Annotated in this window: 50 protein-coding genes (2 of these 50 running past the window's edge); 33 read left to right on the forward strand and 17 right to left on the reverse strand. The window is 62.6% G+C overall.

Annotation, left to right across the window (positions count from 1 at the left end):
• The 3 genes from ACFSDX_RS11160 to ACFSDX_RS11170 form a co-directional block, all read left to right on the forward strand.
• A protein-coding gene (locus ACFSDX_RS11160) for a M42 family metallopeptidase (protein WP_382313482.1) crosses the window boundary here: on the forward strand, window positions 1–165 show its 3' end. It extends 906 nt beyond the left edge of the window; the window shows 165 of its 1071 coding nt (coding positions 907–1071); its start codon lies off the left edge, out of view; its stop codon occupies window positions 163–165.
• A 118-nt stretch (window positions 166–283) separates the two neighbouring features.
• The gene (locus ACFSDX_RS11165) at window positions 284–1054 is read left to right on the forward strand and encodes an ABC transporter substrate-binding protein (RefSeq protein ID WP_382313798.1); all 771 of its coding nucleotides are present in this window, start codon (window positions 284–286) and stop codon (window positions 1052–1054) included.
• A 48-nt stretch (window positions 1055–1102) separates the two neighbouring features.
• A complete protein-coding gene (locus tag ACFSDX_RS11170) occupies window positions 1103–1960 on the forward strand; it encodes a dienelactone hydrolase family protein (protein ID WP_382313483.1) in 858 nt (285 codons plus the stop codon).
• 466 nt (window positions 1961–2426) lie between these two features.
• Here the strand turns inward: ACFSDX_RS11170 and ACFSDX_RS11175 are convergent, their stop codons facing one another.
• On the reverse strand, window positions 2427–4631 hold the full coding sequence (locus ACFSDX_RS11175; protein ID WP_382313484.1) for a xanthine dehydrogenase family protein molybdopterin-binding subunit: 2205 nt from the start codon (window positions 4629–4631) through the stop codon (window positions 2427–2429).
• 115 nt (window positions 4632–4746) lie between these two features.
• Here ACFSDX_RS11175 and ACFSDX_RS11180 point away from each other — a divergent pair, with 115 nt between their 5' ends.
• The 8 genes from ACFSDX_RS11180 (at window position 4747) to ACFSDX_RS11215 (ending at window position 13847) form a co-directional block, all read left to right on the forward strand.
• Window positions 4747–5403, forward strand: coding sequence for a hypothetical protein (locus ACFSDX_RS11180; RefSeq protein WP_382313485.1), 657 nt, complete (start codon window positions 4747–4749; stop codon window positions 5401–5403).
• A 364-nt stretch (window positions 5404–5767) separates the two neighbouring features.
• Window positions 5768–6769: a glycosyltransferase family 2 protein gene (locus ACFSDX_RS11185; protein ID WP_382313486.1), complete on the forward strand. Its 1002-nt coding sequence runs from the start codon at window positions 5768–5770 to the stop codon at window positions 6767–6769.
• 52 nt (window positions 6770–6821) lie between these two features.
• Complete coding sequence (locus ACFSDX_RS11190) at window positions 6822–7679, forward strand: ABC transporter permease (protein ID WP_382313487.1); 858 nt, start codon at window positions 6822–6824, stop codon at window positions 7677–7679.
• A gap of 7 nt (window positions 7680–7686) precedes the next feature.
• A complete protein-coding gene (locus ACFSDX_RS11195) occupies window positions 7687–8967 on the forward strand; it encodes an ABC transporter ATP-binding protein (protein ID WP_382313488.1) in 1281 nt (426 codons plus the stop codon).
• 22 nt (window positions 8968–8989) lie between these two features.
• On the forward strand, window positions 8990–10267 hold the full coding sequence (locus ACFSDX_RS11200; RefSeq protein ID WP_382313490.1) for a glycosyltransferase family 2 protein: 1278 nt from the start codon (window positions 8990–8992) through the stop codon (window positions 10265–10267).
• 9 nt (window positions 10268–10276) lie between these two features.
• Entirely contained in the window at window positions 10277–11908 is a 1632-nt protein-coding gene (locus ACFSDX_RS11205; RefSeq protein ID WP_382313492.1) for a glycosyltransferase, read from the forward strand.
• Window positions 11892–12920 carry a polysaccharide deacetylase family protein gene (locus tag ACFSDX_RS11210; RefSeq protein WP_382313494.1) on the forward strand — a complete coding sequence of 343 codons (1029 nt, stop codon included), beginning with the start codon at window positions 11892–11894 and terminating at the stop codon, window positions 12918–12920. The genes ACFSDX_RS11205 and ACFSDX_RS11210 overlap by 17 nt, the downstream gene beginning before the upstream one ends.
• An 18-nt stretch (window positions 12921–12938) precedes the next feature.
• A complete protein-coding gene (locus ACFSDX_RS11215; protein WP_382313495.1) occupies window positions 12939–13847 on the forward strand; it encodes a glycosyltransferase family 2 protein in 909 nt (302 codons plus the stop codon).
• 85 nt (window positions 13848–13932) lie between these two features.
• Here the strand turns inward: ACFSDX_RS11215 and ACFSDX_RS11220 are convergent, their stop codons facing one another.
• From ACFSDX_RS11220 to ACFSDX_RS11230, 3 genes are all read right to left on the reverse strand, one after another.
• Window positions 13933–15507, reverse strand: a complete 1575-nt coding sequence (locus ACFSDX_RS11220; RefSeq protein WP_382313496.1) for a M28 family metallopeptidase — start codon at window positions 15505–15507, stop codon at window positions 13933–13935.
• Window positions 15508–15633: 126 nt separating this feature from the next.
• Window positions 15634–16068 (reverse strand): nucleoside deaminase, encoded by a 435-nt coding sequence (locus ACFSDX_RS11225; RefSeq protein ID WP_382313498.1) that lies wholly within the window; start codon window positions 16066–16068, stop codon window positions 15634–15636.
• A gap of 416 nt (window positions 16069–16484) precedes the next feature.
• Complete coding sequence (locus ACFSDX_RS11230) at window positions 16485–17417, reverse strand: polysaccharide deacetylase family protein (RefSeq protein WP_382313499.1); 933 nt, start codon at window positions 17415–17417, stop codon at window positions 16485–16487.
• 432 nt (window positions 17418–17849) lie between these two features.
• Here ACFSDX_RS11230 and dapA point away from each other — a divergent pair, with 432 nt between their 5' ends.
• The 3 genes from dapA to ACFSDX_RS11245 all read left to right on the forward strand — a co-directional run bounded on the left by dapA (window position 17850) and on the right by ACFSDX_RS11245 (window position 20737).
• Window positions 17850–18713: a 4-hydroxy-tetrahydrodipicolinate synthase gene (gene dapA / locus ACFSDX_RS11235; RefSeq protein WP_382313500.1), complete on the forward strand. Its 864-nt coding sequence runs from the start codon at window positions 17850–17852 to the stop codon at window positions 18711–18713.
• Window positions 18714–18794: 81 nt separating this feature from the next.
• Window positions 18795–19349, forward strand: a complete 555-nt coding sequence (locus ACFSDX_RS11240) for a prolyl hydroxylase family protein (protein ID WP_382313501.1) — start codon at window positions 18795–18797, stop codon at window positions 19347–19349.
• A 260-nt stretch (window positions 19350–19609) separates the two neighbouring features.
• On the forward strand, window positions 19610–20737 hold the full coding sequence (locus ACFSDX_RS11245; protein ID WP_382313502.1) for an acyltransferase family protein: 1128 nt from the start codon (window positions 19610–19612) through the stop codon (window positions 20735–20737).
• Window positions 20738–20826: 89 nt separating this feature from the next.
• Here ACFSDX_RS11245 and ACFSDX_RS11250 read toward each other — a convergent pair whose 3' ends face one another.
• Entirely contained in the window at window positions 20827–21753 is a 927-nt protein-coding gene (locus ACFSDX_RS11250; RefSeq protein ID WP_382313503.1) for a cation diffusion facilitator family transporter, read from the reverse strand.
• Between the two features lie 272 nt (window positions 21754–22025).
• Here ACFSDX_RS11250 and ACFSDX_RS11255 point away from each other — a divergent pair, with 272 nt between their 5' ends.
• The gene (locus ACFSDX_RS11255; RefSeq protein WP_382313505.1) at window positions 22026–23069 is read left to right on the forward strand and encodes an LLM class flavin-dependent oxidoreductase; all 1044 of its coding nucleotides are present in this window, start codon (window positions 22026–22028) and stop codon (window positions 23067–23069) included.
• Between the two features lie 102 nt (window positions 23070–23171).
• Here ACFSDX_RS11255 and ACFSDX_RS11260 read toward each other — a convergent pair whose 3' ends face one another.
• Window positions 23172–23951, reverse strand: coding sequence for a (Fe-S)-binding protein (locus ACFSDX_RS11260; protein ID WP_382313506.1), 780 nt, complete (start codon window positions 23949–23951; stop codon window positions 23172–23174).
• A 187-nt stretch (window positions 23952–24138) separates the two neighbouring features.
• Here ACFSDX_RS11260 and ACFSDX_RS11265 point away from each other — a divergent pair, with 187 nt between their 5' ends.
• The 4 genes from ACFSDX_RS11265 to ACFSDX_RS11280 all read left to right on the forward strand — a co-directional run bounded on the left by ACFSDX_RS11265 (window position 24139) and on the right by ACFSDX_RS11280 (window position 28314).
• Entirely contained in the window at window positions 24139–25557 is a 1419-nt protein-coding gene (locus ACFSDX_RS11265) for a glycoside hydrolase family 125 protein (protein WP_382313507.1), read from the forward strand.
• 42 nt (window positions 25558–25599) lie between these two features.
• The gene (locus ACFSDX_RS11270; RefSeq protein WP_382313509.1) at window positions 25600–25848 is read left to right on the forward strand and encodes a type II toxin-antitoxin system HicA family toxin; all 249 of its coding nucleotides are present in this window, start codon (window positions 25600–25602) and stop codon (window positions 25846–25848) included.
• 19 nt (window positions 25849–25867) lie between these two features.
• On the forward strand, window positions 25868–26209 hold the full coding sequence (locus ACFSDX_RS11275) for a type II toxin-antitoxin system HicB family antitoxin (protein WP_382313511.1): 342 nt from the start codon (window positions 25868–25870) through the stop codon (window positions 26207–26209).
• Between the two features lie 113 nt (window positions 26210–26322).
• Window positions 26323–28314, forward strand: coding sequence for an AAA domain-containing protein (locus tag ACFSDX_RS11280; protein WP_382313512.1), 1992 nt, complete (start codon window positions 26323–26325; stop codon window positions 28312–28314).
• A 147-nt stretch (window positions 28315–28461) separates the two neighbouring features.
• On the opposite strand, the gene katG is transcribed toward ACFSDX_RS11280, so the two are convergent.
• The gene (gene katG / locus ACFSDX_RS11285; RefSeq protein ID WP_382313513.1) at window positions 28462–30756 is read right to left on the reverse strand and encodes a catalase/peroxidase HPI; all 2295 of its coding nucleotides are present in this window, start codon (window positions 30754–30756) and stop codon (window positions 28462–28464) included.
• Between the two features lie 518 nt (window positions 30757–31274).
• Here katG and ACFSDX_RS11290 point away from each other — a divergent pair.
• Both ACFSDX_RS11290 and rpiA read left to right on the forward strand, forming a co-directional pair.
• A complete protein-coding gene (locus ACFSDX_RS11290) occupies window positions 31275–31790 on the forward strand; it encodes an FKBP-type peptidyl-prolyl cis-trans isomerase (RefSeq protein ID WP_382313514.1) in 516 nt (171 codons plus the stop codon).
• Window positions 31791–31949: 159 nt separating this feature from the next.
• Complete coding sequence (gene rpiA / locus ACFSDX_RS11295; RefSeq protein WP_382313515.1) at window positions 31950–32690, forward strand: ribose-5-phosphate isomerase RpiA; 741 nt, start codon at window positions 31950–31952, stop codon at window positions 32688–32690.
• A gap of 147 nt (window positions 32691–32837) precedes the next feature.
• On the opposite strand, the gene pgl is transcribed toward rpiA, so the two are convergent.
• The 4 genes from pgl to ACFSDX_RS11315 all read right to left on the reverse strand — a co-directional run bounded on the left by pgl (window position 32838) and on the right by ACFSDX_RS11315 (window position 37464).
• The gene (gene pgl, locus ACFSDX_RS11300; RefSeq protein ID WP_382313516.1) at window positions 32838–33563 is read right to left on the reverse strand and encodes a 6-phosphogluconolactonase; all 726 of its coding nucleotides are present in this window, start codon (window positions 33561–33563) and stop codon (window positions 32838–32840) included.
• Window positions 33564–33638: 75 nt separating this feature from the next.
• A complete protein-coding gene (gene zwf, locus ACFSDX_RS11305; protein ID WP_382313518.1) occupies window positions 33639–35153 on the reverse strand; it encodes a glucose-6-phosphate dehydrogenase in 1515 nt (504 codons plus the stop codon).
• A gap of 103 nt (window positions 35154–35256) precedes the next feature.
• On the reverse strand, window positions 35257–36741 hold the full coding sequence (gene gndA / locus ACFSDX_RS11310) for an NADP-dependent phosphogluconate dehydrogenase (RefSeq protein ID WP_382313519.1): 1485 nt from the start codon (window positions 36739–36741) through the stop codon (window positions 35257–35259).
• 117 nt (window positions 36742–36858) lie between these two features.
• Window positions 36859–37464, reverse strand: a complete 606-nt coding sequence (locus ACFSDX_RS11315; protein ID WP_382313520.1) for an acyl carrier protein phosphodiesterase — start codon at window positions 37462–37464, stop codon at window positions 36859–36861.
• A 139-nt stretch (window positions 37465–37603) separates the two neighbouring features.
• On the opposite strand from ACFSDX_RS11315, the gene ACFSDX_RS11320 reads away from it, so the two are divergent.
• The 4 genes from ACFSDX_RS11320 to ACFSDX_RS11335 all read left to right on the forward strand — a co-directional run bounded on the left by ACFSDX_RS11320 (window position 37604) and on the right by ACFSDX_RS11335 (window position 39886).
• Window positions 37604–38116 (forward strand): pyridoxamine 5'-phosphate oxidase family protein, encoded by a 513-nt coding sequence (locus tag ACFSDX_RS11320; protein ID WP_382313521.1) that lies wholly within the window; start codon window positions 37604–37606, stop codon window positions 38114–38116.
• A gap of 145 nt (window positions 38117–38261) precedes the next feature.
• On the forward strand, window positions 38262–38993 hold the full coding sequence (locus ACFSDX_RS11325; protein ID WP_382313522.1) for a spheroidene monooxygenase: 732 nt from the start codon (window positions 38262–38264) through the stop codon (window positions 38991–38993).
• A gap of 84 nt (window positions 38994–39077) precedes the next feature.
• Window positions 39078–39434, forward strand: coding sequence for a hypothetical protein (locus tag ACFSDX_RS11330; protein WP_382313523.1), 357 nt, complete (start codon window positions 39078–39080; stop codon window positions 39432–39434).
• 251 nt (window positions 39435–39685) lie between these two features.
• A complete protein-coding gene (locus ACFSDX_RS11335) occupies window positions 39686–39886 on the forward strand; it encodes a transposase (RefSeq protein ID WP_382313800.1) in 201 nt (66 codons plus the stop codon).
• 334 nt (window positions 39887–40220) lie between these two features.
• On the opposite strand, the gene ACFSDX_RS11340 is transcribed toward ACFSDX_RS11335, so the two are convergent.
• Genes ACFSDX_RS11340 through ACFSDX_RS11355 form a run of 4 tightly spaced genes read right to left on the reverse strand, consistent with a single transcriptional unit; the run spans window position 40221 to window position 42800 of the window.
• On the reverse strand, window positions 40221–41159 hold the full coding sequence (locus tag ACFSDX_RS11340; protein WP_382313525.1) for a ring-cleaving dioxygenase: 939 nt from the start codon (window positions 41157–41159) through the stop codon (window positions 40221–40223).
• A 39-nt stretch (window positions 41160–41198) separates the two neighbouring features.
• A complete protein-coding gene (locus ACFSDX_RS11345) occupies window positions 41199–41699 on the reverse strand; it encodes a MaoC family dehydratase (protein ID WP_382313526.1) in 501 nt (166 codons plus the stop codon).
• A gap of 25 nt (window positions 41700–41724) precedes the next feature.
• On the reverse strand, window positions 41725–41925 hold the full coding sequence (locus tag ACFSDX_RS11350; RefSeq protein ID WP_382313528.1) for a hypothetical protein: 201 nt from the start codon (window positions 41923–41925) through the stop codon (window positions 41725–41727).
• On the reverse strand, window positions 41925–42800 hold the full coding sequence (locus tag ACFSDX_RS11355; RefSeq protein ID WP_382313529.1) for a helix-turn-helix domain-containing protein: 876 nt from the start codon (window positions 42798–42800) through the stop codon (window positions 41925–41927). The genes ACFSDX_RS11350 and ACFSDX_RS11355 overlap by 1 nt, the downstream gene beginning before the upstream one ends.
• A gap of 348 nt (window positions 42801–43148) precedes the next feature.
• Between ACFSDX_RS11355 and ACFSDX_RS11360 the strand changes: the two genes are divergently transcribed.
• From ACFSDX_RS11360 to ACFSDX_RS11380, 5 genes are all read left to right on the forward strand, one after another.
• Window positions 43149–45662, forward strand: coding sequence for a sigma 54-interacting transcriptional regulator (locus ACFSDX_RS11360; RefSeq protein ID WP_382313531.1), 2514 nt, complete (start codon window positions 43149–43151; stop codon window positions 45660–45662).
• Window positions 45663–45945: 283 nt separating this feature from the next.
• The gene (locus ACFSDX_RS11365; RefSeq protein WP_382313532.1) at window positions 45946–46794 is read left to right on the forward strand and encodes a helix-turn-helix domain-containing protein; all 849 of its coding nucleotides are present in this window, start codon (window positions 45946–45948) and stop codon (window positions 46792–46794) included.
• A gap of 100 nt (window positions 46795–46894) precedes the next feature.
• Window positions 46895–47944 (forward strand): aldo/keto reductase, encoded by a 1050-nt coding sequence (locus ACFSDX_RS11370; RefSeq protein WP_382313533.1) that lies wholly within the window; start codon window positions 46895–46897, stop codon window positions 47942–47944.
• A 170-nt stretch (window positions 47945–48114) separates the two neighbouring features.
• Complete coding sequence (locus ACFSDX_RS11375) at window positions 48115–48651, forward strand: pyridoxamine 5'-phosphate oxidase family protein (RefSeq protein ID WP_382313534.1); 537 nt, start codon at window positions 48115–48117, stop codon at window positions 48649–48651.
• A gap of 111 nt (window positions 48652–48762) precedes the next feature.
• Window positions 48763–49863 carry an MBL fold metallo-hydrolase gene (locus ACFSDX_RS11380; RefSeq protein ID WP_382313535.1) on the forward strand — a complete coding sequence of 367 codons (1101 nt, stop codon included), beginning with the start codon at window positions 48763–48765 and terminating at the stop codon, window positions 49861–49863.
• A 361-nt stretch (window positions 49864–50224) separates the two neighbouring features.
• On the opposite strand, the gene ACFSDX_RS11385 is transcribed toward ACFSDX_RS11380, so the two are convergent.
• Together ACFSDX_RS11385 and ACFSDX_RS11390 are read right to left on the reverse strand one after the other, a co-directional pair.
• Window positions 50225–51046 carry an alpha/beta fold hydrolase gene (locus ACFSDX_RS11385; RefSeq protein ID WP_382313536.1) on the reverse strand — a complete coding sequence of 274 codons (822 nt, stop codon included), beginning with the start codon at window positions 51044–51046 and terminating at the stop codon, window positions 50225–50227.
• 143 nt (window positions 51047–51189) lie between these two features.
• Entirely contained in the window at window positions 51190–53490 is a 2301-nt protein-coding gene (locus ACFSDX_RS11390; RefSeq protein ID WP_382313537.1) for a histidine kinase dimerization/phosphoacceptor domain -containing protein, read from the reverse strand.
• A gap of 377 nt (window positions 53491–53867) precedes the next feature.
• Between ACFSDX_RS11390 and ACFSDX_RS11395 the strand changes: the two genes are divergently transcribed.
• The 3 genes from ACFSDX_RS11395 to ACFSDX_RS11405 all read left to right on the forward strand — a co-directional run.
• Window positions 53868–54899 (forward strand): cupin domain-containing protein, encoded by a 1032-nt coding sequence (locus tag ACFSDX_RS11395; RefSeq protein ID WP_382313538.1) that lies wholly within the window; start codon window positions 53868–53870, stop codon window positions 54897–54899.
• Window positions 54900–54990: 91 nt separating this feature from the next.
• Window positions 54991–55497 (forward strand): Dps family protein, encoded by a 507-nt coding sequence (locus ACFSDX_RS11400; RefSeq protein WP_382313539.1) that lies wholly within the window; start codon window positions 54991–54993, stop codon window positions 55495–55497.
• A gap of 86 nt (window positions 55498–55583) precedes the next feature.
• Window positions 55584–56564: the 5' portion of a hypothetical protein gene (locus ACFSDX_RS11405; protein WP_382313540.1), read on the forward strand. 3 nt of this gene lie beyond the right edge of the window; the window shows 981 of its 984 coding nt (coding positions 1–981); its start codon is at window positions 55584–55586; the stop codon falls past the right edge of the window.

Consider the following 56564-nt stretch of genomic DNA (forward strand, 5'->3'; position numbering starts at 1 on the left):
TACTCGGGCTCGGGCGTGGCCGCGGCGCTCATCTCTCTACCCCTCAAGTATATGCACACCACCGTCGAAACCGTGCACCAGGACGACGTGCAAAACGTAATCAAGCTGATTTACGAAACCATCGTGCGCATCGAGGATGGGCAGGACTTCCGGTATTTCTCGTAATAGTTAATTCTGTTTTGAAAAGCGGCTGCATACTACATGCAGCCGCTTTTTTTAATTACCAGTAATTTCTAAGATGGCTTATAATTCGCACCAACAACAAATAGAAATTACCGACCAAATGGGCCGGCAAGTACGGTTATTTTACCCACCGCTACGCATCGTTTCGCTGGTGCCTTCCCAAACCGAATTATTATTCGACCTAGGCTTGCGTAAGCAAATAGTAGGGGTGACTAAATTCTGTATTTACCCAGAATACGCCCGCCACAAGGCCCAAGTAATAGGCGGAACCAAGAATTTTGATTTTGTAAAAATTAAGGCGACCCAGCCAGATTTAGTAATTGGTAATAAAGAGGAAAATTACGCGGAAGGCATTACAGAATTATCAAAATCTTATCCGGTCTGGATGAGCAATATTACTGACCTAGGTGAGGCGCTGGACATGATACGCCGAATAGGCCAACTCACGGGTACGCCGCACCGGGCCAACCCACTAACCGCCGAAATAGGCAATTCCTTTACCGCCCTAGGTACCCCAGCACCACTCATACCGGCCGCTTATTTCATCTGGCGCAAGCCCTTCATGGTGGCCGCCAGCGGCACCTTTATCGACGACATGCTGCGGCGGGCGGGCTTTGCTAACGTATTTGCCCACCTAGAGCGCTACCCCGAGGTAACGCCCGAGCGGCTAGCCCAGGCCGCGCCGGCACGCATTTTTCTATCGTCCGAGCCGTATCCGTTTAAGGAAAAGCACGTGGCTGAACTCCAGGAGATTTGCCCGGCGGCGCAAGTGCAACTGGTCGATGGTGAGCTATTCAGCTGGTACGGCAGCCGGCTGCGGTTGTCGGCGGCTTATTTTCAAACGCTGCGGGCCATACCGGGCGCCAAATAAGCAGGTGGGCGATACCTTGCGGCGTTAACCCAGCCTTATTCCTGCCCCATGGACCAGCGCATTATCAACCTCTTCGACGAGTACACCCACCGCCCACTCTCGCGCAAGGAATTTCTGGACCGGCTGCTGGTGCTGGCCGGCAACGTGGCGCTGGCCACCACGGCCCTGAGCGTACTCGAGCCCGGCTACGCCCACGCCACCACCGTGCAGCCCCTGGCCGAAAACCTACTGGAAGAAACCGTGACCTGGCCCGGCGACGGCGCCCCCGTGAGCGGCTACCTAGTGCACGCCAAGGGCAAGAAAAAGCGTGGCGCGGTGGTCGTCATCCACGAAAACCGGGGCCTCACGCCACACATTAAGGACGTGACGCGGCGGGTGGCGCAGGCCGGCTACCTCGCCCTAGGGGTCGATGCGCTGTCGGTGGTGGGCGGCACGCCGGCCGACGAGGACAAGGGCCGCGAGCTCATCGGGCAGCTCGACCCGGCCAAGAACCTCAACAACTACCTGGCCGCCCTCGCCTACCTGCGCGCCCGGCCCGAGTGCAACGGTCGCACCGGTTGCGTGGGCTTCTGCTGGGGCGGCGGCCTCGCCAACCAGCTCGCGGTGCACGACCCCACCCTCAACGCTGCCGTAGCCTACTACGGCCAGCAGCCCAAGGCCGAAGACGTGCCCCAGATAAAAGCCAACGTGATGCTGCACTACGGCGGCCTCGACCAGCGCATCAACGCTGGCATCCCAGCCTACGAAGCCGCGCTAAAAGCCGCCCACACGCCCTACGAGCTGTTTGTCTACGAAGGCGTTAACCACGCCTTCAACAACGACACCTCGCCTGCCCGCTATAACCCCGAAGCCGCCAAACTGGCCTGGGAGCGCACGCTAAAGTTATTTAAAGAGAAGCTGGGGTAGAAAAGAAGTTAATTTCTTTAGAAATGATGTATTCTAAAATTCGCTTTTCACTATCAGCGCTCATCATTCTAATGGTCTCTTGTCAGGAAAGTATCACCTGTCAAGTATATAAGAAAAGGTTCTATTCCAAAGAGGTTAACATCGTAGTTGCGGATAAGGGACCTATAGGAAATAGTTTTGTAGTCAAAGGCTTAAATCCTATCACGGGTAGGAATATATTCTATACAGATATAGATGGAATATATAATTACGTATACAACATCTTAGAAGTAGGCGACACGTTAATGAAAACAAAGAATAACGCGGTATTTACTATAGAGAAAAAGAAGATAAATATCCTTGTTTTCTACGATTGCTTGAACGGTAGTTATAGGGGAGGTGGAGTACTAGATACACTACCAAAACTCACTTATGGAAAAATAATAGTTGATACCATACCAAAGGAGTAATTGGCGATAAAGGGCATTTACAGCAGCTTGTCCGGCGTAATTGGCAGGTAGCGCACGCGCTGGCCGGTGGCGTGAAATACCGCATTCGCAATGGCCGCGCTGAAGCCGACGATGCCGATTTCGCCCAGGCCTTTTGCGCCCATCGGGTCGAGGTAGGTATCGGGTTTGTCGATGAAGATTACATCGATAGCGGGCGGAATGTCGGCGTTTACCGGCACGTGGTAATTGGCGAGGTCGGCGTTGGTGATACGGCCGAAGCGGTGGTCGAGCACGGCGTCTTCCATCAGGGCCAGCCCCAGGCCCCAGGTAATGGCGCCGTACACCTGGCTGCGGGCGGTTTGGGGGTTCATGATGCGGCCCGCGTCGATGGCCGATACCACGCGGGCCACCCTCACCTCGCGGGTGTGGGCGTGCACGTGCACCTCTACAAAGTGGGCGGCAAACGACTGCCCCGACTTCTCGCCTTTTTTCGGTATTTCCGGCGACTCGTGCAGCACTTCGAGGGCGGGCTGGCCGGCCCGGCGCAGCACCTCGCCGTAGCTCAGGCTGGTGGCCGAGTGGCTACCTAGGCGCACCGCGCCGGCCTCGGCCACCAGCTCAGCCAGCTGGGCCTGGGCAAACGGCGAACCCGGCGTGCTGAACGCCAGGTTGAGCACCTGCTGCCGGAGCGCCGCACAAGCGTCGTGCACGGCCGCCCCCACTGAGGCCACCGTATGCGAGCCAAACTGGCCGGGCGCGGGCGGCAAGGCCGCATCGCCCAGCTCGAAGCGGATGTTTTCGGCGGGCACGCCGCTGGCATCGGCCGCAATCTGGGTCATAATGGTGGCGGTGCCGGGGCCCACGTCGGCTGTTGCACTCTGAACTAACAAGGTGCCATCGGGCAGCAAGCGGGCGCGGGCACTGGCCTTGGCCCGCGAGGCGTGGTAGATGCCCATGGCCATGCCCTGGCCCACCAGCCAGTCGCCCCGGCGGGTGGCGCCGGGCGCGAGATTGCGCTGGCCCCAGCCAAACTTTTCGGCCCCTAAGGCATAGCATTCGCGCAGGTGGTTGCTGCTCCAGGGCCGGCCATCTTCGGGGTCTACCTCGGCAAAGTTGTGGAGGCGCAGGGCCAGCGGGTCCATCTTCAGCGCGTAGGCCAGCTCATCCATCGCCGACTCGATGGCAAACGAGCCGGTGGTTTCACCGGGGCCGCGCGTCCAACAGGGCGTGCTCAGGTCGAGGGGCACAAGGTGGTAAGTCAGCTCGGCGTTGGGGCAGCGGTAGCCCGATTTGGTGGGGTGCAGCGTGCGCTCTGTGAACTGCTCGTAGCGCGAGGTGGCCCCGAATACCTCGTGCGACACGCCCACCAGCGTGCCATCGGGCTGGGCCCCTAGGGCCACGCGCTGCACCGAGCGTGGCCGGTAGCCTACCATGTTAAACTCGTGTTCGCGCTCGTTCAGCACCTTCACCGGCCGGCCCACCACCTTGGCCCCCAGGATGGCCGCCATCTCGGGCGGCCAGATGCGCGAGGCGCCCCCAAACGCCCCGCCCACGAACGGCGAATGCACCTGCACCGCCTCCTTGGGCAAGGTCCAGAGCTGCATCAGGTCTTTCTGGGCCAGGGTAGGTGCCTGGGTTTTATTCCAGACCATCAGCTTATTACCATGCCACTCGGCAATGGCGGCGTGCATCTCCATGGGGTTATGCACTTGCAGAGGAGTCTGGTACTCGTGGGCTACTTGCACCAGGGCCGTTTTATAGGCCTGGGGCTGGCCGCGGGTATAGTCCTCACTCTTCTTGGGCGTGTAGCTGTTGCCGATATTCTTGGTAATGTCCGTCTGGTGCGCGGCCGGCTCGTAGGCCACGCGCACCAGCGCGGCGGCGTGCTGAGCCTGCTCGAGGGTGCTGGCAATGGCCAGGGCCACGGGCTGATTATTATAGTAAATTTTGTCGTCAAAAAACACGCGCAGCTGCTGGCCCTCCACCCGGCTGTCGGGCTGGGGGTGGTCGTAGCCGGGCACCCTAGGCGCGTTGAGGTGCGACACAATGGCCAGCACGCCGGGCGCCTGGGCGGCCGCGCCGGTGTCGAGGTACGTGATGCGGCCGGCCGCGATAGTGCTGGTAACCAGCACGCCATGCACGCAGCCCGCCACGGCGTGCTCGGCAGCGTAGCGGGCCTGGCCGGTTACCTTGAGGCGGCCGTCGACGCGGCGGTGGGGCTGGCCAATGTGAGGGGCTTGCATAGCTAGCTGGAAAGAAATTTACGGGAATCTAGAGACGGATATTTGCGTTCTGGCGTTACGGTGGCGTTTTGTGGTTGCGCCGCCCCTGCCCGGCCTCCAGCCAGCTACTTGCCGTATGCCTCCTTTTTCAGCCGCCCAGCTTGCCCTCACCGAAGTATTGCGCCAGCGCCTGGCCGCCGCGGGCTGCCAGCACGGCCGCTTCGACGTGAGCGAGCCGGGGGCTTGCCTGAGCTTATCGGGGCAGAAAGCCGATGGCAAAACGCTTTATTTTTGGGAGTTCAGCCCCAAGTTTCACCAGCTGGTGGACACCTACCTGCAAGAGCAGTACGACGAGCACACCGCCCAGCTCAGCATTCAGATTGACGTGGCCGCGGCCCAGGCGCAGTACCTGCGCACCCCTAAACCCAGGCAGGCCCCAGCCCCCGAACTGCGGCCCGCCCCCGATGCGGCCCCCGACCGCACCCCCTACGGCCTTACCCTGGCGGCGCAGGTAGCCGCCCGCCTCGACCAGGGCGCGGCTCTCGTACCTAGCCAGCGTGGCTACGGCGGCATGGGCCTGGCCCGTGGCGCGGGAGCCGCCTACCACTACGGGGAGGTGTGGGATGGTGTGCTCTCGCCCAGCCAGACGCTGCCCAGCTGGGCGGCCTTCGTGGCGTGGCTCGCCGCGCAGTCCGACTTCTCGCTGGCGGGGCCCGAAAACCAGCCGCCGGCCAGCCGCCACCCCCAGGCTCTTACGCGCCAGCGGCTCACCGAATTGGTGCGGCGCTCCTAGGCAAGCGGCGGGCACACGCGAGCATATGGCCTAAAACTTGTCATAAACAGGCGTTTATGGGTGATAATATCGTATTATTCAGGGATTATTATAGGCAATGGTATGGAACGGTAAGGTTCTTTATATTACCTTGCACAAAATGCCTAATAAGTAGAATTTTATTTGGCCAGCTACCAGCACTTCTCTTTTGCACTTACTAAGCACCATTGTGCCTTTAGGATTTACTCGTTGATATGCTTTTTTAATTATCCCTTTATTGCCCTGCTATAGCTAAGTCTACCCTCGCTCTTGCCCGACCCCAATGCTACACAACGGCTGTTTGTGGCTGGGCTTCTACCTCTCCTTCTTATTCTTCCTTCCCGCTATGGAGCCTCCTGTTACGCGCACGCCCGCTTTCCCACCCTCGATAGCCCCCCTAGCACTCACTGGCCGGCGGCCCCTGTGGTCGGTGATGATACCCGCCTACAACTGCACCGTTTACCTGGCAGATGCGCTGCGCAGCGTGCTGGCCCAGGACCTGGGCGCAGACCTAATGCAGATTGAAGTGGTGGACGATGCGAGCACCGACGGCGACGTGGCGGCGCTGGTGGCGGCGCTGGGCCGGGGGCGCGTGCAGTACTACCGGCAGCCCGCCAACGTGGGAAGCCTGCGCAACTTTGAAACCTGCCTCAACCGCTCGCGCGGGCACTACGTGCACCTGCTGCACGGCGACGACCGGGTGGCCCCCGGCTACTACGCCCGCATGAGCCAGCTGTTTGAGCAACACCCCGAGGCGGGGGCCGCCTTCAGCAACTACGCCTCCATCGACGAGGCCGGCCACCGCACCTACGTGCCGGCGCCCATCGACGCGGCGGGCATTTTGCCTAACTGGCTGGTGCGCATTGCCGAGCGCCAGCAGATTCAGTACGCCGCCATTGCGGTGCGGCGCCGGGTCTACGAGGAGTTGGGGAGCTTCTACGGCACCAATTACGGCGAAGACTGGGAAATGTGGGTGCGCATTGCGCGCTACCATCCCGTGGCTTACACCCCCGAAGTACTGGCCGAATACCGCGGCCATGCCTCGTCCATCTCTTCTACCAAAGCCCGGCAGGGCCGCATCATTCAGGACCTGCTGCTGGTTATGGAGTCCATTCAGCAGCACCTGCCCGACAAAGACCGGAAGCAGGTGGCGCTGCTCTCGCGCAAGTTTTACGCGACCCTCGGCATCGGGATGGCATACCAGGTGCTGCGCGAAACTCAAGACTGGCCCCTGGCCCAAAACCACATCCGGCAGGCGCTGGCCATGAGCAAGCACCCGTCGGTGTACTACCACATGGTCAAGTTTCACCTCAAGCAGCTGCTGCACAAGCTCAGCCTGCACGCCTAGGTGCCCGCCCACCCACCCGCCGCTTGCCAACCGCCACTAGCTTTTTAACTGCATGCCAACAAGTACTGAAGATAACTGGGACTGGGAAATTAAGGCGCACACCAGCTGGTGGGGCTCGAGCATGGCCGAGTTGTGGTCGTACCGCCACTTGGTGGGCGGGCTCATCCGGCGCGATTTTCTGCTGAGCTACCAGCAAACCATCCTAGGTCCGTTCTGGGTGCTGCTCCAGCCCATCATGACGCTGGCCACCTACGTGCTAGTGTTTGGCAACATGGTGGGCATCTCCACGCAGGGCACGCCGCCGGTGCTGTTTTACCTGGCCGGCATCATTCTCTGGAACCTGTTCAACGACGTGTTTACCAACACCTCGGCCATCTTCCGCGACAATGCGCACCTGTTCACAAAAGTATATTTCCCGCGGCTGGTGATGCCAGTGGCCCAGATGAGCGGGCAGTTGGCGCGCTTCGTCATTCAGTTTTTGCTGCTGGTGGTAGCTATTATTGGGTACGCCGTTTTCACGCCGTGGTCGATACCCAGCACGGCGTGGCTGGTGTTTGTGCCGCTGGTGGTGATGCTGGTAGGGCTGCTGAGCCTGGCCCTAGGGCTGTTTTTTTCGGTGCTGACGGGTAAGTACCGCGACGTTACCTACGTGGCTGGCCTGGGCATCCGCCTCTTTATGTTTCTAACGCCCGTCATCTACCCCGTCAGCTACATCTCGGAAAAGTGGCGCTGGCTGGTGCAGCTCAACCCGCTCACCACCCTGTTTGAGCTGTTTCGGCAGGCGCTGCTGGGCCAGGGCACCGTCACGCTGCCGCAGCTGCTCTACAGTGTCGGGTTCACGCTGGTACTGCTCGTGGGGGCGCTGCTCATTTTCAATAAGCAGGGCGATAAATTGATTGACGTAGCTTAAAACTAGCATGGCCGATACTGTCATTAAGGTCGAAGACCTCTCCAAGCGGTACCGCCTAGGTACCACGGGCACCGGCTCGCTGCGGCAAGACCTGCAGTACTGGTGGACGACCAGCGTGCGCAAGAAGGAAGACCCGTTTTTCCAATCGCACTCGCCTGCGGCGCTCGCCGCCCAGCGCCAAACGCTGTGGGCCCTGCGCGACATCAACTTCGACGTGAAGCAGGGCGAAGTGTGGGGCATTATCGGCAACAACGGGGCCGGCAAGAGCACGCTACTCAAGGTCATTTCGCGCATTGTGCGGCCCACCCACGGCACGGTGAAGGGCCGCGGGCGCATCAGCAGCCTGCTCGAGGTGGGCACGGGCTTTCACCCCGAGCTCAGCGGCCGCGAAAACATCTACCTCAGCGGCTACATTTTGGGCATGAGCAAGGCCGAAATCCGGGCTAAGTTCGACGAGATAGTGGCGTTTTCGGGGCTCGAGAGGTTCCTAGATACGCCCGTCAAGCGTTACTCGTCGGGCATGTACGTGCGCCTGGCGTTTGCGGTAGCGGCGCACCTAGAGCCCGATATTTTGATTCTGGACGAGGTGCTGGCCGTCGGCGACGCCGAGTTTCAGAAGAAGTGCCTGGGCAAGATGCGCGAAGTATCGCAGGCCTCGGGGCGCACCATTCTGTTTGTGAGCCACAGTATGCAGGCCGTGACCAAGCTCTGCCAGCACGCGCTGTGGCTACAGCACGGCAGCGTGCGCGAGCAGGGGCCCGTAATGCAGGTGGTCAACAACTACGCCTCGGGCGCGCAGCAAAACAACACGCGCCAGAGCTGGGCCACCCCTGCCGAAGCTCCCGGCAACGAGTACGTACGCTTTAAGTCGGTGGAGCTGATTCCGCAGCTGGCCGTGCCCGACGCACCCCTGGATATCCGGGCCGCGCTCACCATCCGATTTGAGTTCTGGAACCTGCTCGGCGAAGCCTCCCTCAGCGCCGGCCTGCACCTGTACTCCTACGGTGGCGAGTGCATTTTCGACGTGCCCTCGCCCGCCATGGACTGCGGGCCGGGCGTAGTAGCCGGCGAGTGCACCATCCCGGGCAATTACCTCAACGATGGCTCCTACTACCTCTCGCTGGTCATCGTCAAGGACACCTCGGTCGAGCTCTTCACCTATGAAGAGTGCCTCTCGTTTACGATGGAAGACTTCCGCGGCGACATTCAGTGGTATGGCAAGTGGATGGGGGCCGTGCGCCCCACCCTGCCGTTCCGGCTCAAGCAGCCTGCCCTTCTTGCTCACTAGTTTTTAAGCGCTGGCCCTTCCCGTGTTTGCCCCCTACCACATCACGCACCTCGACCTGCACCAGCCGCCGGCGCACGCGCAGCCCGCGCCGCCCCCGCGGCAGGGCCAGTACCTGGTATTTTGGTGGCAGGAAATTGCCCTAGGGCACTTGTTTATCGAGCCCGGCCAAGTGCTATCGGCCGAAGCCTACGCTACGGCGCGGCAGGCCGCCATCGCGCCCGCCGTGGCCCACTACGCCGCCCAGGCACCGGCCGCGGCGGGCGGGGCGGGCGCCGGGGCGCAGTGGCTGGCCCAGGGCGACTTTGCGCGCTGGGATGCCTGGCTGGCTACTATCCTGGCGCCTTATCTGGCCGCGCCCCTGCCGGCGCAGGTGCCGGTGTCAGTGGTTATCTGCACCCGCGGGCGCGCCGAGATGCTGCGCCGCTGCCTGCAAATGCTGCAAGCGCTGCCCTGCACCGCCGCCGAGATAGTGGTGGTAGACAACGCCCCGACCGATACCAGCACCCGCGAGGTGGCGGCCGAGTTTGCGGGCGTGGTGTACGTGTGCGAGCCGCGGCCCGGCCTGGATGTTGCCCGCAATACTGGCATCAGGGCCGCCAAATACCCCGTGCTGGCGTTTGTGGACGACGATGTGGTGGTGCACCCTAGGCTGCTCTACACCGTGTGGGAAGCTTTTGAGGACCCCCATACGGCAGCGCTTACCGGCTTGGTGCTCACGCTGAAGCTTCAGACGGAAGCGCAGCTGATTTTTGAGCAGTACTGGAGCTTCAACCGTGGGTACGTCGATAAGGCCTACACCCCGGCCTACGTGCAGCCCGCCACCAGCCCGGCCCCGCCGGTGTGGGAAATCGGGGCGGGCGCCAACATGGCCTTCCGCAAAGCCATCTTCGACGAGGTGGGCTACTTCGATGAGCGGCTCGACGCGGGCGCCGCCGGCTGCAACGGTGACTCCGAGATGTGGTACCGCATTCTGCTGCACGGCCACACCATCCGCTACAATCCGCGCGCCATTGCCCACCACGAGCACCGCCGCGAGCTGGCCGGCCTCAAGCACCAGCTCTTTCAGTACATGCGCGGCCACGCGGCGGCGGCCCTCATCCAGCAGGCCCAGCAACCCCAGGCCGGCTACCGGCAGTACCTGTACCGCAAGCTGCCGCAGCACTACTACTACCTGCTGCGCACGGGCTTTCCGTTTTTTCGCTCCCGCAGCCGCACCATCTGGGCCGAGCTCAGGGGCTTGGCCTCGGGCGTGGCCTTCTACTACCGCCACCAGCACCAGCCCGCCGAGCCCCGGCCCTAACCCCGACGCATGGAACCCACCTCCGCCCCCGCCTGCCCGCTGGTTTCGGTCATAATCCCGTGCTACAACCACGGGGTTTACTTGCCGGAGGCGTTTGCCAGCGTGTGGCAGCAGGACTACCCGGCTGTCGAAATCATCGTCGTGGACGATGGCTCGACCGATACTACCCGGCAGGTGGCGCAGGCTTACCCGGGCGTGAGCTATTTCTACCAGCCCAACCAAGGGCTGTCGGCGGCCCGCAACACGGGCATCGCCCACAGCGCCGGGCAATACCTGCTTTTTCTGGACGCCGACGACTGGCTGCTGCCCGGCGCGCTGGCTACCAACGTGCAGTACCTGCAGCAGCAGCCTGACCTAGCGTTTGTGTCGGGCGGCCACGACAAAGTGTTTGTGACCACCGGCGTGGTACGGCCCGAAGCCCAGGAAGTGCGCGCCGACCACTACCAGCAGCTGCTCCAGGGCAACTACATCGGCATGCACGCCGCGGTGCTCTACCAGCGCTGGGCGTTTGAGGAGCTGCGGTACGACGTCACGCTCCGGGCCTGCGAGGACTACGACGTGTACCTGCGCCTGGCCCGCGCCCACCCGGTGGCGCACCATACCCAGCGCATCGCGGCCTACCGGCTGCACGGTGCCAACATGTCGGGCAACATCCCGCTGATGCTGCGCACGGTGCTGGCGGTGCTTCAGCGCCAGGCGCCGCACCTGCGCAGCCCCGCCGAGCACGCCGCCCTGGCCCGCGGCCAGGCCATCTGGCGGGCGTACTACGGCGGAGAGCTGTACCGCAAGCTCCAAACCACGCCGGGCACGGCCGCCGAGCTGCGCCTCCTTGCCACCCTCTACCCTAAGCTTTTTCTCCGCACTATCCTTCCCTCTAACGCCACCATGCTCAAGCAACTACTCAAGAAATGCATTCCCAACGCGGGGCTGCGCCTGCTGCACCAAACTGGTATCTACGGCGGCTACCAGCCGGCCATTGGGCAGGTGGCCCTCGGTGACTTTGGGCGGCTGACGCCCTTCAGCGCCAACTTTGGGTACAGCCGCGGCGGCCCCGTCGACCGCTACTACATCGAGCAGTTTTTGCAGCGCGAGGCGCCCGCCATTCGGGGGCGCGTGCTCGAAATCGGGGACAATGCCTACACCCTGCAGTTTGGGCAGGGCGTGACGCAGAGCGACGTGCTGCATATTGACGCCGACAGCCCGGGAGCCACGTTTATCGGCGACCTGAGCGACGCGCCCCACATCCCGGATAACTTGTTCGACTGCATCGTGCTGACCCAAACGCTGCACCTTATCTATGAGTACAAGCAGGCACTGGCCACCTGCCACCGCCTGCTGAAACCCGGCGGCACGCTCCTGCTCACGGTGCCCGGCATTACTCCCATCGATGCCGGCGCCTGGGGCGATACCTGGTACTGGTCATTTACCGACAAGGCCTTGCGCCGCCTGCTGGCCGATACCTTCCCGTCGCAGACCCTCGAAATCGGGTCGCACGGCAACGTATTCGTCGCGTCGGCCTTTCTGTACGGTATGGGCGTGGCGGAGGTGACGCCCAGCCAGCTTGATGTTTACGACCCCCAGTACCAGGTTATTAATACGGTAAAGGCCGTGAAGGCCCCGCTGGATGCGCGCCCGGCTTAAGCGCCTGGCCCGGGCCCTAGGGTGGCCCGCCCCGGCGCAGGCCTGCGTGCTCATGTACCACCGCGTGGCCGAGCTGCCCACCGACGTGTGGCGCATCGCCGTGTCGCCCGCGCACTTCGAGCAGCACCTGCAAGTATTGCGGGCGAGCTACACCGTGCTGCCCCTGACCGAGCTAGCCGAGGCCGTGGCGCGCCGGGCGGTACCTAGGCGCGCCGTGTCCATCACCTTCGACGACGGCTACGCCGATAATTTCTCGCAAGCCTACCCCCTGCTCGAACGCTACCAGCTGCCCGCCACCTTCTTCATCGCTTCGGGTAATATCGGCCAGGCTACCGAGTTTTGGTGGGATGAGCTCGAGCACCTGCTGCTCTTTACCCCCGACCTGCCTGCCACTTTCACGAGCACCGTGGCCGGCCAGCCCGTGTCGGCGGCCCTGGCCGACGAGGCCCACCTCAGCCCCGCGCTGCGGCAGCAGCACCAGCGCTGGAATGCCTGCACCGAAACCCCGCCCACGCGCCGGGCCACGCTCTTTTTGCAGCTGTGGCAGCTGCTGCGCCCGCTGCCGCACCCGGCGCAGCAGCAACACTTGCAGCAGCTGCGCCAGTGGGCCGGGCAGCCGCCCGGTACCCGCGCGACTTACCGCAGCATGGCGGCCGAGCAGCTGCGCGAGCTGGCCGGCAGCCCGCGGCACACCCTAGGCGTGCACACGGTGTCGCACCCGGCGCTAGCGTTTCACGCACCGGCCGCGCAGCAGCGCGAGCTCGTGGAGAACAAGGAATTTTTGGCGCAGCTAACCGGCCACGCCCCGACCTTGGTGGCCTACCCCTACGGCAATTACAACCCCGACACGCTGGCCGCCGCCGCCGCGGCCGGCCTGCGCGCCGGCTTCACCACCGAGGAGCAGCCCCTCACCAATCGCTCTGAGCGCTACCGCCTAGGTCGCTTCCAGGTGGCCGATGGCCCCGGTGCCGACTTTGCCCGGCAGCTCCAGCGCTGGCAGCAGCCCTCGTAATCTATTTATATCAGCACTATGCAGCAGCCGCTTGTATCCGTTATTACCGCCTTTCTAAACGAGGAGCGGTTTTTGCCCGAGGCCATTGCCAGCGTGCTGGCCCAGGACTACCCGCACTGGGAGCTGGTGCTGGTGGATGATGGCTCGACCGACCGCAGCACGGCTCTAGCGCAGCAGTACGCGGCCCAGCACCCCGGCAAAATCCGGTACTGCGAGCACCCCGGCCATGCCAACAAAGGTCTGAGTGCCAGCCGCAACCACGGCATTGCCGCTGCGCAGGGACAGCTCTTGGCCTTTCTGGACGCGGACGACGTGTGGCTGCCCGGCAAGCTTACGCAGCAGGTCGGTATTTTTGGGCAGCACCCCGACGTGGGGATGGTGGCCGAAGCGTCGCTGTACTGGCACCAGTGGCACCCTTCCGACCAAGCCGATGAGCTGATTCTGGTGGGGGCGCCCGGCGAGCGAGTGTACCAGCCCACCGAGCTGCTACGGCTGCTGTATCCGCTGGGTGCCGGCGCGGCCCCGTGCCCCTCGGGCCTTATGCTCACCAGGCAGGCCTGCCAGGCAGTGGGCGGGTTCGAAGCGTCGTTTACCGGCCGCTATCAACTATATGAGGACCAGGCTTTTCTGAGCAAAATCTACAGTCAGCAAAAGGTATACATTTCCTCGGCCTGCCACAACCGCTACCGGCAGCGCCTAGGCTCCATTGTGCAGGAGGTTAAAGAGCAGGGCCATTACCACGCCGTGCGGCGCCACTTTTTGGAGTGGCTGCTGGCGTATCTGCACCGCGAAAACAGTCCCAGCCAAGAGGTTACCAAGCTGGTGCGCAAGGCGCTACGCCCCTATCACCACCCGGTTATTCATCGGCTCGCCGGGCTCACACTGCGGCGCCTGGCGAGTGGTATAGTGCGCCGGGCTCGCGGCTAGCCGCCATAGGCACAAGGCGCCAAAAGGCCCCGCCGAATTAGATTCGGCGGGGCCTTTTTCTACTCCTAGGTTGCTACGTAGCTCCCTACTGCGGCTTTACCGCCGCTGGCAGCGGCTTGCGGGGCAGTTTTTCGTCGCGCATGGCGGCGTTGTACACGAAGGAGGCCACTACTACCGAGGCCTGCTTGAGGTCGTCGGCCACGAGGCGGTCGTAGGTGTCCTGGTTGGAGTGGTGAGTGCGGGCGAAGTAGTCGAGCCCGTCCTGAATGAACTGGAAACCGGGCAGGCCCACCGCGTCGAAGGCCACGTGGTCGGTGCTGCCGGTGTTGCGCGAGGTCACGGTAGTGGCCCCTAGGTCGGCAAAGGGCTGGAGCCAGGCTGTGAAGATGGGCTTCACGGCCTCGTTGCCCTGAGCGTAGATACCGCGGATTTTGCCAGCCCCGTTATCGAGGTTGAAGTAAGCGGCCAGCTTCTCGTGGTCGGGCTTGAGCTGCATAGTGGCGGGGTCGGCAAAGTGGTTTTTCACGTAGTTGCGCGAGCCGTGCAGGCCCTCCTCCTCCTCGCCCCAGAGCGCAATGCGGATGGTGCGGCGCGGCTTCAAGCCACTGGCTTTCAGGATGCGCACGGCCTCCATCATCACGGCGCAGCCGGCGGCGTTGTCGGTGGCCCCGGTGGCCGAGTGCCACGAGTCGAGGTGGCCGCCGAGCATCACTACTTCGCTCTTCAGCTTCTTGTCGGTACCCGGTATTTCGGCCACCACGTTGTAGCCTTTCAGGTCCTGAGTCTGGAAATGGGTTTTGGTTTCCATCTCAATCTCGACCGGAATGCCCGCCTCGGCCAGCCGGATGAGGCGCAGCTGGTCCTCGCTCGACATTTCGAGCTCGGGCAGCACGGGCTTGGCATCGGCGGCGTAGGGCGCGCCGTTGGTGGTGAACACGGTACCGTCGGTGCCACGGCCGGCGCTGAGCACGGCGGCGGCGCCCTCGCTCAGCAGCATGGCGCCGATTTTGGTGCGCATTTCGCGCTGGGCGCGCACGGTGGCCATGCGCTCGGCCATGGCGGGGTCGGGCGGGCGGTTGGCCGCCGTGGTGGGCGTGCTGGCGGGCGCATCGGCCATTTTCTGCAAGTCCTCGGCGCTGAGGCGCTTGGCATCGGGCTCAAAGTTGGGCTGCAACGGGGCGGCCACGGGCAGCAGTACTATTTTGTCGCGCAGCTGGCCTTTGTACTTGTCTAGGTCGGCTTCGGTGGTGGCTTTCACCATCACCACTTGCTTGCGCAATGCGCCGGGCGTGCTGGGCGTCCAGGCCTTGGGGACGCCTATCATAGCGTGGTAGTAGGGCGCCGTCATGGCCACGTAGCTCTTGTCGATGTCCCAGCCGCGGCCAAAGTCGCCCCAGGGCTCCACGTTGGCGTTGGCGAGGCCGTACTCGGTGAGGCGCTTTTTGGTCCAGGCGTTGGCGCGGGTCAGTCCTTCGGAGCCGGCCAGGCGCGGCCCGCACACGTCGGTGAGGTAAAAGGCCGTTTCCATCACCTTGGAGCGGTTCATACCCTCATCTTTGATTTTAGCCAGAACGGCGGGGTCGGTTATTTCGACCTTCTGGGCCAGGGCCGGGGCGGCCAGCAGGCCGGCAGCGGCCAACGCGAGGAGCTGTTTTTGCATAAAAAGCGGGGAGCGGTTTGGTGGAGAAAAAGCTAAGCGGATTCCGGGACTGGAATGGACAAAAAAACGGGCGACCCGTTGCGTGGGTCGCCCGTTTTCGCTGGCCTTTACGAGCTGCGGTGCGCTTTACAGCTCCATAATGTCCTCGTTCCAGAGCGTGGGCTCGGCCTCGATGAACTCCTGCATCATGGCCACGCACTCCTCCGAGTCCAAAATGACGACCTCCACGCCGTGGCTTTCTAGAAATTCTTTCGACTCGCCGAAGGTGCGCGCCTCGCCCACCACCACTTTCGGAATCTTGAACTGCACGATGGTGCCGGCGCACATGTAGCAGGGCATCAAGGTAGTATAGAGCACCGTGTCGCGGTAGGTGCGCTGGCGGCCGGCGTTGCGCAGGGCGTCCATCTCGCCGTGGGCGATGGGGTCGCGCTCCTGCACGCGCTTGTTGTGGCCGCGCGATACGAGCTTGCCGTCACGCACCAGCACCGAGCCGATGGGAATGCCGCCCTGCTGCCGCCCTAGGCGCGCTTCGTCGATGGCGGCTTGCATAAATTCGTCCATAAAAATCAGTTACTATTGATTGGGAGCAAAGCTACCATATACGGGTATAGCTTCCTGAGCGAAGGTCAGCCTCTTAGATTTATTTAATTATTTTACTAGCAATCAAGGCTATAAGCACAACGCTCAGTAGCATTATTGCCCCGAGTAGTAACAACACTACCCACGTATAGGGCGTGCGCCAGGGCGCCGCAAGTAGCCGAGCGCTTGTTACTACTGAGGCTACTACCACGAAAAGCGGCAGCGTTGCCAGCGTATTAGTAAGGACGAAATACGTGTTGTGCAGCTGAATATCCAGCGGATTATGCAAGAAAGTTCGGTAGCCCACCAGGAAGCCCAGCAGCAGAAACGATACGCCATAGCAGCCTATTAGCCACAGGGCTTCGTAAGCAATTGCTTTGCGGCGCATAAGTACTTACCTAAAAGCTTTGCACAATGCTGTTGTGCAGGGTGCGCGGCGACCAGTAGCCACTGGCAATGATGCGCCGAATAGTGAAAAGCGGGTCTTGCTGGTCGCGCTTTTCGGCCAGCGAGAAGGCAGCGGCGAAGCCACGCTGTTTCAGCTCGGGAAAAGCCTGCGGGTTCCAGAGGCCGAAGGGATACGCGAAGTACTTGATTTTCTTGCCCGTAATCTCTTCCAGTGTTTTGGTGGGCTTGTCGATTTGAGTGACCCAGTCCTGGCCCTGGTATTTTTTCACGTTGTGGTGGTCCCAGGTGTGCGAGCCAATGAGGTTGCCTTGGTCGGACAGCTGCTTCACCATGTCCTTGGTCATGTAGTGCGGGCGACCTAGGCTCACGGTCATCACGAAGTACACGGCCTTGTAGCCGTACTTGTCCAGCTCGGGCCGCGCGATGGTGAACTGGTCAAGGTCCGTATCGTCGAAGGTGAGCATGATGGGCTTGCTCGGCAGCTTAGCGCCGGTGGTGAGGTAGGCATAGAGCTGGTCGGGCAAGATGGTGTGGTAGCCCGAGTCAGCCAGCATCTTTACCTGGGCCTTGAAGGCGGCCACGGGCACAATGTAGTCCTTGGCACTGCGCGAGTCGCGGCCGGTCCAATCCCGAATCTGGTGGTAGCACAGGATGGGCACCTGCGGCCGGGCATAAATAGCGGCGGCATCGTTGACCTTGGCGGCCGGGATGGTGCCAGGGTCGGGCGCGGGGGCCGCGTTGGCTTCGTCGGTGGCCACGGCGGCAGCCCCAGAGGTGGGCGCGGCTTCGGGCGTTTTGAGGGCGGCGGCGGCTTCGGCCGAGGGCGCGGTCCGGGCTTCGCCGGTGGTGGCCGTTTTCGTGTCGCAAGCCGCTAGGCTCAGCGCCGCCAGCAGCGTAGCGGCGGCCGGGAACAAATTTTTCAAGTAAGCAAAACTAAAAATAGCCGACGGATACGTCGGCCAGTCAACGACTAGGTACGGGCCAAAACCTACCGGGCCAGCCGGGCGATTTTGGGTAATAAAGGGACTTACTACAACTATTCCACTACCAGCCGCCAAGACTAGCCAACGAGCGCAAATCTAGCCGCAAACGGGCGCTTTCGCAGTTTACAACTTGCCTTGAGACCCTAGGACTTTCCCAGCGCCAGGGCGGGGCCGGGCAGTAGCGGGGCCGTTTTAGCAGAACAGCAACTGCTTGCCTTCAAATAAGCTCGAGCTAACCCAGCCGCCAAGCCGAGCTTTTTTTCTCTCGCCCGCAGGGGCGGCCCAGGCTAAATGGCGCCCTACTTCGGCGGGCACGGCGGCGGCGGCGTTTCTAGCTGGTAACTTCGCGCAAAAAACAACTTTCTGTCGCGAATGAACATCTTACACGGCACCGGCGTGGCCCTGGTGACGCCCTTCACCCCCACCCACCAGGTAGACTACGCCGGCTGGCGCAACTTGCTCGATTTCAACCTGACGGGCGGCGTCGAGTACCTGGTTATCAATGGCACCACGGGCGAGTCGCCGACCACCACGGCCGCCGAAAAAGCCGAGCTGCTGCGCATCGCCAAGGAGCACGTGGCGGGCCGCGTGCCGCTAGTGTACGGTATTGGCAGCAACGACACCGCCGCCGCCGAAGCCCTGTTGCACAGCACTGACTTAGAGGGCATCACGGCCATCCTGTCGGCCAGCCCGGCCTACAACAAGCCCAGCCAGGCCGGCATCGTAGCGCACTACCAGCGCCTAGCCGACGCCGCGCCCCGGCCCCTGCTGCTCTACAACGTGCCCGGCCGCACCGGCTCTAATATGAGCGCCGACACTACGCTCAAGCTGGCCGAGCACCCCAACATTATCGGCATCAAGGAAGCCAGCGGCAACCTGGAGCAGTGCCTCGCTATTCTGGCCCGCAAGCCCGCCGATTTCCTCTTTTTGAGCGGCGATGATATGCTGACGGTGCCGCTCATTGCTTGCGGGGCCGTGGGCATTATTACCGTCCTAGGTAATGCTTTCCCGCAGAAATTCAGCGACATGACCCGCGCCGCGCTGGCCGGCGACTTTACCCGGGCGCAGCAGCTACTGTTCGGCTTCGTGCCCCTCAACCCGCTCATGTACGAGGAGGGCAACCCCGTGGGCGTGAAGGCCGCGCTGGCCCTGCAAGGCGTGTGCGGCGCCGATGTGCGCCTGCCGCTGGTGCCCGCCAGCGAGGGCCTGACCGCCCGCATCAAGGCGCTGCTGTAGACGCCCGCTTCGGCTTTTTAGTAAATCCCCGCTACTCGCCGCTTGGCCGGGCAGCGGGGATTTACTATTTTTGCCAACGCTATGAAATTGACCAAGCTAACTGACTCTATTGTTACGGTTGAAGACTTCTTTACCCGTCAGGAATGCCTCGATACCATCGTGCGTAGCGAGGGTATTGGCTACGAGCTTGCCAAGGTGAATACGGCTAGCGGCAGCCGGGTAAAAACCGATGTACGCAACAACAGCCGTGCGTTTTATAGAAGCGAGGAGTTGGCTCAGGCGCTGTGGGAAAAAATTCAGCCGTTTGTACCAACGCCGCTTGGCAATAGCACAGCTATCGGCCTCAACGAGCTATTTCGCTTTTATCGCTACCAGCGCGGCCACCAGTTTAAGGGCCACTACGACGAGAGCTATGTACGCAACGAGCGGGAGGCCAGCTACTTCACCTTTATGGTGTATCTGAACGATAACTTCCAGGGTGGTGATACTGCCTTTCGGGGGCTGCGCATTCAGCCTCGGCAGGGCATGGCACTCCTTTTTCGGCACAGCCTCTACCACGAGGGCAGCGAGGTCACGCAAGGCGTGAAGTACGTGCTGCGCTCGGATGTAATGTACCGCACCGAAACGCCCGCGTAGCCCGCCCTAGGTACTCAGCGGGCCCCTAGGCAACGCAAGGGCGGAGTTGAAGACTGCGCCCCGCAGGGTCGGCCACGGCCAGCTTTTGTGGGCTAGCCAACCAGCACGCTACCTCCTCTGCTCCTGAATGGAGTATTGGCCTGGGCCGCCCACCGGCCGCCCCTGTGCCGGTAGTTGCGCCAGCGGCCCAACTGCCGGCACAGGGGCGGCGCCTAGGTTCCGCCCGCATCTGATTTTACTCCCGCCTTTCTTTGCTACTTATGCCCCGGCATCTCGAAAGAATAAATGTGCTGCGCGGCGTGGCCATTATGCTGGTTTTCAGCTACCATTCGCTGCTGGCTATTTTCGGCTCCTACGAAATTCTGGATTTCGGCCCTACCTGGCTCTGGCTGGACTTTGCCCGCTTCGCGCCCAACCGAATTCTGATAAGTATGACACCCTGGGGCATGGGCGCGCAGGGCGTAACGCTGTTTTTGGTAATTTCCGGCTTCCTTATTCACTGGGGTTTTCTGAAAAGCGGGGCCACGTTTCGGCTCAGCGAGTTCTTCAGCAAGCGCTTTTGGCGCATCTACCCGCCCTACCTGGTGGCGGTGCTGGTGTTCAGCCTCAGCCTGGGCACCGGTGGCCCACTCAGCCTGCTCACCCACCTCACGCTCACCCACAACCTCACCGACCGCACGTTCACCACCATCAACCCCTCGTTTTGGTCGCTAGCCCTCGAAGCGCAGCTCTACGTGCTTTACCCGGTTTTTTTGCTGCTGCGCCGCCGGCTGGGCATCGGCAAAACCACGCTGGCCATTGGGGCGCTCGCGGTGCTTACCCTGGCGCTGGAAGTCATATTCCAGCCGCGCATTCTGGCCGTGTGGCTTTCGCCGCCCAACCTCTGGTTTGTGTGGGCCGCGGGCGCTTACCTGGGCGAGCAGTTTTACCACGGCAAGCGCATTTTTACGCGCAGCCCCGCTTACCTGGTGGGTATGTACGTCTTGCTGAGCCTCTCAACGGTCACCATAGTGTACCCCATACTGGGCCGGCTGCTCTTTAGCCTGTTCTTTATCTGCCTGATGGACTGGTACCTGCACCGCGCCGCGCCGGCTACCACGGCGGTGGGCGAGGCCCTGTTCAGGCTCGCGGCCCGGGTGGGGGTGTATAGCTACAGCATCTACCTCTTTCACCAACCCTTTCTGTACCAAATTATTCATTTTCTGACTTCCAGGTATCAGCACCGAGTCGTTGACGCCCTAGCGATACTGGGGGCGTTTGCCTTGTTTTTCGGCCTCGCGCACTTCACCTACCACTGGCTGGAGGTACCGTCCGTCCGCTGGGGCAAAACGCTGTATGCGCGGTGGCGGCAGGCCCCGGCCGCCACCGCCCCCGCGCTGAACAGTTAGGCTCAAAACGGAATAGGGACGCAAGCTTTTGCGTCCCTATTCCGTTTTAACAAATTAATCACTAGCAACTTATCACTACCCACCAACTGTCAGGCTGCCCGCTGCTCGGGGGCAAACGACTCGGCTTCCACAAAAATGCGCTTGAACTCGGGGTGCTTGGCGCGGATGGCTTTTTCGAGCCGGCCCACGGCGTCTTCCACCTGCTGGGCCGAGAGGTCTTGCTGAAAGCGCACGTCGAGGGCCAGAAATGCATCGGCCGGCCCTAGGTACATCGAGAGCGGCGGGCGCAGGCTGCGCACGGCGGGGTCGGCGGCGGCTAGCGCTTGCAGGCTGGCCAGGGTGGCGGCATCCACGCCTTCGCCCACTAGCAGGCCGCGAGTTTCTTTGAGCATGAACACGGCCATGCCGATGAGCAGCAGGCCAATGGCGATGGACGCGCTGCCGTCGAGATAAGGATTATGGAGCAAGTGGCCGAAGTACACGCCCCCTAGGGCAATCACCAAGCCTACCAGCGCGGCCAGGTCTTCGAGCAGAATGGCGTACACGGCCGGGTCGCGGCTGGCACGCAGGGCCTGCCAGAAGCCGGCGTCGCCGCGCGTTTTGTTGAACTCGCGGAAGGCCAGCGAGCAGGCAATCCCCTCAAACACGATGGCCAAGCCCAATACCCAGTAGTTCCAGGTGGGGTCGCTGAGCGGGGCGGGGTTTTTGAGGTGTATCCAGCCTTCGTAGAACGAGACGCCGCCGCCCACCGCGAAGATGAGCACGGCCACTATCACCGTCCAGAAATATAACTCCTTGCCGTGGCCAAACGGGTGCTCGGCATCGGCCGGGCGGGCACTGCGCGATAGGCCCAGCAGTATCAGCAGTCCGTTGCCGCTGTCTACCAGCGAGTGAATGCCCTCGGCAAGCATGGCCGCGCTGCCCGTAAAAAACGCCGCCGTGAACTTGGCCACGGCAATAGCCAAGTTGGCCCCAATGGCACCGTACACTACTACTTTGGAAGAACCGCCGGCCATACTATCCTGATGAACTTTGAATGAACCGGTGGTACGCAAGTAGCCCCTAGGGGTTGTAGCAGGAGCGCGAAGCACTGCTCGGCGCATCGTTGCGGAGCTTGGGTAGCCGCGGCGCTTCGCGCTACTACCGCACCAATTGGTTTCGCGCAATCATTTTGGGCGCTCGCTTGTTTTATAGACTCCTGCTGGCTCAGCAGCCCAGAAAAACGTACTTCACGCAACCGTTATCTGCGCAGACCCGGCCTAGGTGGCCGTCCAGCGCTTTTATTACTATGCAAGCAGAATCCACCTCCCAGGTAGCCTTTTCCGTGCTGGATTTGGCCGCCGTGGCCCAGGGCAACACCCCGGCCGATACCTTCCGCAACAGCCTCGCCTTGGCGCAGCACGTCGAGAAGCTGGGCTACACCCGCTTCTGGCTGAGCGAGCACCACAATATGGCGGGCGTGGCTAGCTCGGCCCCGCCGGTACTCATTGGTTACATTGCGGGCGGCACCACCACGCTGCGGGTAGGCTCGGGCGGCATTATGCTGCCCAACCACGCCCCACTGGTGGTGGCCGAGCAGCTCGGCACGCTGGCCTCGCTCTACCCCGGCCGCATCGACCTAGGGCTGGGCCGCGCGCCCGGCACCGACCAAACCACGGCCCGCGCCATCCGGGGCGCGCGCTTCGGCCAGGAGCCCGATTTTCGGCGCGATATTCAGCAGCTCCAGACCTATTTTTCGGCGGCCAACTACACCAGCGCGGTGCGTGCCATTCCGGGCGAGGGGCTCGATATTCCGATTTACATCCTGGGCTCCAGCACCGACAGCGCCTACCTGGCGGCGGCCATGGGCCTGCCCTACGCCTTTGCCAGCCACTTTGCGCCCGGCCAGCTGCTAACGGCGCTCAACATCTACCGCCAAAATTTCCGGCCCTCGGCTACGCTGGCCGCGCCCTACGTCATCACGTGCGTAAACGTGATAGCCGCCGACACCGACGCCGAGGCCGACTACCTGTCCACCACCCTCAAGCAGATGATGCTGGGCGTGGTCACGGGTCAGCGGCAGCTCATGCAGCCGCCCGTCCGGGACATGAGCCAGCTCTGGTCGCCCGACGTGGAGCAGTACGTGATGCAGATGCTGGCCGCGTCCTTTATCGGCAGCAAAGCCACGCTGCAAGACGACTTAGGCGCCTTCCTGGCCCAAACGCAGGCCAATGAGATTATGGCTACCAGCCACGTTTTCAACCCCGAAGCCCGCCTGCATTCCTACGAGCTGCTGGCTGATGTGATGCAGGTAATTGGTCAGCCGCAGGCGGCTGAGCAGTTAGTGGCATAGCCTTGTGGCTGGTCTATAAATAAACAAAAACCTCGTCCGTCATGCTTCGATTTCACTCAGCATGACGGACGAGGTTTTTGTTCACCCAATTTAGAATCAAGGCTACCAGCCGCTGGCCAGCACATCGGCGATGTGCAGGGTCTTGATGGCCAGCTTTTCGCGCCGGATATAGGCCTCCAGGTGCATGAGGCAGCTCACGTCGGTGCTCACCAGGTAGTCGGCGCCGGTGGCGAGGGCGTGCTCGACTTTTTGCTGGGCCATGGCCACCGAAATAGACTCAAACTTGACGGCGAAGGTGCCACCGAAGCCGCAGCAGGTGGTGGTTTCGGCCATTTCGAGCCGTTCGAGGCCGGCCACGCCATCGAGCAGCTGGCGCGGGGCCGCCCGGATGCCGCACTCGCGCAGCGCCGAGCACGAGTCGTGGTAGGTGTAGCGGCCGGCCAGCTGGGCCTGCGGAATAGCCGTGATACCCAGCACATCAACCAGAAACTCGGTCAGCTCGTAGGTGCGCTGCTGCACGGCGCCGCAGCGCGGGGCTTCGGGCGTGCCCGCAAACAGGTGCGAGTACGCATTGCGCACCATGCCCACGCACGAGGCCGAGGGGCTGACCACGTAGCGCGGCGCGCCGGCCGGCGCCCCAAAATCGGTCAGAAACTTGGCGGCGATGTCGCGGCTTTCGGCTTTGTAGCCGGCATTATAGGCGGGCTGCCCGCAGCAGGTTTGGGCAGGGTTGTAGTGGACCTGGCAGCCCACCGCTTCAAGCACCTTCACCATGTTGAGGGCCGTGTGCGGGTAGAGCTGGTCGACAAAGCACGGAATAAAAATATCGACGATGGGCGCGGCCGAAGGCATGGGTAGGTGCTGGAAACGTGAGGCGACCACGGCCGCTGAAACACAAATAAAAACCCCACCGCCCAGATTACCCGGTAGGCCGCGCCGCCGCGCCACCCCACGCAGCATTTTGGCGAGCACGCGGGCGCAGGCGCGAGCCGGAAAGGCCCCTAGGGCGGCCTTCGCCGGCCGCTGGCGCGCAGCCCCGCATCTTTGGGCTTTCTTTCCATTTCTGCCAATGAACCGCCGGGCTTTTGTGAGAGGCACGGGCCTGCTGGCCGCCAGCCCTTTTTTCAGTCGCCCGGGCCGGGCCGCCGCGCCGGGCTTTCCGGTGGTGCGGCCGGCGGTGGGCCAGCGCCGCTTCCGGAGCCGGGCAGTGGAAGCGGCCCTCACGGAGTTTGGCCGCCAGGTGCCCGATGCCGAGCTGAGCTGGCTGCTGGGCAATTGCCTGCCCAACGCCCTCGACACCACCGTGACGCCCGGCACCCGCGGCGGCCGGCCCGATACCTACGTGGGCACCCGCGGCGCGACCGACGCCATGGGGCTGCGCGAGAGTGCGGCTCAGGTGTGGCCCTACCTGGCTTTTGTGAAGCAAGATGCGCCCCTGCGCCAGCTGGTGGCGGGCATCATCAACCGCCACACGCGCTGCATTTTACTCGACCCTTACGCCAACGCTTTTTACAACGACCCTGCCCAGGTGGGCGCGGGGCCGCCCGACCGCCCCGCCCCGCCGCCCGGCGTGCACGAGCGCAAGTGGGCCATCGACTCGCTCTGCTACCCCATCCGCCTGGCCTACCACTACTGGAAAACCACCGGCGACGAGCAGCCCTTCGACGCGCAATGGCGCCAAGCCATCGCCCTCACGGTGAGTACCTTTCGGGAGCAGCAGCGCAAAACCGGGCCGGGCCCCTACCGCTTTCAGCGCGCCACCGCCAACGCCGCCGACACCCAGCCCCTAGGTGGCGCCGGCTACCCCGTGCGGCCGGTGGGGCTCATCGCCTCGGCCTTCCGGCCCAGCGGCGAGGCCACGCGCCTGCCCTTTTTGGTACCCAGCAACTTCTTTGCCGTAGCCAGCCTACGCCAAGCTGCGCTGATGCTCAACGACATTCACCACGACGGCGCGGCCTACCAGGACCTGATGGCCCTGGCCGACGAAGTGGCCGTGGCCCTGCGCACCCACGCCATCGTCACGCATCCGGTGCACGGCCGCGTCTACACCTACGAGGTCGATGGCTACGGCGGCCACGCCCTCCTCGACGAGGCCAGCGTGCCCAGCCTGCTGGCCCTCCCCTACCTAGGCGCCATCCCCCTCAACGACCCCGTGTACCAGAACACGCGCCGGCTCGTGCTCTCGGCTGATAACCCGTTCTTTTACCGAGGCCAAGCGGCCGAAGGCATCGGCAGCCCGCGCACGGGGCCCGGCCTGATTTGGCCCCTCAGCGTCATCATGCGCGGCCTCACCAGCACCAACGAGGCCGAGATAAGGGCCTGCGTGCAGATGCTGAAAACTACGCACGCGGGCACCGGCTACCCGCCCGAGTCCTTTCACCAGGACGACCCTAGGCAGTACACCCGCGCCGGATCTGCGGAGGCCAACTCGCTGCTGGGCGAATTTTTGTGGAAGGTGTATCAGGAGCGGCCGGCGCTGCTGGGGTAATCTACACTATCTTCGGCAACTAAATTTTAGGTGCATCAGTTTATGTCTCAGCTTGACAAGCTTAAAGCCCGGATTTGTGCCAAGCCCAAAGATTTTATGTGGGATGAGCTGGTGAAGCTACTGGCCGCTTACGGCTTCGAATCGCTGACGAAAGGCAAGACGGCAGGTAGTCGCCGTCAGTTTTATAATCTGGCCACGCAAGTGGCCATTAGCTTGCACAAGCCGCATCCTGGCAATATTTTGAAGGAATACCAGCTCAAAGAAATCATCGTGTTGCTCGGTATTTGTTAATTATTCGCTCTTATCACTCATGGAGAACGCACTCATTTACAAAGGCTATGTCGGCTCAGTGCAGTACAACGCGACCGATGAAGTATTTCACGGCAAAATCGAAGCTATCACCGACCTAGTTACGTTCGAAGCCGATTCGGCCAAGCAGCTGCGCCCCGAGTTTGAGCAAGCGGTGGATGATTACCTAGCCCTGTGCGCGGCCATCGGCAAAGAGCCCAGTAAAACCTTCACCGGTAGCTTCAACGTGCGCCTTGGCCCCGAGCTGCACCGCAAAGCAGCGATGGTTTCAACGGGCCGGGGCATTAGCCTCAACCAGCTAGTCAGTCAGGCCGTCAGCCAGTTTGTGGCGCAGGCTGACTAAATCAATAGGAAGACGCAAAACGGCTTAAATCTAAGCCACATTTTACCCGGCCTTCGGCCACTCATTTCTCGTTTTCGTTGTTAGCAATTACAACGAAATCAATCCGCCTTATTTTGTCCGATACCGTTTCCCCCTACGCCGAGCCCTACGCCATTGAGAAGGAGCTGCGCCGCGTGCAGGCCATGCTCAAGCTAGAGCAACAAGAAGATCTAGAGCAGTTTAAGCTTAAAAACGCCAAAGCCAGCATTCAGGAGCGCCAGCAGCGCGGCCTGACCTGGTACCCCGTCACGATTACGCAGGAAGATATCGGCTTTGGCGGCAAGGTGGTGCTGGAGCTGGAGCGGCCCGCCGGGCAGCAAGGGCTGCACCTGTTTCAGGTGGGTAAAAATGCTTCTTTATTTGGCAATATTCCGGGCCGCGCGGCCACCGACCGGCCCACGCTGAGCGGCGTTATCACGAGCGTGCGGCGCAATAAATTGCTGCTGGCCACCACCAAGGAAGACCTGCCCGACTGGGTGCACGAAGGTGGCAAGCTGGGCATCGACCTCACCTTCGATGAGGTGAGCTACCGCGAGATGGACTACGCCCTGGGCAAGGTGATGGGCGCCTACGGCGACCGCCTGGCCGACCTGCGCGACATCCTGCTCGGGGCCAAGCCTGCCCGCTTCCGCAACGAGAAAGCCGACGACCTCTTCTACCCCAGCCCACTCAACGAGAGCCAGGTGGCGGCCGTACGCCACGTGCAAGCTGCGCAGGATGTGGCCATTATCCACGGCCCGCCCGGCACCGGCAAGACCACCACGCTGGTGCAGGCCATTCTGGAAACCATCCGGCGCGAGCGGCGCGTACTGGTGTGCGCACCCAGCAACACGGCCGTGGATTTGCTGACCGAAAAGCTGGCCGAGCGCGGCGTCAACGTCATTCGGATGGGTAACCCCAGCCGGGTGAGCGACTTGCTTTTGGAACACACCCTCGATGCCCAGGTGATGGCCCACAAGCGCTACGGCGAGCTGCGCTCGCTGCGCCAGACCGCCGAGCAGTACCGCGAAGAAGCCAGCAAGCACACCCGCACCTTTGGCTGGGAAGAGCGCGAACAGCGCCGCCATCTCAAGGAAGAAGCCAAGGCTATGCACCAAGAGGCTGATGGGCTGGAACGATACATCACCGAGGACTTGCTGGAGCAGGTGCAGGTAATTACCTGCACGCTGGTGGGCGCGAGCAACCGCAATATCCGCCACCTCACCTACGAAACGGTCTTCATCGATGAGGCCGCCCAGGCCCTGGAGCCGGGCTGCTGGATTCCGATTGCCAAGGCCCAGCGCGTGGTGCTGGCCGGCGACCACCAGCAGCTGCCGCCCACCGTGAAGAGCGAAAAGGCGGTGAAAGAAGGCCTGCGCGAAACGCTGTTTGAGAAGTGCATCAAGCGCCAGCCCGACGTGAGCCGCATGCTGACCGTGCAGTACCGTATGCACGAGCAAATTATGGAGTTTAGCTCGGAGCAGTTTTACGAAGGCCGCCTTTTGGCCGCGCCAACCGTGGCGCACGTGGGCCTGGAAGCGTACGACCTACGCTTTGCCCCCGACCTGCCGGTGGAGTTTCTGGACACGGCGGGCTTCGGCTTTCTGGAAATCACCATCCCCGAAAGCCGCTCCACGGCCAACCCGGAGGAAGCGGATTTACTACTAAAAAGGCTGGCCCAGTTGCTGGAGCCCTACGACGCAGCCGACCACGAGGACGACCCGCTCAGCATCGGCGTTATCGCGCCCTACCGTGCCCAGATTAACTACCTCAAGGATGCGGTGGAGGAAAACGACGAGCTCAGCGGCCTCATGCTGCACCGCCAGTTGAGCGTGGGCACCGTAGACTCGTTTCAGGGTCAGGAGCGCGACATTATTGCTATCTCGCTCACGCGCAGTAACTCGCACGGCGAAATTGGCTTCTTGTCCGACATTCGCCGCATGAACGTAGGCATGACCCGCGCCCGCAAGAAGCTGCTGCTCGTGGGCGACTCCAGCACCCTAGGGTCGCACCCGTTCTACAAAGCTTTCCTCGAATACGTGGAGCGGGTGGGCGGCTACCGCACCGCTTGGGAATTGCAGGATTAAGGCTAAGCCAAACGACAACACGAAAAAAAAGTCGTTGCGGCACCACCCTAGGGCGGTGCCGCAACGACCTTTTTTCGTCAGCTTATACTGAGTAGACGAGCAATTCACCCCCGCTGGCAATGGCTAGCCAGCGGGGGCTATCTTATGCTAGGCTTTCACTTTCACGTCGTAGCGGTCCAGCATCATCACCTTGTCCCAGGCCTTCACGAAGGCTTTCACAAAGCGCTTGTGGCCGTCGCTGCCGGCGTACACTTCCGCCACGGCGCGCAAGTGGCTGTTGGAACCGAACACGAGGTCGGCGCGGGTGGCCGTGTAGCGGGTTTCGCCGGTGTGGCGGTCGTTGAGCGTGAGGGTCAGGCCCTGCGCGTCAGCTTTCTTCCACTCCAGGTCGGTGCTGGTGAGCACGGTGAAGAAGTCGTTGGTCAGCACGCCCTCGCGGTCGGTGAAAACGCCGTGCTTGGAGCCGTCGTGATTGGCGTTCATAGCGCGTAGGCCGCCCACCAGCGCCGTCCACTCGGGGGCGGTGAGCGCGAGCAGGTGCGCCTTGTCGAGGAACATTTCCTCCGGGGCCACGCCCTGCGAAATCTCGTTGAAGCCTTCGTCGAGGTAGTTACGGAAGCCATCGGCCACAGGCTTTAGCCACGTGAACATCTCAATGTCGGTGAGTTCCTGCGTCGTGTCGCGGCGGCCCGGCGTGAAGGGCACCTCAATCGGAGCACCCGCGTCGGCGGCGGCTTTCTCCAGCGCGGCGCAGCCACCTAGGACAATGAGGTCGGCGAGCGATACTTTTTTGCCGCCCGCGGCCTGGCCATTGAATTTCTCCTGCACCGGGCGCAGCGCCGCGATGACGGGCACCGTGCGGCGGTTCACCGCCCAGTCTTTTTGCGGGGCCAGCGCGAGGCGGCCACCGTTGGCGCCGCCGCGCTTGTCGCTGTGGCGGTGCGTCACGGCCGCCGAAAAGGCCGTGTACACTAAGTCAGAAGGCGAGATGCCCAGGCCCAGAATCTCTTGCTTCAGCGCCGCCACGTCGGCCGCGTCGATGCTGGCGTAGTCGGCCACCGGAATGGGGTCCTGCCACAGCAAGTCGTTTTCGTTGACCTTTTCAGGACCTAGGTATCGTTCGCGCGGGCCCATGTCGCGGTGGGTCAATTTATACCACGCCTTCGAGAAAGCCTGGGTAAATGCCTCAAAATCGCTCAGAAATTTCTCGCATACCTTGCGGTACTCGGGGTCAAGTTTCAGGGCGATATCGGTCGTCATCATCATGAGACCGTGCATCTTACCGGGAATGTGGGCGTCGGGCGTCTTGGGCGCATTCTCGTCCACGGGCGTCCATTGCAGCGCGCCGGCCGGGCTTTTGGTCTGCTTCCAGTCAAACTTGAACAGGTTGGTCAGGTAGTCGTTGTCCCACTGCGTGGGGTTGGGCGTCCAGCTGCCCTCAATGCCGTTGGTCATCGTGTTTTCGGCGTTGCCCGAGCCCCGGGGATTGTGCCAGCCCAAGCCCATGAGTTCCATCGGCGCGATTTCGGGCGGCATGCCAATTTCGGCGGCCGGCACCATGCCGTGGCTTTTGCCGAAGGCGTGGCCGCCGGCAATGAGAGCTACGGTTTCCTCGTCGTTCATGGCCATCCGCGTGAACGTGGTCCGAATGTCGCGCGCCGAGCCCAGCGGGTCACCGTTGGCGTAAGGGCCTTCGGGGTTTACGTAAATCAGGGCCTGGTGCGAGGCGGCCAGCGGGTTTTCGAGGTCGTAGTTGGCGTCGCCGTTCTGGCCGCGCCAGCGCTTGTCGCGGTTCACCATCTCGTCGGGCGATTTGGCCTTCGACAAGTCGTGTATCACCTCGGGGCCCCAGTAGGTGGCGTTGTCGGCCTCCCAGGCATCGTGGCGGCCACCGGCGAAGCCGTAGGTCGGGAAGCCCATGATTTCGAGCGCGCAGTTGCCGGTCAGCACAATCAGGTCGGCCCAGGAAAGGGCGCTGCCGTATTTCTGCTTAATGGGCCACAATAGGCGGCGCGACTTGTCGGTGTTGCCGTTGTCCCACCAGCTGTTAATCGGGGCGAAGCGCTGCAACGCCTCGCCCGCGCCGCCGCGCCCGTCGGCGATGCGGTAGGTGCCGGCCGAGTGCCAGGCCATGCGTATCATCTGCGGGCCATAGTTGCCATAGTCCGAAGGCCACCAGTCTACCGACGAGGTCAGGAAACCTTTGATTTCCTGCTTTAGCGCTTCCAGGTCAATCTTATTGAATTCCTCGGCATAGTTGAAATCCTCGCCGAGCGGGTTGGCCTGCGGGCCGTTCTGATGCAGCTGCTCCACCTTCAGGCGGTTGGGGTACCAGTCCGAAAGGGCGGGCGGCGTGCCGTCCACCCCACCGATGCGGTCGCCGCCGAAGGGGCACTTACCGAGCATCTCGAAGGTGGCGGTATTAGTCTTGTCGTGACTCATGTTCAGCATGATGGTCTTCTCTAAAATGGGAGTTATTAAAAAATCAGGTCTTATTGTAGGCTCGTAGGCGGTTGTATAGCCGGCTGCTTTTTTTGATTTTGCAGCGCTGGAAGGGGCTTTTCGCGTGTTTGTTTTCGTCCAGTATTCTCGCCTCGTCCGCTTTTTGCGCCTAGGTATGCCCTTGCTCAAGCTGCCGGGTCAGGCGCTGGTAGCAAAGCAAAACGGCTAGTGTCGCCAGCAAGCTAGCCCCCCTTCCCATGACTGACCAGTTTAGGTGAATGCTTGGCCATAAAATCAATAAGGAGAATACTAACCGAAACAGCAGCGGCTGGGAGGCTGACCTAGAACGAAAAACGCCCCTCAATGCTGCCCGAGCGGTCTTAATATTGTCTTAAATTTTTAGCATCGCCTGCTTGAGCTTAACGCTTAGCACGACCGTAATGTTTGGCGAGCCCGTTATTCGGTTGGCGCGCGGGCCGTTCCTACCTTTGTTCAAAACCAACCCACCCCTTCTCCTCATGGCTACCGTTGCCCAAAACTCCGTCGTAACCCTCACCTACGACCTCTCCGTCACCGACGAAAACCAACAAAAAGTACTGGTCGAGCAAGCCGAATCGGACGAGCCGATGGTGTTCCTATTTGGCCACAGCGGCCTGCCCGAAGAGTTTGAGCACCAGCTCAATGGCAAAAACTCTGGCGACGCGTTCAGCTTCTCGCTCACCCCCGAGCAGGCCTACGGCGACTACGACCAGCAGGCCGTAGTGCAGATTCCGAAGCAGGTATTTGAGATTGATGGCAAGGTCGATGACCAGATGCTGGAGGTCGGCAACTACCTGCCCATGGCCGACAACGAAGGCAACCACATGCAAGCCAAAGTGATAGAGGTCGGCGACGAAATGGTGACCATGGACTTCAACCACCCGCTGGCCGGCATGGTCATGCACTTCGATGGCCAAGTAGTGGAGGTGCGCCCCGCCACCGCCGAAGAGCTCAGCCACGGCCACGTGCACGGCGACGGCGGCCACCAGCACTAAGCAGCGGCTTAATAGTATTTTGATGTAGGGTGCGGGGCTTGCCCCCGCCCGGCGTTGCTGGGAAATGTGTTTTCAACGCGCATTCTCAGCAGCGCCGGGCGGGGGCAAGCCCCGCACCCTACTAGTTTTGCAGCCGGCCTATTCACCTACCCTCTTCCCATGACTCCAGCCCCCACCCTACAAGACCAAGAAAAACAGCTTGCCGCCGCCGCCGCCCTGCGCTGGGTGCGCGATGGCATGCTGCTGGGCCTGGGCACCGGCAGCACCTCAGCCCAATTCATCATTCAGCTGGGGGCGGCCGTACAAAATGGCCTAAAGGTGCAGGGCACGGCCACGTCGCTGGCCAGCGAGGCGCTGGCGCGCCAGTTGGGCATTCCGCTGCTCGAGCCCCGGCGCGGCCTGCGCTTTGACCTAGCCGTGGACGGGGCCGACGAGCTCGACCACCAGTTGCGCCTCATCAAAGGTGGCGGGGGTGCCCTACTGCGCGAAAAAACGCTGGAAACGGCTTCTGACTATCTGCTCGTGATAGCCGACTCGTCGAAGCTGGTGCCCACGCTCGGCCGCTTTCCGCTGCCGCTCGAAGTGGTGCCTTTTACCCTGCCTTGGGTACTCGATGCGGTGGCAAAGCTGGGCGGCGCCCCCGTGGTGCGCCCCGCCGTGGGCGACCCCAGCACGCCCTATTTCACCGACCAGCGCAACCATATAGTGGACTGCCACTTCGGCCAGATAGCCGACCCCGAGCAGCTAGCCCGGCAGCTAGAGCAGATACCCGGCATCGTGGAGCACGGCCTGTTCCTGGGGCTCGCCAAGGCGGCCATCGTGATACAAGGCGGCCAGCCGATGGTGCTCAAGCCCGGTGAGGCGGCCCGGCCCGCCAGCGAGTTTACGGCGCTGCCCTAGGTTGCTTGCAGCGAAGCCCGGAGCCCTTGCTGCCACTGGCCTCTGGCTGCGTAACGTCACAAAAAAGGCTCTCAGCGCGTAGCTGAGAGCCTTTTTTACTTGAGACTAAAGTTAAACAGGTAGCTTATCTCGCCTAGGTGCCACGCCTTAGCGATGCAAGTTTTTAGCGGCGGCTTCGTCCAGAAACCACGCCAGCTCGCCGCTGCTGGGCTCGATGAGCTGCGCCGGGTATTGCTCGATGTCGCGGTCCTGCTCCAGTATTTGCTGCACGGCCTCAGCCTTGCCGGCCCCGTAGACCAAGAAGGCCACGGCGCGGGCCTGGTTGATGAGGGGCGCCGTGAGCGTGATGCGAAACACCTGCTGCTCGGGCAGCCACACTTCTTTCACGCCCACCGTTTTATCGTGCAGCACGGGCGTATGCGGGAACAGCGAGGCCGTGTGCGCATTATCGCCCAGGCCCAAAAGCACGAGGTCAAACTTGGCCTTTTTCTCCCCAAAAAACTCTTCAATATCGACGCAATACTGGGCGGCCGCCTCGGCAGGATTTAGCTCCGTGTCAACGGCAAACACCTGACTTGGACGCACCCCTAGGGGGTCAAACAGGGCCTTTTTGGCCATCAGGTAATTGCTCTCGGGCGAGGTGTGGGGCACATTGCGCTCATCGCCAAAAAAGAAATACGTCTGCTCCCAGGCCACGCGCCCGCGGTAGGCGGGTGAGGCCAGCAGCTCGTAGAGCTGCTTGGGCGAGCTGCCGCCCGAGAGAGCCACCGCAAACCGGCCCCGGCGCTCGATGGCCTGCGCAGCGCGCTCCACAAAATAATCGGCTAAGGCAGTCAGCACCTCAGCGGCCGCCGGAAAAATATGCAAATCCATAGAAAAGGGGGTGGGGAGGTAAGAAAGTGAAAAGGTAAGTAATTCTTTTTCACCTGCCCACTTCCTCACTTGCCGTTATTTTTTGCCGTTGAGCGGAATGGTAAACCAATGGTAGCCGTCCTTAGCTACCAAGGCCTCCGCCACTTCGGGGCCCCACGAGTCGGCCGAGTAATTAGGAAAGTTCTGGCTCACGCGGGTCTGCCAAGAGGTTAGGATAGGCATCACCAGGTCCCAGGCTTCCTCTACCTGGTCGGCGCGCATGAAGAGCGTTTGGTCGCCGAGCATCACGTCGAGCAGCAGCGTTTCGTAGGCTTCGGGGGCCTCGGCCACGTAGGTACCCTTGTAGTCGAAAACCATGTCCACGGTGTTGAGCACCATGTCTACGCCGGGGCGCTTGGCCTGCACTTGCAGCCGGATGCTCATCTCGGGCTGAATGCTGATAACCAGGCGGTTCTTGCTCATCGTGTCGGCCATTTCGGCCGGGAAGATGAAGTGCGGTACGTCTTTAAACTGGATGGTTATAATGGAGGCCGAGCGGTGCAAGCGCTTGCCAGTCCGCAGGTAAAACGGCACGCCCTGCCAGCGCCAGTTGTCCACGAAGAACTTCACGGCGGCGAAGGTTTCGGTGTTCGACTGCGGGTTAGCATCCTTTTCCTCGCGGTAGCCGGGCACTTTTTCGCCTTCTATCCAGCCGGGGCCGTACTGGCCACGCACCGCCGAGTCGCGCACGGTTTCGGGCGTGAAGCGACGCATGGCGCGCAGCACGTCCACCTTGCGGTCGCGTACTTCCTCGGCCGTGAAGTTCACAGGCGGCTCCATAGCCACGATGCACAGCAGCTGCAGCAAGTGGTTCTGAATCATGTCGCGCAGCGCGCCCGAGCCGTCGTAGTAGCCGGTGCGGTCGCCCACGCCGAGCTGCTCGGTCACCGAAATCTGCACGTGCTCGATGCTATTGCGGTTCCAGAGCGGCTCCATAATGGCGTTCGCGAAGCGGAAAGCCATGATATTCTGCACCGTTTCTTTACCTAGGTAGTGGTCGATGCGGTAAATCTGCTTCTCCTGGAAGATGCGCCCCAGCAGTCGGTTCAGCTCCTTGGCCGACTCTAGGTCGTGGCCAAAAGGCTTTTCAATCACGATGCGCGTGCGCTCGGCATCGGCCGTGAGGCCGGCTTTGGCGAGGTTTTCGGCGATGACGGGAAAGAAATTGGGCGCCACGGCCAGGTAGTAAAGCACGTTGGCGGGTGTCTTCCACTCCTCTTCCAGAGCCTTGATGCGCTTGGCAAATTCCTGGTATGTATCGGCGTTTTGCACGTCGGCAGCCTCGTAGTGAATGTGGGGGCCGAAGCCCGCCCACTTATCGTCCTTCACCTTGCCGCTGCGCGAGAACTTGCTGATATCCTTAAGCATCCGCTCGCGAAAATCATCATCCGAAAGCTTGGTACGGCCCGTACCTATGAAGGCAAACTGCTCGGGCAGCCAGCCCTCCAGGTACAGGTTGTAGAGCGCCGGGGCCAGCTTGCGGGCGTTGAGGTCGCCGGTGCCGCCGAAGATGACGAACACGGTCGGCTGCATTTTTGACTTGGTATTCATGAGATTAGCGATTAGTGGTTAGTGATTAGCGACTAGTGGGCAGTTGGTAATAAGTACTGTCTAGGCACTAATCACTACCAACTGCCCACTATTCACTAACAACCTACTCTTTCGGCACGGGCGGCGCCTGGTTGGCCTGGGTGCCGGGGGCCGACTCGGGCGCGTTGCGCAGGCCCGTCCACTGCGTGTGGAAGGTGCCTTCCTTGCCGATGAGCTCGTAGGTGTGCGCGCCGAAGTAGTCGCGCTGCGCCTGAATGAGGTTCGAAGGCAGGCGGCCCGTGCGAAACGCATCGAAGTAGCCAATGGCCGAGGTGTAAGCCAGCACCGGCAGCCCGGCCGCGATGGCGGCCACTGCAATGGCCCGCGCCCCGCCGGCCGACTCCTGCACCAGCTTTTGCACGCCGCCATCCAGCAGCAAGTGCGCCAGCTTGTTATCGCTTTTGTAAGCGTTGTAGATGTCGTTCAGGAACGTGGAGCGGATGATGCAGCCACCGCGCCAAACACGGGCGATAGTGGCCAGCTGCAAATCATACTTGAACTCCTCCGACGCCCGGCTCAGCATGTGCATGCCCTGGGCGTAGGTAATCACCATGCTGAAGTAAAACGCCTGCTCCAGCTGACCTAGGAGCTCGTCTTTATCGCCGGCCAAGTGCCCAGCGGCGGGCAGGTACTGCTGGCCCAACTGCTCGCGCAGCTGCTTGTACTTCGACAGGTCGCGCATCGACACGGCCGTGTCCACGGTTGGGATGGGCGCCTGAATGTCCATCGCCACCTGCGAGGTCCACTTGCCGGTGCCCTTGGCGCGGGCCTCGTCCTTGATGTCGTTGAGCAGCAGGTGGTCGCCGTCGGGGGTTTTGAAGGCGAAAATGTCCTTGGTAATGTCAATCAGGAAGGACTGTAAGCGACCCTCGTTCCACTTGGTGAACACCTCGCCAATGGCCGCATCATCCAGCCCCAGGCCGGTTTTGAGCACGCCGTAGGTTTCGGCAATCAGCTCCATTAGGCCGTACTCGATGCCGTTGTGCACCATTTTCACGAAGTGACCGGCCGCGCCGGGGCCCATGTAGGCCACGCAGGGCTCGCCATCGACTTTGGCCGCGATGGCGTCGAACACGGGCTCCATGATTTTATAGGCCTCGGCGTCTCCGCCGGGCATCATGCTGGGGCCGAAGCGGGCGCCTTCCTCGCCACCGCTTACGCCCATGCCGAAGAAGTGCAGGCCTTTGTCACCCAGCTCCTTATCGCGGCGCGTGGTATCGGTATAATACGAGTTGCCACCGTCGATGAGCATGTCGCCGGGGCTGAGCAACGGCGTCATTTCGGCAATTACGCTGTCCACGATGGCGCCGGCGGGCACCAGCATCATGATGGCGCGGGGCGTTTTGAGGCTATTTACAAACGCGGCGGGGTCGCTGAAGCCCTTGACGGGCTTGTCTTTACCTTCCTGGCCGAGCAGGTCAATCTGCTTTTGGCTTTTGTCGTAGCCGGCTACCGCGAAGCCGTGGTCGGCCATGTTCAGCAGCAGGTTGCGGCCCATTGTGCCCAGGCCAATCATGCCAAAGGCGTATTCCGTGGGAGTGTCGCTCATCGGGAAATTAAGGTTGTAAAAGAAAATGAGGGTGTTAGCAGTAGCGCGTTGCACAAGCCGACCTAGGGTCACCGGGCGGCTATACGTAAGAACGGCCAACCGTTGGCCGTTCCTATCCTAGGGCGAAGATGGGCCAAGTTCGACAAAAGCCTGCAATTGCGGAAAAAACGCCCGGAAATCAGTCTCATACGCGGCGTAGTTTCGGCGCAGCTCCTCCCCTGCCGTTTCCATGCCCGAGCCCGGCGAAGCGCGGCGGCTCAGGCCCTGCAAGGCCCGCGTGATACCCGCGATTTCGGCGTAGCCGAGCAGCCAGTTTTGCTGCACCAGATAGGGAAAGAACCGCTGCACCGGGGCCGGAAACTCAGCCGCCCGGCTGGCCAGCACCGCGTACACACGCTGGGTAAAATCGGGCAGACTCTCGGTCGAAAACTCGCCGAAATGGCTGGCCAGCATGTGGTCGTAAAACATGTCGGCCACCACGCCGGCGTACTTGCCGGCGCCGGCCTCGCGCAGGCGGGCGGTGGTGCGGCGCACCACGGGGTGCTGGTCGGTGAAGGTGTCGATGGCCCGGTGCTGGCGAATACCAGCTTGTACCTCAGGCCGGTACTGCTCGAGCTGGCGGCCGGGCACCGAGTCGGCAATGAACTGGCCCAGCAGGTGGTCGGCGTAGGCCGGCGCGGTGGCGTCGGGGCCAGCCAGGTACAGATGAGCCAAAAAATTCATAGCGTCCGCGCTGGTTGTTGGGCCAGCGCCGAGGTAGTAACCGGGAAACTAGAAACCAGTTCGGCCGTAAGCACAACCCACCACCGGGCGGCGCTCCTCAGCAGCCCTCGGTTTTCTTCTTTTAAAATTTCCCCTTCTCATGTCTGATTCCCAAACGCCCGTCACCCACGACCTAGGCAAGCTGTTCGAAAAAATTAAGGATGTACGCATCGCCATGCTCTCGACGTTTGATGAGGAGCACAAGCTGCACAGCCGCCCGATGGGCACCATCAAGCCCGGCATCGACGGGGCGCTGTATTTCTTCACCGATAAGGATTCGGCCAAGGTATACGAAGTAAAAAAGGACAGCCAGGTAAACCTGAGCTACGCCAACCCCAGCGACAACGTGTACGTGTCGGTATCGGGCACGGCCAGCGTCTTCCGCGACGAGGCTAAAATTGCTGAATTGTGGAGCGAGGACATGAAAGCCTGGTTCCCAAAGGGTAAAGAAGACCCGAACATCATGATTCTCAAAGTCACCATCGAAAAAGGTGAGTACTGGGATTCGCCGAGCGGCGTGCTGTCGCGCGCCTACGCCTACCTGCGCGCCGTAACCACGGGCGAGGGCAGCACGTCGGACGACGTGAATGAGCACGCCCAGGTGAAGCTGTAATTTAAAATGGGTAATTGGCGTAATGGGTAATGAGCGTAATCCTGCTCGGTATTGCGCTCATTACCTATTACGCTAATTACCCATTTTAAAAAAGGCCGGAAGCAATTCCGGCCTTTTTTGTTACCTAGGCGCAAGCCTACTTTCTATGCTCACCACTATTACCATTTTCACCCTGCGGCCGGGCCAGCGGCGCTGGGGCCTAGCCCAAATGGGTACCTCACCCGGCACCCTGAAACGCGTGCCGGGCCTGCGGTTTTTCCAACTGCTAGGCAGCGGCGCGGCCAATGGTTTCGGCTTTCTACCCAACCTCGACCGCTACGGCTTCCTAGGTGTTTGGGAAACGATGGAGGCCGCCGCAGCCTTTTTTGCGACGCATTCGCTATGGGCTGATTATCAGCGCCGCAGCCATGAAACCTGGACCGCTGAACTAGTCCCGCTGCGCTCGCATGGGCTTTGGAATGGGCTGAACCCCTTCGACTACCCCACCGATGCCCTAGGGGCCGCCCAGGAAGCCGGGCCGGTGGCGGTGCTCACGCGGGCCAGCATCCGGCTGCGGCGGGCGTGGCGCTTTTGGGGCTTTGTGGAGCCCACCAGTCGGGCGCTGGCCGAGGCACCGGGCGTGCGGCTGGCCATCGGGCTGGGCGAGCTGCCGCTGGTGCGGCAGGCCACGTTCAGCGTCTGGGATTCGGCGGCGGCCATGCAGCAGTACGCCTACCGCGATGCGCGCCACCGCGAGGTAATTCAGCTCACGCGGCGCGAAGGCTGGTACGGCGAGGAACTATTTGCCCGCTTTCAAGTGATTAGCAGCCAAGGCACGGTGGACGGGAAGTCGCCCTTCGACAGCGAGGCGGCGGGAGCAATGCAAAAAACACCCTAGCGCAAACCCTATTTCGGCCCCGCCCGTATCTTCGCGACTACGACATAAACCTCAACTATTCACGCTCTACTGCCATTTTTAGCCATGCGACAGTACGATAATCTGGACGACGACGAGCTCGCCGACGACGATAACCTCGACACCTTCGCCCGCACGGGCGGCGCCAAAACCCGCGGCTCGGGCGAGGACCAGCTTTCGGCCAAATATGCCGACTACCTGATGTGGCGCGACACCGGCTCCTCGCACGACGAGGCGCTGGACCTGGCTGCCATGACCGAAGAAGAATTCACGACCGCCGAGGCCGCCGAAGACCCCGACAGTGCCAGCGGCCTCAGCCCCTTGGACGACGACGATGACCTCGACACCGACGAGGACGACGAATTCGGCGGCAGCAGCTCACGCAGCCGCGGCCGGGGTGATGATTATGACAGCGACTATTAATCGTTGATTTTCTGCTACCAAAAGGCCCCGCTACTCAGTTGAGTAGCGGGGCCTTTTGGTAGCAGCAGCCTTGAAAATTCTGAAAAGCGCGTTAGTCATGTGTACGCTTCCCTAGATAGCGGGCCAAATGTGAGTCGAGAAAGACATAATTTCCACTACCTGACGACTAACAAATGAAAAAGGGACGATTCAGCGAGGCCCGGATTGTGGCCATGCTGCAATAGCAAGCCAACGGGCAAACGGTAGCCTAGATTGCGCGCGAACACGGGCTGAGCGAGGCGACGTTTTATGCCTGTAAAAGCAAATATGTTGGGGCGAGCGTGGCCGAGCTCGCCCGACTCAAACACTCAGAAGAAGAGAATCGAAAGCTCAAGCAGATGTTCGCAGACTTGAGTCTGGAGAACCAGGCTATCAAGGAGTATGACAGCTTAGGGCCAAAGGGGGCCGCGTGAAAGTGGCCTAGAACCCAGAAGTGCCCACCCAACCCGAACGGGCTGAGCGGGCGTTCGATATGTTAAAAAAGCTTGGATTATCTTCGGCTAGCTAACCCGGTGCGCGCCCACTGAAACGCGACCAAGTACTTCCAGGCCACCCAACACTCCGTAATAACCTCTGCCCAGCTTGGCGAGCGCTGGGCCTGGTGCTACGTAGATGAGGACCTGCGCGAATACGTAATTACTTCCCGTTGACCCGCTCAGGGCGCGCCGCGGAAATGAGAAGCGACACAGCGACCGCTCTGCCTAGCAGAGCGGTCGCTGTGTCGCTTCTCATTTCCGCGGCGCGGCACTACCCCACCGAGGGCAGGCGCTGCGTTAGTTGCGGGCGCAGATGCTCGTGCTGGGTAGGTAGCATGAGGTGGGTGCCCAGCTCGGCCAGCGGCTCATCCACGGTGAAACCGGGGTTGTCAGTAGCAATTTCAAACAACACCCCGCCGGGCTCACGGAAGTACACGGAGTGGAAATAGTCGCGGTCAATCTGCGGGGTAGGTTGCAGGCCCCGCGCCACGAGCTTCTGGCGGAAATACAGTTCGGCCTCGTCATCTTTCACCCGAAAGGCGATGTGGTGCACCGAGCCGCCGGCCGTGATGGCGCGGGCCTCGCCGGACGCTTCCACCAGGTCGATGTACTGCGCGCCGCCCGGCACGGTATCGGTCACGTAGCGGCTGCGGTTGACGTGCTTTTCGAGCAGCGTGTAGCCGAATACGTCGGTCAGGATTTCGGCCGTGGCCTGGGTGCTGGACAGCGTGAGCGTGACGGTGTGAAAGCCCTTGGTGGCTACCTCGGCGCTGACCTCGGCAGTGGTCCAGGGCGTGCGGGCGTCGGGCGTTTTCGACATAATCAGCTCGAATTTCAGCCCGTCTGGGTCAAGGAAAGTGAGGTAGCGCTCGCCAAATTTCTCGCTCGGCTTGTTGTAGGTAATACCGTTGGCGTCAAAGCGCTGCATCCAGAAATCGAGGCTGCCGGCCGGCACCGAGTAGCCGATTTCGGTGGCCTGGCCGGTGCCGCGTCGTCCGGCCGTGATGTGCTCCCAGGGGAAGAACGTGAGGATGGTGCCCGCCGAGCCGGTTTCGTCGCCGAAGTAAAAGTGATAGGTGCCGGGGTCGTCGAAGTTGACAGTTTTCTTCAGGAAACGCAGGCCGAGCACCCGCGTGTAAAAATCATAGTTGCGCGGCGCGTTGCCGGCAATAGCCGTGACGTGGTGCAGGCCCAGAATACGTGGTTCCATTTGGCTAATAAGGAGATAAGTGGGAGGAAAGATGTAAGACTAGGCGGCCGGGGTCGTGCGCAGCAGGTACTTATGCTGGCCGCTGAGCACCAGCTCGCCGCGCTGGTTGTGCACGGTCGCGGCCGTGACCACGGTACCCGTGCCATCGCCGGGAATAAGGTCGGTGATTTGCAGGGCCGGGTAGAGCGTGTCGCCAGCGTGGACTTCGCCCAAAAACTTGGCCGACACCTCGGTGAAGGCAATAAACACCTCGCCAATGATGTGCGGAAACAGCGTAGCGCCCGGCGCCGTGAAAGCCAGCACTTGCAGGCCGTGCACCACCGGCGCGGCGTAACCGTGGCGGCGGGCCCACTCGGCATCGTAGTGCACGGGGTGGTTGTCACACGACACGGTCTGAAATGCGGCCGAGTGCGCGTCGGTGAGCGTGCGGCTAGGGGCCCGAAACACCTCGCCGACTTCGAATTGCTCGAAGGTGCGGGCGGGCACCAGCAGGAAGGCTAGCGAGTCGAACGGAACGGGAATGGGAACGGTGGCAGACATTGCTACTGGATTAATGATTAAGTGTTTAGTGAAAAATAAATTTGTTGACCGGGGCCAGTTCCTGTGGCGTAACGGTGAGGCCCTTACCAGGCGGAGTCTGCTTCGTGATGGCCGCCCCTAGGGTTGGTAAGCAGGACGGTGGAGGCGCGCGGCGGTTGGGGTCGGCAATAGCTAGCAGGTAGGGCGTGCCCGCAAAGTCACCGGCGTACTTCCAGCGTGCGGACACTACGCATAGCTCAAAGGGCTGAGGCGACCGCGCTGCCGCCGGTACTCGGTGGGGGTGAGGTGGTAACGCTTCTTAAACTGCTTGTTGAGGTGGCACACGTCCACAAAGCCCAGCTCATCGGCAATTTGCGACACGGTGAGCGCGCCGGCTTGCAGCTGATTCTCGACCAGTTGCAAGCGATGGCGCACGATGTACTGGTGCAGCGGCTCGCGCATGTGCTGCCGAAACAACGCGCTTAGGTGCGAGGGCGAATAGGCAAACTCCTGGGCCAAATGCCCTAGGTGCAGCCGCCCGGGCACCGCCGCATACCGCCGAATGTAGGCCAGCACCTGCCGCACTACCCCCGCCGCGTGGGTAGCGGCCGGGCCGGGCTGGGCCGGGGCCAGCAGTGGCCCCACGGCCCGCAGCACGGTGCCCGCCAGGGGCCCGGCCAGCGGGTCGTGGGCCACGCCAGAGCACCCGGCGTAGCAGTCAACCAGCAGGGCGAGCAAGGCGGCCAGCGCGGGCGGCACCTTGGTAGCCGCCAGGTGCCCGGCGGCCCCTAGGGCGGTGCCGCGCGCCCGCAGCAACTGCCAGTCGGCGGCCTGGGGGTGGCCGGTAGTTTGGCTAACCAGGTAGTCTAGCGAGAAGCACAGCCACGCCACACGGGCGGGGTGGTTAGGGTCAAAATACCAGCAATCGGTGGGGCCGAGCAGTAACAAAGTGCCGGCCGGGCACACGAGGGCGGTACCCTGGGCATCGCGGCAGGTGCCGGCGTCTTCGCGCACTAGCAGCAGGGCCAGGCAGCCGCTGGGCGGGGCTGGGAGCCGGCCAGCGGTGGCTACCCACTCCGCAATGCGTAGCGGCTCGGCAGATGAAATGGCTGGTACGGGCACGGGATAAAAGCAAGGTGATGCTCTAGCCTTTTACCAGGACGGTGCCAGCTTTCTGAAGCACAGTCTACCCCATCGGCAACTTGTTTATTATCAGGTTTTAGGTGGAAAATTTCGTGGAAATCCATGAGTAACATAACCTCCACTATATTGGAGCGCCCATTATATTGGAGGATTATTTTGGAGTTAGATGGTGGTAGCCCGCCGACTAACCCGCACTGAAAGCTGCTTTACACCACCAGTAAAAATGCCGTGGCGCCGGCTTTAGGCCCGCCACTTCCCAGGCCCGCCGACCTCCCGTATTGCGAAGCCGCACCGCCTGCATGCCCACGCCCTACCCTCATTCGCCTTATGTCGCTTCCTTCCTCCCAGGCCGAGCCGCTAGCCACCGTGCTGATTGTCGAAGACGAGTTCATCGTGGCCAATGACCTGCGGCGGCGGCTTACCAAGGCGGGCTACGCGGTGCTAGGGCTGGCCGCCACGGCCGCCGAGGCCCGGCAGTTACTGGTTGATGCCCCGCCGGCCGTGGTGCTGCTCGACATCTTCCTGAAAGGGCCGGAAAGTGGCCTCGACCTGGCCGGCTGGCTGCACGAGCGCCAGATTCCGTTCGTGTTCCTTTCCGCTAATCTCAACGACGAGGTGCTGGCCGCCGCGCAGGTTACGCAGCCGCTGGGCTTTCTCAACAAGCCCTTTCGGGAGAAAGACGTGCTGGCGGCCCTGGAGCTAGCTCGCTACCGCCACGCCCACGGCGAAGAGGCCCGTCTGCGCCGGCAGCGCGAACTGCAAGTAGCGGTTAACAACGCTATTGCGCGCCTGCACGACCGCGACGAGCTGTGCCAGGCCATCGCCACGCAGCTCGACCAGCTGGTGCCGTTTACCCTGCTCAGCCTGCGCATTGGGCTGCCCGAGGAGCAGGCCTTTTACTGGGTAGTGCTGCACAAGAATGCCGCCGGCGTGTTCGAGAAAGTGCCCCCGCTGCGGCTGCTGGGCGCCGATGCACCCGACGCCCTTCTGCAGCGCCTCACCGAGCTGCCGCCCGATGAGGTGGGCGAGCAGACGGGCACCTTCACCGGGCCAACGTTTGAGGAGCTGTGCCGCACCCAGCGCACGGCCCGCGCCGCCCGCGAGGCGTTTGGGGCGCGGGCACTGGCCGCGTTTCCGGTGCTGCTCAAGCGCCACTCCTTCACGAGCTTGCAGCTGGCTAGCCCCGACCCCGCCGCCTTTGCGCCCGAGCAGTACGCCACCGTGGCGCTGCTGCTACCCCAGCTGGCCCTGGCCCTCGACAACCTGCTGGTGTGCGAGGAAATCGACGCCCGCCGCCGCCAAAAAGTGGCCGAGCTGGCCCTGGTCAGCGCCTTCCGCAACGGCCGCGAGCTGGAGGCCATTGCCCCGGCCGTGGCCCAGGCCTTGCAGCCGGTGCTGCCCCTCGATTTGCTCACGCTCCACGGCGTTGACCGCGTGCTGGGCACCGTGCAGGATGGCATTCACGCCAGCCGCCAGCCCGATGGCAGCTTCCGGCTGCTGCCCGCCGCCGAGTTTGTGCACCTGCCCGATGCTGCCGCCCGCTTGGCCTGGCAGCAGGCCACGCTGGAGCTCGAAGCCCTGATGCAGCAGCCCACCCTCAACGTGGGCGAGGCCGGCGAAACCCGCCGCGCCCGCAACCTGGTGGCCCGGCGCTACGGCGAGTACCTGGGCTTGCGCTCCTCCATGTACGTGCCGCTGGCCGTGCAGGGCCGGCCCGTGGCGGCCGTGGTGGTGGCCAGCCGCGCCCCCTACGCCTACACCGCCCGCGACCTGCGCCTGCTGCAAGAGCTGAGCCGCCCGCTGGCCCTGGCCCTCGAAAACCTGCTGGCCTTCGAGCGCATCAAGACCCTTGGCCAGCAGCTGGCGCTGGAAAACACCTACCTGGCCGAGGAAATCCGCACGACCTACAACATCGGCGAAATCATCGGCACCGGCCCGGCTATGCAGGCGCTTTTCCGCAGCCTGGGCCTAGTGGCCGGCACCGATGCCACCGTGTTGATTACCGGCGAAACCGGCACTGGCAAGGAGCTGGTGGCGCGGGCCGTGCACGAGCTGTCGGCCCGCGCCGCCCGCACCATGATTAAGGTGAACTGCGCCGCCCTGCCCCCGCACCTGATTGAAAGCGAGTTGTTTGGCCACGAGAAAGGCAGTTTTACTGGAGCGACTGACAAGCGCCTGGGCAAGTTTGAGCTAGCCGACGGCAGCACTATTTTCCTGGATGAAATCGGCGAGCTGCCCCTGGAGTTGCAAGCCAAGCTGCTGCGCGCCTTGCAGGAGCGCGAGATTGAGCGCGTGGGCGGCCGCCGCCCCATCGCGGTAGATGTGCGCATCGTGGCCGCCACCAACCGTGACCTCAAGCAGGAGGTGGCCGCAGGCCGTTTCCGCTCCGACCTCTACTACCGCCTCAACGTGTTTCCGCTGGCCGTGCCGCCCCTGCGCGCCCGCCCCGAAGACATCCTGCCCCTGGCCACGCACTTCCTGCACCGCTTCGCCAAAAAGCTGGGCAAGCCCCTCACCGGCCTGGCCGCCGACACCGCCCAGCAACTGCTGGCCTACCCCTGGCCCGGCAATGTGCGCGAGCTGGAGCACGTGCTGGAGCGCGCCGCCATCATGGCCCGCTCGCCGACCCTGACGCTCGCCGAGGCCCTAGCCCCCGCCGCCGCCCCTGCCCCTACCGCCGCGCCCCCGGTACGCCCCTTCGCTGACGCCGCCCGCGAGGTTATCGTGGCCGCCCTGGCCCAGGCCGCGGGCCGGGTGCGCGGCACCGGCGGGGCCGCCGAGCTGCTGGGCATCAAACCCACTACCCTCGAAGCCCGCATGAAGAAGCTGGGCGTACGGTGAAATGTAGCTTAAACTTTGTAAACCAAGCTACACGCGGTTTTTCACGCTTGGCCTTGGTTAAAAGGTTGGTTTAAAAGTTAACTAGACGGGGCGTGGCAAGTAAGTAGGTTACGGCACAGCTTACCTCAGGCCAGCAAAGCGGTTCCTCCCCGCAAATGAGGTTTTTATAAAGCCACCGAGCGGCGCAGCAGCTGTCCGCGTTTGATAGGGCCGAAACCCCCGTTTCTTTGTTAGCAGCCGAGTGGCCGCGCCGCCGGGTATTGAAAAAAGGATGATGCAATACGTGACCGATAGTTTTTACGCCCCGCCGCTCATCAGCAGCGCGCCCCTACCCTGGCAGGGCGTGCGGGTCGAGCAGTATCACCTCGAAGCCGGGCGGCTGGCGGCCCAGCAGCACGAGCACCACCTGTTGCTGCTCTACCAGGTGGCCCAGCCGCACCTGGTGCGGCGGCGCGACGGCGCGCGGGTGAGCGAAACGGTCTACCAGACTGGGGACCTAGGGTTGTTTCCGGGCGGCGAGTACGGCACGGCCATCGACTGGACGACGCCGAGCGACAACATCTACCTCACCCTCGAAGCGCCCTATTTCCGGCAGGTGGCGGGCCAGGATACCACCCGCACGCCGGCCGTGCTGCAAAAGCGGATGAAGTTCAACGACCCGTTCCTAGGTCAGCTCAGCCGGCAGCTACTGGCCAGCGCGGGCAGCCACCGCGCGCTGGGGCGGCTCTACGTAGAGTCGCTGACCGCCACGCTCTGCCACCACCTGCTGGCGCACCACGCCACCAGCCAGCGCCGCCCCGAGGGGCCGGCGCGGCTGGGCAGCGCGGCCCTGGCCCGCATCGAGGCTTACCTGGAAGCGCACGCCGCCGAGCCCGTGACGCTGGAAGGGCTGGCGGAGCTGGCCAACCTGAGCGTGTTTCACTTTGCCCGCCTCTTCAAGCAGGCCACCGGGCTGCCGCCTTACCAGTACGTGCTGCGCTGGAAAATTGAGCGGGCCAAGCACTTGCTGCGCCGCGACAGCCTGGCCTTAGCCGACCTGAGCGACGAACTGGGCTTTGCCTCGCCCATCAGCTTCGCAGCGGCTTTCAAGCGCTTAGTAGGCTGCACGCCCCAGCAGTTTCAGCGCCGCTAGGGGTGCCGAATAGCAAGAACTTACAAACAAGCGCAAGAATCGGGAGAGGAGGCCAAAGGCGGGGCAGGACCTTTGCCAACGTATTCACTACCCCCTCTTTATGCGCTACAACCTCTTGGGAAATACCGGCCTGTTCGTGTCCGAACTGTGCCTGGGCACCATGACCTTCGGCCACTCGCCGGGCCAGTACGCGGCCGCTTCGGGCGTCACGCAGGACCAGGCCGAGGCCATCATTCGCCGCGGCTTCGACGCGGGCATCAACTTCATCGACACCGCCAACGTGTACGCCGGCGGGCAAAGCGAGGAGATGGTTGGCCAGGCCCTCAAAAGCCTCGGTATCGCCCGGCACCAGGTGGTGCTGGCCACCAAGGCCGAGCACGCCACCGGCAGCGGCCCCAACGACGGCGGGGCCTCGCGCTACCACTTATTGAATGAGGTGAAAGCCAGCTTAAAACGGCTGGGCACCGACCACATCGACCTCTACCAGCTGCACGGCTGGGACCCGGCTACCCCGGTGGAGGCCACCATTCGGGCGCTCGACGACATGGTGCGCCAGGGCCTGGTGCGCTACGTGGGCGTCTCGAACTGGGCGGCCTGGCAGATTGCCAAGGCCCTGGGCACGGCCGAGCGGCTGCACGCCGAGCGCTTTCAGTCGGTGCAGGCCTACTACTCGCTGGCCGGCCGCGACCTGGAGCGCGAAGTAGTGCCCGTGGTGGAAGCCGAAAACCTGGGCCTGCTGGTCTACAGCCCGTTGGCCGGCGGCTACCTCACGGGCAAATACCGCGAAAACAAGAGCGAAGGCCGACGCACCACCGTGCAGTTTCCGCCCGTGGATGAGCAGAAGAGCGCGGGCGTGCTGGCGGCTATGGACGGCATTGCCCAGGCGCACAACACTTCGCTGGCGGCCGTGGCCCTGGCCTGGCTGCGCCACCAGCCCGCCGTAACCAGCATCATTCTGGGCATCAAGCAGCCCGCCCAGCTCGACGACAACCTCAAAGCCACCGAGCTGACGCTGACTAGCGACGACCTGCAGACGCTCGACGCGGCCAGCACCCCCGCCCCCGAATACCCCGGCTGGATGCTGGCCCACGGCAGCGCCGCCCGCCAGCACCTGCTTATCAGCGGGCAGCTGGCGCCCCAGTACGGCTAAGAATCAACTCGGCGTCCGCGCCGCGCCCCGGCCGGCTCCGGCACGGATGCCTGGCCACCAGCACGCCCCACTAGCTGCGGGAGCTGGTGCGCGAGGAGTTGGTGCGCTTTTGACTGGTGCCCGTACACCTCGTAGGTACCTCTCCTTATTTTTCTCTTTTCCCCTTACTCATGGACAGCATCAATCAAGAGCAGCCCGAGCAGAACCACCAGGACCTGCACAGCAGCGACGCCATCAAAAAAATGCAGGAGCTCGCCGGCAAAACCAACACCTGCTTTTTCAGCACCCGCCTGCGTAGCAGCGAGGTGCCCACGACCCGCCCCATGGCGGTGCAGGAAGTAGACGAGCAAGGCCACTTCTGGTTTCTGAGTGCCAGTGACAGCCACAAGAACCAGGAGATTCAGCAAGACCCTTCCGTGCAGCTCCTATTTCAGGGCTCGGCGTATGCCGGCTTTCTGAGCGTGGTCGGCACGGCCACCATTTCGACCGACCCCGCCCGCATCAAGGCCCTGTGGAATCCGCTGCTCAAAGCCTGGTTCACCGAGGGCGAACACGACCCCCGCCTCACGGCCGTGGAAGTGGTGCCCGAGCAGGGCTACTACTGGGACAACAAGCACGGCAACCTGATTGCCGCGGTGAAGACGGCGGTCAGCGCCGTCATCGGCCAAACCTTCGACGATTCTATCGAAGGCACGCTCAGCGTGTAAATCAATGCAAGCATTGGCTAGCTAGCGGTGCGCCCCAAAGCAATGGGTAAGCAGCTGGCTAGCCATTGCCTTTGGGCGGGCAGCCGCCAGTTTCTGTTACGTTTTTTGAGGATGCACCGCCGCCGTTTCCTAGCTACCGGAGCCGCTACCGCCGCGGCTAGCCTGCTGGGCAGCACCACTTCTGCCACTACGCCTTCTGCTATGCCTGCCGCCTACGTTTCCAACCCTGACTTACCGACCCTACTACCCGCCGACCAGTGGCCGGGCACCCCGCTGGATGCTAGCGGCAAGTTCGTGAACCACGAGTTTCCCTACGTCAACCGTTTCAGCACGGTGGTCAAGTACTGGCTGCAGCCCAACCCCCAGCGGGCGGAGAAAGCCGCGGACTCCTTTCAGCTCCCCGTCCTGAAAACCGACGCCTTTTTGCGCGGCCCCGCCGACGTTATTGTGTGGCTGGGCCACGCCTCATTTTTCATCCGATTGGGTGGCCGCACGTTCCTCATCGACCCGGTACTGGGCAACCTGCCGGTGTTTGGCCAGCGCCTGTCGGAGCTGCCCCTGGACCCGGCGGCGCTAACGGGCATCGACTACATTTTGCTCTCGCACGCGCACTACGACCACTGCGACAAGCTCTCGCTCGTGCAGCTTTACGCCCAAAACCCGCAGGCGCAGTTTTTGACCGGCTTGGGGATGGATAAGCTGCTGACTACTTGGCTCCCCGGTGCGCGGGTGCAGGCGGCGGGCTGGTACCAGCAGTACCGCACCGAGGCCGCCTTGCGCGTCACGTTTTTGCCCACGCGGCACTGGTCCAATCGCACGCCCTGGGACAAGAACGAAACCCTGTGGGGCGCCTTCGTGCTGCAAGCCGGGGGCCGGCAGGTGTACTTCGGCGGCGACTCGGGCTACGGCAGCCACTTTCGGGACGTGGGCCGGCTCTTCCCCGGCCTCGATGTGGCTATCATTGGGGCCGGGGCCTACGCGCCGCGCTGGATTATGGGCCCCAACCACCAGGACCCCGCCCATGCGGTGCAGGCCTTCCACGACACCGGCGCCAAGATGCTGGTGCCCATGCACTACGGCACCTTCAACCTGAGCGGCGAGCCCCGGGGCGAGCCGCCCCGCCTGCTGCAAGCCGCCCGCGACACAGGGCAGCTGCAAGGCAAATTGCGCCTGCCAGCCGTGGGTGAAAGCCTGCTTTTTTCGGCTGACTAACTACCTTGATACTGTCCGACCGCGCCCTGCTACCTGCTCGCCCAGCAGCCCTTTCCGGTGGCTTCCTTGCAGAACCGGTACAGGCTCAGGCGAGCCCGTACCGGCGTACTGCCGCGCCCCCAAGGTGCTGCCCATTCCGGCATGACCAGCCTGGCCCACGTGGCCGAAAATAGGTAGGCTCTGCGCCTGTCCCTTACCGCAGAGAATATGTTTGCAGCGGAGACACTTCGTAGTGAGAATACCGGTAAGTTTGCCCATTAACATCTGGCCCAAATTTTTAACCGGTTCCCCTCTTATACACAATGCAAAAGCGCTGCCCCGGCTAAGAGGCAGCGCTTTGTATCACGTACAAACCGAATTCCTACCCCTCGATAAACGCCAGTAAATCAGCGTTGATGGTCGCAGCCTCCGTGGCGGGCATGCCGTGGGGGAAGCCGGGGTAGGAGATGAGCTTGCCGTGCTTGAGCAGCTTGATGGATTTGGCGCCGGACACGTGGAAAGGCACAATTTGGTCGTCTTCGCCGTGCAGTACCAGCACGGGCAGGTCCACGCTTTGGAGGTTGTCGGTGAAGTCCGTTTCGGCAAAGGCGGCGATGCCGTAGTAGTGGGCATTGGCCCCGCCGTTCATGCCCTGCCGCCACCAGTTGTCGCGGATGCCCTGCTTGATGGTGGCACCCTCGCGGTTGTAGCCGTAGAAGGGAAGGGTGAAATCTTGGAAATACTGCGCCCGGTTAGTGGCCGTGCCCTCCCGGATTTCGTCGAATATCGCCATCGGCACGCCGTCGGGATTGGTGGGGCCTTGCAGCATCAGGGGCGTTACGGCGCTGATGAGCACCACCTTGGCCACGCGGCCCGGCTCGGCGCGGGCGGCGTAGCGGATGGCCTCGCCCCCGCCCGTGGAGTGGCCGATGTGCACGGCCCCTTGCAGGTTGAGGTGGGCGGTCAGCTCAGCTACGTCGGCCGCGTAAGTGTCCATGTCGTGGCCAGTCGGGGCCTGCGACGAGCGGCCGTGCCCACGGCGGTCGTGGGCGATAACGCGGTAGCCTTTTGTGAGGAAGAACATCAGCTGGGCATCCCAGTCGTCGCTCGACAGCGGCCAGCCGTGGTGGAAGAACAAGGGCTGGCCCGTACCCCAGTCTTTGTAGTAGATTTCGGTGCCGTCTTTTACCGTGATTTTAGGCATAGCGCTGCGTAGTAAGTGAGGATAAATACTAGCCAGGCCACCCGCCGCAACGTGCCGCGCAGTAACTCTAGCGCTGCAAAACTACCCGGCCACCCAAGGCCCCAAACGGTAAAAAAACCGGCTTTCCCGGTACTATCAGCGGATTATACCAAGCCCTCACCGAAGCCGACCGAGGCCGCTGCCGGGCTCGCCACCAGGAAGCGTAGGCGGGCCACCGTGCCCCGGCCGTCGGGATTAGGCAGCAATGCAAACTCGCCATCGAGCTGGCGGCTGAGGCCCGTTACCAGCGTGAGGCCCAGCGTGTGGGCGCGGCTAGGGTCGAAGTCGGGCGGCAGGCCCCGGCCATCGTCGGCCACGCTGAGCTGGTAGGTAGTGGGGGTGAGTTGCTGGCCGGTGAGCGTGAGCGTGCCGGGCTGGCCGGGGCCAAAGGCGTGCTTCATACTATTGATAAGCAGCTCGTTGAGCGCCAGGCCCAGCGGCGTGGCCGTGGCTACGGGCAGAGCTAGCGGGGCCAGGTCGAGGTGCAGGCGCACGCGGGCGGTGGCATCGAAGGCATCGAGCAGGTGCGCGGCCAGCTCCTGCACGTAGGTGGGCAGCGGCACCCAGCCCACGCGGTCGGCCTGGTAGAGGTGCTGGTGCAGCAGGGCCATGGCCTGCACCCGGTACTGGCTTTGCTCGAGGGCGGCCTGGGTGGCGGGGTCAGCCGAATAATCGGCCTGGGTATGCAGCAGACTGCCAATTACTTGTAGGTTGTTTTTGACGCGGTGGTGGATTTCGCGCAGCATCCATTCCTTTTCGGTTAGCAGCTCGCGCTGCTCGGCCAGCAGGCCCGCCAGCTCCTGGCTGCGCTGCGCTATTTCGGCTTGCTGGGCGTGCAGCAGGCGGTTGCTGCGCTGCTTGAGGCGGTAGCGGTTGTAGCCCAGGCCCAGTAGCAGCAGCAGCAGTCCGGCCCCCACCAGCAAGGCGTTGCGCTGCTGCTCGCGCTGGCGCAGGCGGGCTTGTTGCAACAGGCTTTGCTTGGTGAGTAGGGCGATATTCTGCTCTTTCTGGCGGGTGCCGTACTGAATTTCGAGGCTAGCCAGCTGCTGATTGCGAGCGGCATTGAAGACCGAATCGTTCAGGCGCTTGTACTGCTGAAAGTGGGCGATGGCTGCCGGAAACCGCCCCTGCGCCGAGTCGGCCCGAAACAGCAGCTGGTGCAGGCTGGCCGCTTGCAGCAAGTAGCCCGCCGAGCGGCACAGCCCGAGCGCCCGCTGCAACTGCGGCCGGGCCTCGGCGTAGCGCTTGGTGGCCAGGTAAAATTTGCCCGCCGCGAGGTGAGCGTTCAGCCGGGCTATATCGTCGGTGGCCGGCTGCCGGGCCTGGGTTAGTAGCTGGCCCACCGTGCGCTCGGCCGCCGCATATCGCCCCAGGGCCACGTAGCAATCGACGAGGCAGCTGAGGTACACCGCCGAGCTGATGGCCTGCGGGCTGCCGCCCACGGTTTGCAAAAACCGCAGGGCCTGCCCAGGCTGGTGCTGGCTGAGCAACACGCGGCTGATGGCCACGCTCATAATGGCCACGCCCGCCGCCGACTGCCCTAGCCAGGCGTGGCGCAGCGCGCGCTGGTAATAAGCCAGGGCCTGGTCGGGCTGATTCAACTCCTTATAAATGCTGGCTAAGCTGGCGTACAGGTAGGCTATCGAGGTGGTGTCGTGGGTGGCCTGGGCGCTTTCCACGGCGGCCAGGCCGTAGCGCAGAGCAGCTTGGTAGTTGCCCACCTGCCGGGTGGCGCCCCGCAGCAGGTCGTAGGTGTAGTGCAGTTCGCGGTGGCCGGCGGCGCGGTACAGGGCCAACACGTGCAGCAGCTCCTGCTCGGCCTGCCCCGAGTGGCCTTGCAGCAGGTGCATGTCGGCGATGGTTTTCAGCACGTAGGCGTGCTCCAGTGGCCGGCCGGCTTGCGCAAATAACGTGGCGGCGCGGGCATAGCCGGCCAGCTTGCGCGGCAATTCGGCCGTGGTGCGCGGGTAGCTACTGGCCAGGTAAAACCAACCGGCCGCTTCGAGCGCCGGGCTGGCTAGCTGCTGGCTCAGCCGCAGGCCCTGGCGCAGTTCAGCCCGGCCGGTGGTATCGGCGGCGCTACTCGCCCCCGGCAGCTGGCCCAGTACATACAAGCTGCGGATGCGGCCGGCCGGGTCGGCGAGCCGGGTGCTCAGCGCCAGGGCCTGCCGCGCGTAGCTGGCGGCGCTATCGAGGGGCGCAGCCAGCTCTTCGTGCCGGGCCACCAGGTCATCGGCCAGTTGCAGCAGCAGGCGCAGGCGGGTGGGACCGGCCGGAGTGCGCCACAGCTGGGCGCGCAGCCGGGCCGCCGCTGGCGGGGCCAGCAGCGGGGTCATGGGCTCGGCCCGGACCGCCCCCAAAGTGCCGAGCAGGAATAAGGCGAGTAAATAAGTACGCAGGCGCATAAGCAGTAGGGGCCACGAAGTACGACCGCGCGCCGGCTGAGGCGGCCAACAACTAGCGCTTTCGTCTTGAAAGTACCGGTAATTCCAGCTTTTTTACCGCTAGGGTAGTCCCAGGGGGCCATAGGTTTGCAAGAGTAAGAATACCTGCGGCTGTTCGGTGTGTAAGGCTAAGATAAGCAGACACTTTCACTTTGTGCGTCAGCTTTGCGATGCTGCCTACTGCCTCACTTTTAAGGTAAAATAAGGGCCCAGCTGCACTTGTTACTGCTGCGAAGCGAAAGCGGCATCTTGGCTAGCCAGCCGCCCGTCAGCGCTCCGCTGCCTAATGCCTGGCAATGTAGTATTAACTTTTATAATCAATTACTTATCCCCTTAACATGCCCCCAGTTTCGCTACAATTTCGCTATCCGCTGGAGCAACAGGAGCCCAAGCTTGGTCCCGGGGGGAGCACGCGAGGCGCTTCGGTGCGCGAGTTTCCGGCCTCGGTGGGCCTGGCGGGTGTATCGATGCGCCTGGCCCCCGGCGGTATGCGCGAGCTGCACTGGCACGCCAACGCCGCCGAGTGGGCCTACGTACTGACCGGGTACTGCCGCACGACCATCCTCCACCCCGACGGCACAACGTACATCGACGACTTTGGGCCCGGCGACAGTTGGTACTTTCCCAGAGGCTACGGGCACTCCATCCAGGGGGTGGGGCCGGGTGAGTGCCACTTCATCCTCATTTTTGATAACGGCGATTTCTCAGAAGACCACACCTTCAGCATCACCGATTTTATTGCCCACGTGCCCCCTGCCGTCGCAGCGCAGAGCCTGGGGTTGTCGCTGGCCGAAGTAGCCCAGTTGCCCAAGCAAGAAGTATACTTTGCTCAGGGAGAAGTGCCCAATAACCAGTCGCTGCTGGGGGCGGCCCGGCCGACAGCCGCATTAACCTCCCGGCACCGCTACCCGCTGGCCGCGCAGCAGCCCCGGCGGGCCCCCGGCGGCGGCACGCAACGGGTAGTCACGGCGGCCGAGTTTCCAATTAGCACTACCATAACGGGTTCACTACTAGAAATTGAGCCAGGAGCCCTGCGGGAGCTGCACTGGCACCCGAATGCCGACGAGTGGCAATACTACATCAGCGGTACGGCGGAAATGACCGTTTTTCTGGCCCAGGGACAGGCCGTAACTGAGCAGTTTGCGGCCGGCGATGTGGGGTACGTGCCCATGGGGGCCGGACACTACATCAAGAATACCGGCTCGGAAGTCTGCCGCCTGTTGCTGGGCTTCAACAGCGGGAACTACGAAGCCATTGATTTGAGCCGTTGGCTAGCCAGCAACCCGCCGACTCTGCTGGCAGGAAACTTCGGGATTGACGCCGAGCTAGCTGACAAGCTCCCAACCGCTGACCAGTTCATAGTACCATAAATAATTAAAAAGCAGCCGGTAAGAACGCGCCATGTGCTTTCTGCCAAGGCGTTGACAAGTCACTCACCTCTTCTACCTCTCCATTTTCCCCATGCCCCTCACCTTGCACCCTGACCAATTAGCCACGCCGTCTGACCTAGACGAACTGGGTAGAGAAACTGTAGCCAACGGGCTACGTCGCTTGGTGGCTGACTTGTTCGCGCTCTATGTCAAAACCAAAAACTACCACTGGCACATGAGCGGCCGCCATTTCCGCGACTACCACTTACTCCTTGATGAGCAGGGCGAGCAGATTTTTGCGGCCATCGACCCTGTCGCCGAGCGCGGCCGCAAGCTGGGCTTTCCGACGCTGCATTCCATTGGTGAAATCAGCCAGTTGCAGCGGGTGGCCGACGACGATGCCGTGTACGTGAGCCCGGTTGCCATGCTCACCAACCTTACTGCCGACAACCAGCACCTAGCGCAGGCCCTGCGCGAGCTGCACGAGCAGTGCGAAGCTATCAAGGACGTGGCCACTTCCAGCCTGTTGGAGGTGTACATCGACGAAGCCGAGCGCCGCACCTGGTTTCTATATGAAGCCACCCGCCCCACCGAGTAGGGCTCCGCTTTGCGGGCTGGCTAGCGAAGTTGGCCAGCTTCGTTGCTCGATTTATCGGCCCTGCATGTGCTCCTTTTCCCCTAGTTATGCTATCGCTTTGCAACTCTAATCTGCGCTGGCTGCTCGCGCTGCCTTTGCTGCTAGGGGGCTGCCAGGCAGTGCGCCCGGCAGCGGGCAGCGCCGCGGATACCAGCGGCTACTGTGCGGCCCCTCGGCAGCTGTTTAGCAGCGATACCGTGCGAGCCACCGCGGCCAATGCCTTGCCGCTGCTGGACACCATAGCACTGGCCGGCCTGTCGGTCCGCAGCCGGCAACTGGTACCCTATTATGGCCTGACGGCGGGCCTACGCCTGCTCCAGCAGCTGCGCGGGGCGGGGTTAGTGCCCGCCAGCGCCGGCCACGCGGCCTTCCTGCGCCAGCGGCGGCTGCTCGTGCTGGCCGTTGGGCGGGAGTCGGCCCAGGTGCTGCGGGTAGCCGAGGAGCTGGACTGTGAGCGCCAGCGCGCGGAGCAGGCGGCCCTGGCCCTGACGGGCACGCAATCTAAACGGCAAAACCACTTCACGGTGGGCTCGCTGCTGGCGGGCGGCGCGAGTGGCATCCTAGGCACCACGGTGCAGAATAACGACCTGAACCTGGTGCTGACCCTGAGCACGGCTGTGCTAAGCGCAGCGCTGGGCGTGGCCACGCTTTTGGTGAACCCGCAGTTGACCTATCCAATACGCCAAAATCTGCTGGCGGACATTTGGTACCAACGGCGACGCTCGCTCCTCTACCCGCCGGGCCTCTGGGCGGCGCTTGGTGAGGTGCGGGCGGGCGAGCCCGCGGCGAGCTTGCCGCCGCCCCTGCAAACCATCCGGCAGCGCTGGACGCAATACGACCAGTTTACCAGCGGCAACGCGGCCCAGCAGGCCCAGCAGCAAGCCCTGTATTTTGGCGCAGGGGGCAGCTACCACGTCGCTGACCTGCACACCCGCGCCAGCATGCTGGCCGAGGTGGAAGGATACGTGCGACTCGCCAACCAGGATTTACAACACCTTCAAGTAGAAATCAGCCAGATGGAGGCATGG

Origin of the sequence: Hymenobacter bucti, assembly GCF_042681145.1 — a bacterium.
GTDB lineage: Bacteria > Bacteroidota > Bacteroidia > Cytophagales > Hymenobacteraceae > Hymenobacter > Hymenobacter bucti.

What these genes read in the sequence shown, in the direction of transcription:
- ACFSDX_RS11165 (WP_382313798.1), top strand. Translation starts at nt 284, where the DNA reads ATGGGCCGGCAAGTACGGTTATTTTACCCACCGCTACGCATCGTTTCG.
- ACFSDX_RS11170 (WP_382313483.1), top strand. Translation starts at nt 1,103, where the DNA reads ATGGACCAGCGCATTATCAACCTCTTCGACGAGTACACCCACCGCCCA.
- ACFSDX_RS11175 (WP_382313484.1), bottom strand. Translation starts at nt 4,631, where the DNA reads ATGCAAGCCCCTCACATTGGCCAGCCCCACCGCCGCGTCGACGGCCGC.
- ACFSDX_RS11180 (WP_382313485.1), top strand. Translation starts at nt 4,747, where the DNA reads ATGCCTCCTTTTTCAGCCGCCCAGCTTGCCCTCACCGAAGTATTGCGC.
- ACFSDX_RS11185 (WP_382313486.1), top strand. Translation starts at nt 5,768, where the DNA reads ATGGAGCCTCCTGTTACGCGCACGCCCGCTTTCCCACCCTCGATAGCC.
- ACFSDX_RS11190 (WP_382313487.1), top strand. Translation starts at nt 6,822, where the DNA reads ATGCCAACAAGTACTGAAGATAACTGGGACTGGGAAATTAAGGCGCAC.
- ACFSDX_RS11195 (WP_382313488.1), top strand. Translation starts at nt 7,687, where the DNA reads ATGGCCGATACTGTCATTAAGGTCGAAGACCTCTCCAAGCGGTACCGC.
- ACFSDX_RS11205 (WP_382313492.1), top strand. Translation starts at nt 10,277, where the DNA reads ATGGAACCCACCTCCGCCCCCGCCTGCCCGCTGGTTTCGGTCATAATC.
- ACFSDX_RS11210 (WP_382313494.1), top strand. Translation starts at nt 11,892, where the DNA reads ATGCGCGCCCGGCTTAAGCGCCTGGCCCGGGCCCTAGGGTGGCCCGCC.
- ACFSDX_RS11215 (WP_382313495.1), top strand. Translation starts at nt 12,939, where the DNA reads ATGCAGCAGCCGCTTGTATCCGTTATTACCGCCTTTCTAAACGAGGAG.
- ACFSDX_RS11220 (WP_382313496.1), bottom strand. Translation starts at nt 15,507, where the DNA reads ATGCAAAAACAGCTCCTCGCGTTGGCCGCTGCCGGCCTGCTGGCCGCC.
- ACFSDX_RS11225 (WP_382313498.1), bottom strand. Translation starts at nt 16,068, where the DNA reads ATGGACGAATTTATGCAAGCCGCCATCGACGAAGCGCGCCTAGGGCGG.
- dapA (WP_382313500.1), top strand. Translation starts at nt 17,850, where the DNA reads ATGAACATCTTACACGGCACCGGCGTGGCCCTGGTGACGCCCTTCACC.
- ACFSDX_RS11240 (WP_382313501.1), top strand. Translation starts at nt 18,795, where the DNA reads ATGAAATTGACCAAGCTAACTGACTCTATTGTTACGGTTGAAGACTTC.
- ACFSDX_RS11245 (WP_382313502.1), top strand. Translation starts at nt 19,610, where the DNA reads ATGCCCCGGCATCTCGAAAGAATAAATGTGCTGCGCGGCGTGGCCATT.
- ACFSDX_RS11250 (WP_382313503.1), bottom strand. Translation starts at nt 21,753, where the DNA reads ATGGCCGGCGGTTCTTCCAAAGTAGTAGTGTACGGTGCCATTGGGGCC.
- ACFSDX_RS11255 (WP_382313505.1), top strand. Translation starts at nt 22,026, where the DNA reads ATGCAAGCAGAATCCACCTCCCAGGTAGCCTTTTCCGTGCTGGATTTG.
- ACFSDX_RS11265 (WP_382313507.1), top strand. Translation starts at nt 24,139, where the DNA reads ATGAACCGCCGGGCTTTTGTGAGAGGCACGGGCCTGCTGGCCGCCAGC.
- ACFSDX_RS11270 (WP_382313509.1), top strand. Translation starts at nt 25,600, where the DNA reads ATGTCTCAGCTTGACAAGCTTAAAGCCCGGATTTGTGCCAAGCCCAAA.
- ACFSDX_RS11275 (WP_382313511.1), top strand. Translation starts at nt 25,868, where the DNA reads ATGGAGAACGCACTCATTTACAAAGGCTATGTCGGCTCAGTGCAGTAC.
- katG (WP_382313513.1), bottom strand. Translation starts at nt 30,756, where the DNA reads ATGAGTCACGACAAGACTAATACCGCCACCTTCGAGATGCTCGGTAAG.
- ACFSDX_RS11290 (WP_382313514.1), top strand. Translation starts at nt 31,275, where the DNA reads ATGGCTACCGTTGCCCAAAACTCCGTCGTAACCCTCACCTACGACCTC.
- rpiA (WP_382313515.1), top strand. Translation starts at nt 31,950, where the DNA reads ATGACTCCAGCCCCCACCCTACAAGACCAAGAAAAACAGCTTGCCGCC.
- pgl (WP_382313516.1), bottom strand. Translation starts at nt 33,563, where the DNA reads ATGGATTTGCATATTTTTCCGGCGGCCGCTGAGGTGCTGACTGCCTTA.
- zwf (WP_382313518.1), bottom strand. Translation starts at nt 35,153, where the DNA reads ATGAATACCAAGTCAAAAATGCAGCCGACCGTGTTCGTCATCTTCGGC.
- gndA (WP_382313519.1), bottom strand. Translation starts at nt 36,741, where the DNA reads ATGAGCGACACTCCCACGGAATACGCCTTTGGCATGATTGGCCTGGGC.
- ACFSDX_RS11315 (WP_382313520.1), bottom strand. Translation starts at nt 37,464, where the DNA reads ATGAATTTTTTGGCTCATCTGTACCTGGCTGGCCCCGACGCCACCGCG.
- ACFSDX_RS11320 (WP_382313521.1), top strand. Translation starts at nt 37,604, where the DNA reads ATGTCTGATTCCCAAACGCCCGTCACCCACGACCTAGGCAAGCTGTTC.
- ACFSDX_RS11325 (WP_382313522.1), top strand. Translation starts at nt 38,262, where the DNA reads ATGCTCACCACTATTACCATTTTCACCCTGCGGCCGGGCCAGCGGCGC.
- ACFSDX_RS11330 (WP_382313523.1), top strand. Translation starts at nt 39,078, where the DNA reads ATGCGACAGTACGATAATCTGGACGACGACGAGCTCGCCGACGACGAT.
- ACFSDX_RS11340 (WP_382313525.1), bottom strand. Translation starts at nt 41,159, where the DNA reads ATGGAACCACGTATTCTGGGCCTGCACCACGTCACGGCTATTGCCGGC.
- ACFSDX_RS11345 (WP_382313526.1), bottom strand. Translation starts at nt 41,699, where the DNA reads ATGTCTGCCACCGTTCCCATTCCCGTTCCGTTCGACTCGCTAGCCTTC.
- ACFSDX_RS11360 (WP_382313531.1), top strand. Translation starts at nt 43,149, where the DNA reads ATGTCGCTTCCTTCCTCCCAGGCCGAGCCGCTAGCCACCGTGCTGATT.
- ACFSDX_RS11370 (WP_382313533.1), top strand. Translation starts at nt 46,895, where the DNA reads ATGCGCTACAACCTCTTGGGAAATACCGGCCTGTTCGTGTCCGAACTG.
- ACFSDX_RS11375 (WP_382313534.1), top strand. Translation starts at nt 48,115, where the DNA reads ATGGACAGCATCAATCAAGAGCAGCCCGAGCAGAACCACCAGGACCTG.
- ACFSDX_RS11380 (WP_382313535.1), top strand. Translation starts at nt 48,763, where the DNA reads ATGCACCGCCGCCGTTTCCTAGCTACCGGAGCCGCTACCGCCGCGGCT.
- ACFSDX_RS11385 (WP_382313536.1), bottom strand. Translation starts at nt 51,046, where the DNA reads ATGCCTAAAATCACGGTAAAAGACGGCACCGAAATCTACTACAAAGAC.
- ACFSDX_RS11390 (WP_382313537.1), bottom strand. Translation starts at nt 53,490, where the DNA reads ATGCGCCTGCGTACTTATTTACTCGCCTTATTCCTGCTCGGCACTTTG.
- ACFSDX_RS11395 (WP_382313538.1), top strand. Translation starts at nt 53,868, where the DNA reads ATGCCCCCAGTTTCGCTACAATTTCGCTATCCGCTGGAGCAACAGGAG.
- ACFSDX_RS11400 (WP_382313539.1), top strand. Translation starts at nt 54,991, where the DNA reads ATGCCCCTCACCTTGCACCCTGACCAATTAGCCACGCCGTCTGACCTA.